Raw genomic sequence first — 57,451 nt, 5'->3', positions numbered from 1 at the left:
CTTCGAAAACGCCATCCGGGTCAACGCTGCCATCGGCGGTTCGACCAACGCGGTGATTCACTTGAAAGCTATCGCTGGACGCATCGGTGTCGAGCTGGATCTGGATGACTGGACGCGCATCGGGCGCGGCATGCCGACCATTGTCGATCTGCAACCGTCGGGGCGTTTCCTGATGGAAGAGTTCTATTACGCCGGTGGTTTGCCGGCAGTGCTGCGGCGTCTCGGTGAAGCCAATCTGATCCCTAACCCGAATGCACTGACGGTGAACGGCAAGTCGATCGGCGAGAACACCAAAGATGCGCCGATCTATGGCGAGGACGAGGTGATCCGCACGCTCGACAATCCGATTCGCGCCGATGGCGGGATTTGTGTGTTGCGCGGTAACTTGGCGCCGCTGGGTGCTGTGCTCAAACCGTCCGCCGCGACGCCGGAATTGATGCAGCATCGCGGCCGCGCGGTGGTGTTCGAGAACTTCGACATGTACAAGGCGCGGATCAACGATCCGGAACTGGAGGTCGATAAGGATTCGATTCTGGTGATGAAGAACTGCGGGCCGAAGGGTTATCCGGGCATGGCCGAAGTCGGCAACATGGGCTTGCCGGCCAAGTTGTTGGCCCAGGGTGTGACCGACATGGTGCGCATATCTGATGCGCGGATGAGCGGCACGGCGTATGGCACCGTGGTTTTGCACGTGGCGCCGGAAGCGGCGGCCGGCGGGCCTTTGGCGACGGTGCAGGAAGGCGACTGGATCGAGCTGGATTGCGCCACCGGGCGGCTGCACCTGGACATTCCGGATGCCGAACTGGCGGCACGCATGGCCGATCTGCAGCCGCCGCAGCAGTTGTTGGTGGGCGGCTATCGTCAGTTGTACATCGACCATGTGCTGCAGGCGGATCAGGGCTGTGACTTCGACTTCCTGGTAGGTTGCCGAGGCGCTGAAGTGCCGCGTCATTCTCACTGATCACACAAATCCCTGTGGGAGCGAGCTTGCTCGCGAAGGCGGCGGTACATTCAACAGTTATGTTGTTTGACCCACCGCTTTCGCGAGCAAGCTCGCTCCCACAGTTGTTCTTTACCCGCCTCAAGATTGCGCCGTGCCTGCTATGATGCGCGGCATCTCCATCGCTCAGGATCGCGCCACTCCCCATGGATTACCGCAAACCCTCCGACCGTAAAAGCATGCACTCGCGCATCGTCCAGGAACTGGGCATGCAGATCGTCTCCGGACGCTTCTTGCCCGACGACAAACTGCCCGCCGAAGCCCTGCTCTGCGAGGAGTACGCGGTCAGCCGGCCGGTGTTGCGTGAAGCCACGCGGGTGCTGGTGGCCAAGGGGCTGGTGTATTCCAAGCCTCGGGTTGGCACGGTGGTCAAGGCCCGGCGCGAATGGCACATGCTCGACCCGGACGTGCTGCACTGGCTGATGCAAAGCAGCCCGCAGAATGAGTTTTTCAATGTGCTGACCAGTGTGCGCAGCATTATCGAACCGGCGGCTGCCGCTCTCGCCGCTCAACATGCGACCGAGGCTGATATTGCCGCGATTGGCGAGGCGTATCAGCGCATGGAAGCGGCGCCGACACCGGAAGCGTTGTTGCAGCCGGATCTGGATTTCCATAGCCGGATTGCCGATGCGACACACAACGACTTGTTGGCGAACCTGTGCAATATGTTGTCGGTGGCGATTGCCGAGGCGTTGAAGCATTCGAATCAGCGGCCGAATCTGCATGAGCTGGCGTTGCCGCGGCATAAGGCGATTCTTACCGCCATTGAGAACCGTGATGCCCTTGGTGCTCGGCATGCGACGTTGGTGCAGTTGGATGATGCGCGTAGTGCTTTGAGTGTTGTGCTTGGCGCTGAACTCTCCTAAGGCTGGAGACCGCTTACCCTCACCCTAGCCCTCCCGAAACGTCGGACCGCCCAGAGGTAGAGGGAACCGATTGGGGGATATTCGAGATTTACGCCGACTTGAACGATTTGCTGTGAATCCATAATCGACTCGGTATTTCAGGTCGATGTATCAAGCAGCACACCTCGGTCAGTCCCCTCTCCCTCCGGGAGAGGGTTAGGGTGAGGGGCTCTTGATCTTAAAACACAAAAAAAGCCGCAACCCTAAGGTTGCGGCTTTGTCGTTTCAGCCCTTCAGATCAATGCGCAAACAGTGAATTGCCCTTCTGCCCCGCCAGCTTCTCAGGCTTGATCAGGAACTTCGCCAGTGCCGGCAACAGCCACAGCGCACCGAACATGTTCCACAGCAGCATGAAGGTCAGCATCAGGCCCATGTCGGCCTGGAACTTGATCGCCGAGAAGATCCAGGTGCACACACCGATCGCTAGGCACAGACCGGTGAACAGCACGGCTTTACCGGTGGATTTCAGCGTTTGGTAATAGGCTTCCTGCAACGGCAGCCCCGCGCGCAGGAAACTCTCCAGTCGGCTGTAGATGTAGATGCCGTAGTCGACACCGATCCCCACACCCAGCGCCACCACTGGCAAGGTCGCGACTTTCACGCCGATGCCCATGAACGCCATAAGCGCGTTACCGAGTACCGAGGTCAGCACCAGCGGCAGGACGATGCACAGCGTCGCCGCCCACGAACGGAAGGTGATCATGCACATCACTGCCACGCAGATGTACACCAGAATCAGGATGGTCAGCTCAGCCTGCTTGATGACTTCGTTGGTGGCCGCTTCGATCCCGGCGTTACCGGCGGCGAGGATGAATTCCAGACCGTCCTTGTTGTTGTCCTTGGCGAATTCCTGCACCGCGTGTACCGCCCGATCGAGGGTTTCAGCCTTGTGATCGTTGAGGAACACCAGCACCGGCGCCAGCGAGCAACTGTTGTTGTACAGACCGTCGGCGCGAGCAATCGAGTTGTTCAGCACGTCCGGGTTGCGCGACAGGGTTTCCCATTTCAGGTTGCCCTCGTTCATGCCCTTGATCATCTGCTTGGACACGGTCACCAGCGAGATCGCCGACTGCACGCCCTCGGTGTTCTGCATCTTCCACATCAGCTCATCGATCGGCGCCATGGCCTCATAACGCGAGCAACCTTCAGCCTTGGTCTTGACCATCACCACCAGCACATCGGAACTGGTTGAATAGTTGTTGATGATGAAGTTGTTGTCCTTGTTGTAGCGCGAGTCCGGACGCAGTTCCGGCGCGCCTTGGTCGAGGTCGCCGATTTTCAGGTTCTGGCTGTACCAGAGGCCGCCGCCGAAGGCGATCAGCGCCAGCACCACAGAGACGCGTGCGACTTTCGGATTGGCGAAGTTCGACAGCAGGCGCCAGAACGGATGTTCGCGGTTGGCGTCCTTCTTGCTCCTGGCAATCGCGCGTTTACTGATGCCGACATAGGAGATGGCGACCGGCAGCAGAATCAGGTTGGTGAACACGATCACTGCGACGCCGATCGACGCACCGATGGCCAGTTCACGGATCACGCCGATGTCGATGATCAGCAGCGTGATGAAGCCCACCGCATCCGCGAGAATCGCGATCATCCCCGGCAGGAACAGTTGCCGGAAAGTGCGCCGCGCTGCGGTCAACGCGTTGTCGGCCTCGCTGGATTGCAGGGCGATGCCGTTGATCTTCTGCACGCCGTGGGAAATACCGATGGCGAAAATCAGGAACGGCACCAGCATCGAATACGGATCGAGCCCGAAACCGAAGAAGTGCATCAAGCCGAGCTGCCAGACCACCGCCACCAGCGTCGTACTCAACACCGCGATGGTGCTGCGTACGCAGTTGGTGAACCACAACAGCAGAATCAGGGTGATGACAAACGCTATGCCGAAGAACAGTACGACCATCACCAGACCGTCGATCAGGTCGCCGACCTTCTTGGCGAAACCGACGATGTGGATCTTGACGTTGGGATTCTGCGCTTCGAACTTGTTGCGGATCTTGTCTTCGAGTTCATGGGAGAACTTGCGGTAGTCCAGCGCGAGCAACTTGCCCTGATCTTCCGGGTCCGGGTAGGACTCCAGCAGCGGGATGTCGACGATGCTCGACTTGAAGTCGTTGGCCACCAGCCGCCCGACCTGGCCGGACTTGAGCACGTTGTTGCGCAGCAGATCGAGACTGTCTTGCGAGCCGTTGTAGCTCTGCGGGATCACTTCACCGCCGGCGAAACCCTCTTCGGTCACTTCGGTCCAGCGTACGCTCGGGCTCCACAGCGACTTCAGGCCAGAACGGTCGACGCCGGAAATGTAGAACACCTCGTCGTTGATCTGGCGCAGAGTCTCCATGTACTCCTTGGAGAAGATGTCGCCGTCCTTGGCTTCCACCGAAATGCGCACGGTGTTGCCCAGGTTCGCCAGATCGTTGCGGTGCTCCATCATCTTCTCGATGAACGGATGCTTGAGCGGGATCATTTTTTCGAAACTGGTCGACGGCCGGATCAACGTGGCCTGCCAGAACAGGAAAATACTCACCACCAGGCAGATGAGGATCACTGCCGGACGGTTGTTGAAGATCAGGCGCTCAAGAAACGTCGCCTTGTCCTGCTGAGGAGTGATCAAGGAAGTCATAGCCCCGCCTTCTTATTATTGATCTCGGCACCGTTTGGCAGCGTGGTGTGAACGCCACCCTGCCCGCTCAGAATCAGATTGCCGTCGCCGGCAGCGGTGACCGACGACAGGGAAATACGATCCGGACGGTTGAACACGCTGAAGGTCTCGCCGTTGTCGCTGCTGCTGATCACCGAACCGCCGTTGCCAACGATCACGATCGAGCCATCTTCAAGCAGGGTCGCGCCGGACAGGCCGAATTCCAGCGATCCGCGCGCAGCTTTCAGCTCGACCTGCTCCCAGGTGCTGCCGAAATCCGTCGAGCGATAAAGGTTGCCGCGCAAGCCGTAGGCCAGCAGGGTCTGCGGTTGCGCCGTGCCGATCACGCCGAACAGCGAGCCTTCGTACGGGCCTTCGAGTTTTTCCCAGGTCTGGCCGTCATCGGCGGAGCGAAACATGCTGCCCGACTCGCCGACGATGAACAGCCCAGCGTCCTTCACCGCCGCGATGGCGTTGAGGTGGAACTGGTCTTCGTTGTCGAGGCGGTCGCTGACGTCTTCCCAGTTTTTGCCGCCGTCGGTGGTTTCCAGCAGTGCACCGTACGCGCCCACGGCGAGGCCGCTGTTGACGTCCTTGAACCAGACGTCGAGCAGCGGCGATTCGCGTTTGAGGTCTTCGAATTGCTTGGTCCAGGTCAGACCGCCGTCTGCGCTGGCGAGGATTTGCGCGTCGTGGCCGACCGCCCAGCCGTGCTTGTCGTCGACAAAGTACACAGCCGTCAGCAGTTGCCGGCTCGGCACTTTGGCTTGCGTCCAGGTTTTGCCCTGGTCATCGGAATAGAGAATGTGCCCACGATCGCCGACCGCGACCAGGCGTGCGCCAGCGTGGACGACATCGAGAATCAGGCTTTTCGCGGCTTTGGCGGATTCGGTGGCATAGACCACATCGGCTGGCGCCTCGGCAGCAATCACAGGTGCCGATAACGTGGCCAAGCCCAGCATGGAGAGTGCTGTGGCCAGCAACGCGGTGTTGCGTAACGCCGGCGGGCGGCAACGACTCATAGACCTTCCCCTATTTATTATTGTTAGGCCATTGGCCTTCAAGGGCGCCGCAAGTGTGCTCCGCTGATGACTGGTCAGAAGCATAGTCCTGAAACCCGCAATCCAGAGCCACTTCGGAAGCTGGCTCATCCTATCGGGCTTTCGAAACGTCTGACAATCGGCGCCACGTTATCTTTTGTTAACCGCATTGCCGACGGATTCCCCCCTGTAGGAGTGAGCCTGCTCGCGATAGCGGTGTATCAGTTAGCAATTGCTCAGCTGACACACCGCTATCGCGAGCAGGCTCACTCCTACAGGGAGTTGTGGGGGCTTTGGGATTTGAATACATGACCATTCGCCGGGGTGATGCGGCAAAAGTTACCGGAGGGACTTGCACGATCGGTATTATGGTATACCATCAGACGCACAGACACTCTCAATCCCCCTACGGAGCAGCTCATGAGTTTCGAAATTCGCAAGATCGTCAGCTATGTCGAAGAAACCTTCATTGAAGGCGGCAAGGCCACTGACAAGCCAGTGACCATGGTCGGCCTCGCCGTGGTGATGAAAAACCCTTGGGTGGGCAACGGTTTCGTCGAAGACCTCAAGCCGCAGATCCGTGCCAACTGCTCCGACCTCGGTGCGCTGATGGTTGAACGTCTGGTCGGCATCATCGGCGGTGCGGAAAAAATCGAGGCCTACGGCAAAGCCGCTGTGGTCGGCGCTGACGGCGAGATCGAGCACGCCTCCGCCGTGATCCACACCCTGCGCTTTGGCAATCACTACCGCGAAGCGGTCAACGCCAAGAGCTACCTGAGCTTCACCAACAAGCGCGGCGGCCCGGGCACGTCTATTCAGATTCCGATGATGCACAAGGACGACGAAGGTCAGCGTTCGCACTACATCACTCTGGAAATGCAGATCGAAGACGCACCGCGTGCCGACGAAATCGTGGTCGTGCTGGGTTGCGCTGACGGTGGCCGTCTGCACCCGCGCATCGGCAATCGCTACATCGATCTGGAAGAACTGGCCGCCGAAAAAGCCCAGTAATCACAATAAAAAGGCATTGCAGGAGCGCTCCATGATTCGGCTCACCGCTGAACTCACCCCGACTGGCACCAGTTACCTGGCGACCGGCCAAGGCCAGCCCGTGGTTTTGATCCACGGCGTGGGCCTGAACAAAGAAATGTGGGGCGGGCAGATCGTCGGTCTGTCCAGCCAATACCGGGTGATCGCCTACGACATGCTCGGCCATGGCGCCAGCCCGCGACCGGCCAGCGGCACCAACCTGCTCGGTTACGCCGATCAGTTGCTGGAGCTGCTTGATCACCTCAATCTGCCGCAGGCAGCGGTGATCGGTTTCTCCATGGGCGGTCTGGTCGCGCGGGCCTTTGCCCTGCATTACCCGGAGCGCCTGCAAAGCCTGGTGGTGTTGAACAGTGTGTTCAACCGCAGCGAAGAACAGCGTGCCGGCGTCATCGCCCGTACCGCGCAAGCCGCCGAACATGGCCCGGACGCCAATGCCGAAGCGGCGTTGTCGCGCTGGTTCAGCCGCGAGTATCAGGCGGCCAACCCGGCGCAGATCGCCGCATTGCGCCAGACCCTCGCCAATAATGATCCTCAGGGTTACCTGACCACCTACGAATTGTTCGCCACCCAAGACATGTACCGCGCCGACGACCTGGGCAGCATTCAGGCGCCGACGCTGATCGCCACCGGTGAACTCGATCCGGGTTCGACCCCGGAAATGGCCGAGCAACTGGCCCGACGCATCCCCGGTGCGAAGGTTGCCGTGCTGGCCGAGCAACGGCATATGATGCCGGTAGAGTCGCCGCGTCTGGTCAACCAGACGCTGCTGGAATTTCTGCAATTCGCACACTCCCGACAAAACCATATAAAGGGGATCGTTGCATGACACTCGCACGCTTCCAGATGTGCATCGGCGGAGAATGGGTCGACGCCCTCTCCGGCAAGACCTTCGAAAGCCTCAACCCGGCCACGGCGCAAGCCTGGGCCGAACTGCCCGACGCTGATGAGGCGGACGTCGAACGCGCCGTGCAATCGGCACAGACTGCTTTCGACAGCCCGGCATGGCGTGGCCTGACTGCCACTGCGCGCGGCAAACTGCTGCGTCGTCTCGGCGACTTGATCGCCGAAAATAAAGAACAACTGGCGCAGCTGGAAAGCCGCGACAACGGCAAGCTGATCCGCGAAACCCGTGGCCAGGTCAGCTATCTGCCGGAGTTTTTCCACTACACCGCCGGCCTGGCCGACAAGCTCGAAGGCGGCACGCTGCCGCTGGATAAGCCCGACCTGTTCGCCTACACCGTGCACGAAGCAATGGGCGTGGTCGCCGCGATCATTCCGTGGAACAGCCCGCTGTACCTGACCGCAATCAAACTCGCCCCGGCCCTCGCCGCTGGCAATACGATTGTGATCAAGCCTTCTGAGCACGCTTCGGCGACCATTCTTGAACTGGCACGTCTGGCGCTCGAAGCCGGGATTCCGCCGGGCGTGGTCAACGTCGTCACCGGTTACGGCCCAAGCACTGGCGCCGCCCTCACCCGCCATCCGCTGATCCGCAAGATTGCCTTCACCGGCGGCGCGGCGACAGCACGGCATGTGGTGCGCAGCAGCGCCGAGAACTTCGCCAAGCTGTCGCTGGAACTGGGCGGCAAATCACCGAACATCATCTTCGCCGACGCCGATCTGGACAGCGCGATCAACGGCGCGATCGCCGGGATCTACGCGGCCTCCGGACAGAGCTGCGTGTCGGGTTCGCGACTGTTGGTGCAGGACGAGATCTACGACGAATTCGTCAGCCGACTGGTCGAACGCGCCCAGCGCATTCGCATCGGCAACCCGCAAGAAGACCACAGTGAGATGGGCCCGATGGCCACCGCGCAGCAATTGGCGGTGGTCGAAGGTCTGGTCGCCGACGCCATCGCTGAAGGCGCGCGTTTGCGCACTGGCGGCAAGCGCCCGGCGGATCTTGGCGAAGGCTGGTTCTACGAGCCGACGCTGTTCGAATGCGACCGCAATTCGATGAAGATCATGCAGGAAGAAGTCTTCGGCCCAGTGGCGTCGGTGATTCGCTTCAAGGATGAAGCCGAGGCACTGGCGATCGCCAACGACTCACAGTTCGGCCTGGCGGCTGGCATCTGGACCCGTGATCTGGGCCGTGCCCATCGTCTGGCGCGCGATGTGCGCTCCGGGATTATCTGGGTCAACACTTACCGTGCGGTGTCGGCAATGGCGCCAATCGGCGGTTTCAAGAACAGTGGCTATGGACGCGAAAGCGGCATCGATTCGGTGCTGGCCTACACCGAACTGAAAACGGTGTGGATCAACCTTTCCCAGGCACCGATGCCTGATCCGTTTGTGATGCGCTAGGAGTCCTGCGAAATGATCGAACCCGGCATTTACAAAGACGTCATGAGTTCCTTTCCGTCCGGCGTCACGGTGGTCACCACCCTTGACCCTGAGGGTGGGATCGTCGGCATCACCGCCAGCGCTTTTAGCGCGCTGTCGATTGACCCGGCGCTGGTGTTGTTCTGTCCCAACTATGCTTCCGACACTTACCCGGTGCTGCGTGACAGCAAGAAATTTGCGATCCATTTGCTGTCGGCTGACCAGACGGCTGAGGCCTATGCTTTCGCCAGTAAAGGCAAGGACAAGGCCAAGGACATCGCGTGGCATTTGAGCGAACTCGGTAACCCGATTCTGGCCAAAGCGACGGCGATCATCGAGTGCGAGTTGTGGCGGGAATACGATGGTGGCGACCACGCGATCATTGTTGGCGCGGTGAAGAACCTGATCCTGCCCGCGCAACCGGTGACGCCGATGATTTACCACAAAGGCAAGCTCGGGCCGTTGCCGACCCTGGCCTGACGGATTCACACAAATCCCCCTGTAGGAGTGAGCCTGCTCGCGATAGCGGACTGACATTCAACATTGATGTCGACTGATCCACCGCTATCGCGAGCAGGCTCACTCCTACAAGGGATCGTGGTCACAGGAGGAATGATGAGTAACGAAAAGTATGAGAAGGGCCTGAAGATCCGCACTCAGGTGCTCGGCGAAGCCTACGTGCAGCGTTCGATAGAGAACGCCGACGACTTCACCCGTCCGCTGCAGGAAATGGTTACCGAATACTGCTGGGGCCATGTCTGGGGGCGTGAGGGTTTGTCGCTCAAGGAGCGCAGCATGATCAACCTGGCGATGATCTCGGCGCTCAACCGTCCGCACGAACTCAAGCTGCATGTGCGTGGCGCCTTGCGTAACGGCCTGAGTCGTGAGCAAATACGCGAAATTCTGCTTCAGGTCGGCATTTATTGCGGCGTTCCGGCAGCCGTGGACAGTTTCCGGCTGGCCCGTGAAGCCTTTGCCGAAGCCGACGCCGAGGCCTCCAGTTAACCCCTCGGCTGTTTAGATGCCCGTCTGGCATGGACAGCCAACCGAATGAGCGGACCCCATGAAACGCCAGCCACTCGACGACAGCTTCAAGGTCAATCGCAACCCCGTTACCCTGCGCGAAATCGTGCTGGATAAACTGCGTAGCGCGATCATGAATTTCCAGCTCATGCCCGGCGATCGTCTGGTCGAGCGCGATCTGTGCGATCGCCTCGGTGTAAGCCGTACGTCGGTGCGTGAAGCCTTGCGTCACCTGGAATCCGAAGGTCTGGTCGAGTTCGCCGATGCCAAAGGCCCGCGCGTGGCGATCATCACCCTCGCCGATGCGGTCGATATCTACGAGCTGCGCTGCGTACTTGAAGGACTGATCGTGCAGTTGTTCACTCTGCGCGCTAAAGCCAAGGACATCAAAGCCCTGGAAAAAGCCCTCGACGACAACCGCAAGGCGTTGAAGGACGGCGAGTTGCAGCAGGTGATCGACTCGGTGCAGGGTTTCTACGACGTGCTGCTCGAAGGCTCGGGTAACCACGTGGCGGCCACTCAGTTGCGTCAGTTGCAGGCGCGCATCAGCTACCTGCGCGCGACTTCGGTATCGCAGGAAAACCGTCGCGGCGCGAGTAATCAGGAAATGGAAAAAATGGTCGAAGCGATCAAGAGCGGTGATCCGCTGGTGGCGCATCAGGCCTGTGTCGATCACGTTCGCGCCGCTGCTGCCGTGGCGCTCGACTATCTCAAGCGCAAGCAGGAAGAGACCGGCGCAACCCCGGCCATGACCCTGCCCATCGCGCTGAAAGAACCCCGTATAGGTCACTGATATGTTCAGCCCGAGCTATTGCCCGAAATGCGGTGGCCCTGACCTCGGTCAGCAGATACCGGCGGGCGATACGCACGAGCGCCTGATTTGTCGCGGCTGCGGCTACATCCATTACGTCAATCCGAAGATCATTGCCGGCTGCATCATCGAGCAGGACGGCAAATACCTCTTGTGCCAACGCGCGATCCCACCGCGCCCGGGCACCTGGACGCTGCCCGCCGGGTTCATGGAAAGCGGCGAGACCACCGAGCAAGCGGCCATCCGTGAAGTCTGGGAAGAAAGCGGTGTGCGCGCGGAAATCGTCTCGCCGTACTCGATTTTCAGCGTGCCGAAGATCAGCGAGGTGTACATCATCTTCCGTGCGATCGCGCTGCAGATCACCGGGCAGTACGGGCCGGAGACTATGGATTACAAGTTCTTCGCGCCGGAAGAGATTCCATGGGAACAGATCTATTACCCGGCGATCCGGCAGATTCTCGAGCGCTATATCGAAGAACGCCAAGCTGGGGTGTATGGGATCTACATGGGCAATGACGATAGCGGCAAGATTCACTTTATCCGCTGACAACGCAACCCGCTCTTTGTAGGAGTGAGCCTGCTCGCGATAGCGGTGTGTCAGGTAGAGAATTGCCGACTGACACACAGCTATCGCGAGCAGGCTCACTCCTACAGGGGTTTAGTGGTGTTGCTTAAATTGGGGCGATGCCTTCAACGATGATGATTTCCGCCCTCGCCCATTCCTCGCGATAACGTTTCGCTTCCTGATACGCCGCTGAGTGGTAGCACGCCACAGCCTTCTCATAGCTCTCGAACTCGATCACCACGCTGCGCTGCGGCGTCTGGCGCCCTTCCATCGCCTCGCTGCGCCCGCCTCTGGCCAGAAACTTCGCGCCAAACACAGCGAACGCTGCCGGCGCACGCTGGGTGTATTGGCTGTAATGATCGGCATCGGCTATATCCACGTGAGCAATCCAGTACGCCTTCATAGTGACCTCTTTGTTGATTTTGTATTATGGTATACCAATATATTTCCAACGAACCCTGAGAGTCCAGCATGGCCTTCAACAACATCGAAGAAATCATCGAAGATTATCGTCTCGGCAAAATGGTCTTGCTGGTCGATGACGAAGACCGCGAAAACGAAGGCGACCTGCTGCTGGCCGCCGACCGTTGCACGCCCGAGGCGATCAGCTTCATGGCCCGTGAAGCGCGCGGGCTGATCTGCCTGACCCTGACCGACGAACATTGCCAGCGTTTGGGCCTGGAGCAAATGGTCCCGGCCAATGGCAGCGTGTTCAGCACTGCGTTTACCGTATCGATTGAAGCAGCGGTGGGCGTGACCACCGGCATCTCCGCAGCAGATCGCGCTTGCACCGTGGCCGCCGCCGTCGCGCCGAATGCCCGCGCTGAAGACTTGGTGCAGCCCGGCCACATCTTCCCGCTGCGCGCCAAGGAAGGTGGCGTGCTGACCCGCGCCGGCCACACCGAGGCCGGTTGCGACCTGGCGCGTCTGGCCGGTTTTACGCCGGCCTCGGTGATCGTCGAGGTGATGAACGACGACGGCACCATGGCCCGTCGCCCGGATCTGGAAGTGTTCGCGCGCAAGCACGGGATCAAGATCGGCACCATCGCCGACCTGATCCACTATCGCCTGAGCACCGAACACACCATTGAACGCATCGGCGAACGGGAGCTGCCGACGGTGCATGGCACGTTCCGCTTGATCACTTTTGAGGATCGCATCGAGGGCGGCGTGCACATGGCGATGGTCATGGGCGATCTGCGCCGTGAAGAACCGACGCTGGTGCGCGTGCATGTGATCGATCCACTGCGGGATCTGGTTGGCGCGGAATATAGCGGGCCGACGAACTGGACGCTTTGGGCGGCGTTGCAACGGGTCGCGGCTGAGGGGCATGGGGTCGTGGTGGTGCTGGCCAATCACGAGTCTTCGCAGGCGCTGCTGGAGCGGGTGCCGCAATTGACCCAGCCGCCGAGGCAGTTCAGCCGTTCGCAATCGCGGATTTATTCGGAGGTGGGGACCGGGGCGCAGATTCTGCAGAACCTTGGGGTTGGCAAGTTGCGTCACCTGGGCCCTCCTCTGAAATACGCCGGGTTGACCGGGTATGACCTGGAAGTGGTCGAGAGTATTCCGTTTACCGAGTGAAGCTGCCCTCACCCCAGCCCTCTCCCCGAGGGAGAGGGAGCCGACCGAGGTGTTTAGTCGCTATACGCCGACCTGAAATACCGAGTCGAACTCAGGTTTTGGACAGCCTCCAATCGGCCCCCCCCTCCCGAAGGCAGAGGGCTGGGGTGAGGGGCTGGATCTGACATTCACAAAAAACATCCAAGCCGAACGCATCAAATAACCGCCCGGCCAGATAACCGGTAAGGCAAAGTGCTTGCACAAAGTTTGGAATACCATAATATGATATTCCATAGACCGGACATTCCAACGAAGGTCCATCTACTGCTCCCGACAGGCGGGCAACAACGCAAGCCCGCTCAAAAACACAACAATGAGGGCGTAAAAATGGTGTTGAACAAAGCTGCAACCGCGATCTTTTTTGCGGGACTGCTCAGCGTTACCGGCCAAGCTGCAATGGCTGCCGAGAGCGTGAACTTCGTCAGCTGGGGCGGAAGCACCCAGGATGCGCAGAAACAGGCCTGGGCCGATCCGTTCAGCAAGGCCAGCGGCATCACCGTCGTGCAGGATGGCCCGACTGACTACGGCAAACTCAAAGCCATGGTCGAGAGCGGCAATGTGCAGTGGGACGTGGTCGATGTCGAAGCCGATTTCGCCCTGCGCGCCGCCGCTGAAGGCCTGCTCGAACCCCTCGATTTCAAAGTGATCCAGCGCGACAAGATCGACCCGCGTTTCGTCAGCGATCACGGCGTCGGCTCGTTCTTCTTCTCCTTCGTCCTCGGCTACAACGAGGGCAAACTCGGCGCCAACAAGCCACAGGACTGGAGCGCCCTGTTCGACACCAAAACCTACCCCGGCAAACGCGCGCTGTATAAATGGCCAAGCCCTGGCGTGCTCGAACTGGCGCTGCTGGCCGACGGCGTGGCGGCCGACAAGCTCTACCCGCTGGATCTGGATCGCGCCTTCAAAAAACTCGACACCATCAAGAAGGACATCGTCTGGTGGGGCGGCGGCGCGCAGTCGCAGCAACTGCTGGCGTCAGGTGAAGCGAGCATGGGCCAGTTCTGGAACGGTCGCATTCACGCCCTGCAAGAAGACGGCGCACCGGTCGGCGTGAGCTGGAAACAGAATCTGGTCATGGCCGACATTCTGGTGATTCCAAAAGGCTCGAAAAACAAGGACGCGGCGATGAAGTTCCTCGCCGCCGCCAGCGGCGCCAAAGGCCAGGCCGACTTCTCCAACCTGACCGCCTACGCCCCGGTCAACCTCGACAGTGTGGAGCGTCTGGATTCGACGCTGGCCCCCAACCTGCCGACTGCCTACGCTAAGGATCAGATCACTCTAGATTTCGCGTACTGGGCCAAAAACGGCCAGGCCATCGCGACACGGTGGAACGAATGGCTGGTCAAATGAAAATGGCGGCCACCGCGCCCCGTCCCTCCACTGCCACCGGGAGCGCGACCAGCGCTGCCGGTTCGGCCCACGGAACACAGGCGGTTGCGATGCAGCAAGCCCCATCCCTCAGACAACGCTGGCGCGGCGCCGGCAACCTCGCTCCGGCACTGTTGTTCATCGGCCTGTTCTTTCTCGCGCCGTTGATTGGCCTGCTGTTGCGCGGCGTGCTCGAACCGACCCCGGGCCTTGGCAACTATGAACAACTGTTCGCCAACTCGGCGTATGCCCGAGTGCTGCTCAACACCTTCTCGGTGGCCGGGCTGGTAACGCTGTTCAGCCTGTTGCTGGGCTTTCCGCTGGCCTGGGCGATCACCCTGGTGCCGCGCGGCTGGGGTCGCTGGATTCTCAACATCGTGCTGCTGTCGATGTGGACCAGCCTGCTCGCCCGCACGTATTCGTGGCTGGTGCTGCTGCAAGCGTCCGGCGTGATCAACAAGGCTCTGATGGCGATGGGCATCATCGATCAGCCGCTGGAAATGGTGCACAACCTCACCGGCGTAGTGATCGGCATGAGCTACATCATGATCCCGTTCATCGTGTTGCCATTGCAGGCAACCATGCAGGCCATTGACCCGATGATCCTGCAGGCCGGCTCGATTTGCGGCGCCAGTCCGTGGAGCAACTTCTTCCGGGTGTTCCTGCCGCTGTGTCGGCCGGGTCTGGCCTCCGGTGGCTTGATGGTGTTCGTCATGTCGCTCGGTTACTACGTCACCCCGGCACTGCTCGGCGGGGCGCAGAACATGATGCTGCCGGAGTTCATCATTCAGCAGGTGCAATCGTTCCTCAACTGGGGCCTGGCCAGTGCCGGCGCTGCGTTGCTGATCGCGATCACTTTGGTGCTGTTCTACTTCTACCTGAAGCTTCAGCCGGAATCCCCGGTTGGCGCCAGTAACGCGAGGTAAGCCGACATGCTCCTGACCCCCAATGCGATGAGCCGGCGCATGCGCTTCGGCTTGTATGCAACCACCGGGCTGATCGGTCTGTTCCTGCTGTTGCCGATCGTGTTTATCGTGCTGCTGTCGTTCGGCTCTTCCCAGTGGCTGGTGTTTCCGCCACCGGGCTGGACGCTGAAATGGTACGGCCAGTTCTTCTCCAACCCCGATTGGATGAACGCCGCAGCGGCCAGCCTCAAGGTCGCCGTGCTGACCACGATCTGCGCCGTGGCCCTCGGTCTGCCGACTGCGTTTGCGCTGGTTCGCGGGCGTTTTCCCGGTCGGGAAATGCTCTACGGCCTGTTCACCCTGCCGATGATCGTGCCGCTGGTGATCATCGCCGTGGCAGTGTACGCGCTGTTTCTCAAGCTCGGTTACACCGGGACGATGTTCGCGTTTGTCGTCAGCCATGTGATCGTCGCGCTGCCGTTCACGATTATCTCGATCATCAACTCACTGAAGCTGTTCGATCAGTCGATTGAAGACGCGGCGGTGATTTGCGGTGCTTCACGCCTGCAAGCGGTGTTCAAAGTGACATTCCCGGCGATTCGTCCGGGCATGGTCGCCGGCGCCCTCTTCGCCTTCCTCGTTTCGTGGGACGAAGTGGTGCTCAGCGTGATGATGGCAAGTCCCACACTGCAAACGCTTCCCGTGAAAATGTGGACCACCTTGCGCCAGGACCTGACGCCAGTGATCGCCGTCGCTTCGACGCTGCTGATCGGCTTGTCGGTTTTGGTCATGGTCATCGCCGCCGCGCTGCGCCGGCGCAACGAAATCAGCGCCTGAGCGCCCAGGAGTACGACATGAGTGCCGTGATCAAAGACGCTTCCCAGCAGAATGACAAACCCCTGGTCAGCCTGCGCAACCTGAACAAGCACTACGGCGACTTTGCTGCCGTCGACAACATCTCGCTGGACATCAAGGACGGTGAATTCCTGACTTTCCTCGGCTCCAGCGGCTCGGGCAAGAGTACGACCCTGTCGATGCTCGCCGGCTTTGAAACGCCGAGCAGCGGCGAGATCCTCGTCAACGGTCAGTCACTGGTGAATGTGCCGCCGCACAAGCGTGACATCGGCATGGTGTTCCAGCGTTATTCGCTGTTCCCGCATTTGTCGGTGCGCGACAACATCGCCTTTCCGCTGGCGATCCGCAAACTGGCCGCCGCCGAACGTGACAAGCGCGTCGACGCGATGTTGAAACTGGTCCAGCTCGAACAGTTCGCCCATCGCCGCCCTTCGCAACTGTCTGGCGGCCAGCAGCAACGTGTCGCCATTGCCCGGGCGCTGGTTTACGAACCACGCATCCTGCTGATGGATGAACCGCTGGGGGCGCTGGATAAAAAGCTGCGTGAAGATCTGCAGGATGAGTTGCGCCAACTGCATCGTCGCCTGGGCATCACCATTGTTTACGTGACCCACGACCAGGAAGAAGCCATGCGTTTGTCGCAGCGCATTGCGATTTTCAGTCACGGCAAGATTGTTGGTCTGGGCAGTGGTTATGACCTTTATCAGAACCCGCCGAATGCGTTTGTGGCGTCGTTCCTGGGTAATTCGAACTTCCTCAAGCTCAAGGCGCAGGGCAATGCGGCGGCTTCGTTTGAAGGACAGTCATTGTCGATTCGCCTGACCGCTGGGTTGCATACGGATCAGGATGTGTTGCTGATGGTGCGGCCGGAAAAAGCCTTGGCGTTGAGCGTGGCGCAAGCGATCAGCGAACCGCTGCCGTCGGGGTGGAACGAGGTTTCAGCGAAGGTGGTGGAGGTGTTGTTTCTGGGTGAGAGCCAGACTTGCAGTGTGGTTACGTCGGGCGGCACATCAATGACGGTGAAAGCGTTGTCGGCTGCTGGCATGCCGCTCAAGGCTGGCGATCCGGTGCAAGTGCGCTGGGCCACCGCAGACGCCTGCGTTTACACCGAATGGACCGACAGCGACCTGAACAAGGCTGCCGGCGCTCACTGATAGCGTGTTGTCTGTGAGATTTACCCCCTCACCCCAGCCCTCTCCCCCAAGGGGGGCGAGGGGGAAAGGGAGTAGATCGGGGGCTTTTCAGGACCTGAGTTCGACTCAGGACTTTCAAGTCGATGTATAACGCCAAAACAACCCGGTCAGTCCCCTCTCCCTCTGGGAGAGGGCTAGGGTGAGGGAAACAGTCGACGCGGTATCAGACAATAGCGCGGTAGCCTTCAATCTCATCTGGCCACGCGGTCAAGATCTCAAACCCCGTCTCCGTCACCGCCACCATATGCTCCCACTGCGCCGACAACGAGCCATCCTTGGTCAGCACCGTCCAGCCATCCGGCATATTCTTCACATGACGCTTGCCGGCATTGAGCATCGGCTCCACGGTAAAAATCATCCCGGCCTTGAGCTTCATGCCCTGATTCGGAAAGCCGTAATGCAGGATCTGCGGCTCATCGTGATAGACCTTGCCGATCCCGTGCCCGCAGTACTCGCGCACCACGCTGAAGCCTTCTTTCTCCGCCAGGCTCTGAATCGCATGGCCGATATCGCCCAGCGTGGCGCCCGGCTTCACCACTCGAATACCCGCGCACATCGCCTCGTAGGTGGTCTTGATCAGGTGCTGCGCTTCAGGTGTCGCCTCACCGACCACGTACATGCGGCTGGTATCACCGAACCAGCCGTCCTTGATCACCGCGATGTCGAGGTTGACGATGTCGCCATCCTTCAGCGGCGTGCCCGATGGGATGCCATGGCACACCACGTCGTTGACCGAGGCGCAGACGGTTTTCGGAAAGCCGTGATAACCGACGTTGGCCGGCACTGCTTTCTGCACATTGACGATGTAGTCGTTGCACAGCTGATCGAGCTGATCGGTGGTGACGCCCGCCTTCACATGCGGCACCAGCATGGCCAGTACTTCAGCAGCGAGTTTGCCGGCAGCACGCGATTGGGCGATGTCGGCCGGGGTGTTGATCTTGATCTGGTTTCTCATGCGCTGACGGCTTCCTGAGTCAGTTGTTGCAGATCCAGCCCGCCGTTCTGTTCGGCGCGGATCAGCAAGCGGCAAATGGCGCTGTGGTCGAGGTTGGGGTGCAGTTCGGCGAGCATGCCGATGCGCATCCAGTGCTCGGCCTGCGCGTTGATCGAGCGGCTGAGGGCGTTGCTGGAGATACGCAGGTTCTCGTGCATGTCCTCTGAAATCTTTACGATGCCCATATATGAATCCGATACGATGTGTATATGGATCGTATATTAGCCAAGGCTTAAGCGAAATTGCAAATCAACCCAGCGCCGCGTCGAAAAACGATGAGATGAGCCGACTGGAACGCCGCTCCGCCAGGCAGTACAGATAAGTCTCGGTGAACAGCTCCTCTCCCTCGATTCTGATCGTGCGGATGTTCGGGTCGGCAATGAACTCCGCTTCTGAAACCACCCCCAACCCCAGCCCACGCACCACCGCCTCACGTAGCGCCTCGCGACTGCCGATTTCCATGGCGATGCGCGGTTTGACCTGCACCGCATTCAACGCCTGTTCCAGCACCAGTCGTGTGGTCGAGCCTGGCTCGCGTTGCAGGAGCCGCTGCCCTTCCAGTTCCTCCAGCCGCACGCTGCCACGATTGGCCAGTGGATGTTCATGGTGGGCGAACAAGATGATCGCGTGCCGCGCATAACGCACCGAACACAACGCCGGATCATCCTGACGCCCGGCCAGCACGGCGATGTCGGTCACATAGTTTTCCAGGTCCGACAATACCTGCGCCGAGTTGCCGACGCGGATCGACACATCGATATTCGGATGCTGTTGCAAATAGCTGTCGACCATTTCGATCACATGAAACGGCCCCACCGCACCAACCTTGAGCTGGCCGCTGTCGAGCCGTCCGGAGTCGCGCAGCAGGTTGTGCGCTTCCAGTTCCAGCAAGGCAATCCGTTGCGCGATCGGCAGCAACTGCCGCCCGACATCGGAAAGCTCGATCCGCCGCCCGCGCCGATGGAACAGCTCAACATTGTGCTGGCGTTCCAAGGCTTGTACTTGCGTGGTCAGGGTCGGCTGGCTCAAGCCTGACGCCCGCGCCCCGGCACTGAAACTGCCGTGACGGGCGACGGCGAGAAAGGCCCGCAGTTTGGCGCTGGACATCCATAGACTCCATCAATAGTTAGCTGTCGTTTCGCATATTGAATTGATTGAATGACTGTCACGTGACAGACCTAGCCTGTGGCAACTCCCAACCACACCGTGGAATGCCATGAAAACAATCAAACAGTTTCTGCGTGTCGCCAGCCTCACCGTCATTGCCCTCGGCGCCAGCCAGGTCTGGGCCAAGGACAAACTGACCATTGGTTTGATCCCCTCGGAAGATTCCCAGGCGATGATCGAATCGAGCAAACAGGTGCTCGACGATCTGCAAGCCAAAATCGGCATGCCGGTGGTGCCGTTCGTGGCTACCGACTACAACGGCATCATCGAAGCGCTGCGTTCGGGCAAGCTCGATGTCGCCTACCTCGGGCCGTTCTCCTACGTGCTGGCGACCTCGGTGGCGGATGTCGAGGCGTTCTCGGTGGCGGTGACCAAGAAGACCGGCCAGAGCGCGTACAAAAGCGTGATTCTGGCGCGCAAGGACAGCGGCATTCATTCGCTGGCCGACCTCAAGGGCCATACGTTTGCATTCGTCGACCCGAGTTCAGCGTCCGGGCATCTGTTTCCCAAGGCTGGCCTTGAGCAGGCCGGTTTTGCCCCGGACAGTCTGTTCAAACGGGTGATTTTCTCCGGCTCCCACGACGCCAGCATCCTTGCGGTCGAGAACAAAAAGGTCGACGCCGCCGCTGTCGCCGACCGCATCTTCGCCAGCGCCGTGGCCAAGGGCGTGGTGAAGCAGGATGACTTTGAAATCGTCTGGAGTTCCAAGCCGATTCCTGAGTCGCCGATGGTCTGGCGCAAGGCGCTCGATCCGCAACTGAAGAAGAAAATCGCCGACGCGCTGGCTTCAATCAAGGACGTGCCGTGGGGTGATCAGGGCGTGCTCAATGGTTTCCAGCCGACCACCGACGCGTCGTATGACGTGGTGCGCGAAACCGCCAAGGTGCTCGATCTCGATTTGCGGAGCATGAAATGATCAGCATCCGCCAACTGACCAAACACTACGGCAGCAACCCGGTGTTGCGCGGCATCGACCTTGAAGTCGCTGCGGGCGAATTCGTCGTGGTGCTCGGTCAGTCCGGCGCTGGCAAATCGACCTTGCTGCGTTGTATCAATCGCTTGGCGCAGGCCGACAGCGGCACGCTGAACGTGGCCGGCATCGACGCCCTCGCCTGCCCTGACACCAGCGTTCTGCGCCGTGAAGTGGCGATGATTTTTCAGCACCACAACGTCGTGCCTCGCTTAAGCGTTTTGAAGAATGTGCTGACCGGTCGCCTCGGTTCCGTCGGCACCCTTGCCTCGATTCTGCAGCTGTTCCGCCGTGACGATGTGGCGCTGGCGATGCAATGCCTGGAGCGCGTCGAACTGGCGCACAAGGCTGGCGAGCGCACCGATTCGTTGTCTGGCGGACAAAAACAGCGCGTCGGCATCGCCCGCGCCTTGGCGCAACGACCGCAGGTGATTCTGGCCGATGAACCGATTGCCAGCCTTGACCCGAAGACCGCGCGCCTGGTGTTGCAGTACTTGCGCGATGCCACCCGCGAACTGGGCATCACCGTGCTGTGCAATCTGCATCAGGTCGAATACGCCCGTGAGTTCGGCGACCGCGTGGTCGGCCTCGCGCACGGCAGTCTGGTGTTCGATGGCAAAGCGTCGAGCATGACTGAAGCCGATCTGGCGCGAATCTATCCGGGGCAATCAACAGAGTCCTCCGCTGACGTCCCGACGATCACCCTGTCCTACCGCACTGCATCGAGGGCCTGAGCATGCAATCGCAAAACTACCAGTGGGTCGGCGACCGGCCCCGTGGCCCGCGCAGTTGGCTGACCACCGGCGCCGTCGTCCTGATCGTGCTGTGGACGCTGAACTGGAGCGCACAAGGCGCGCAGCTCAGCCTCGGTGAACTGGCCGCCGGGTTGCCGCAGATCGGCGACTTTCTCTCGCGCACCTTTCCGCCGGACCTGAGCATCCTGCCGCGTCTGATCGCGCCTGCGGTGGAAACCTTGCAGATCGCCATTTGGGGAACCCTGCTTGGCGTCTTACTGGCGATTCCAATGTCGTTTCTCGCCGCGCGCAATTTGAGCCGCAACCGCTGGCTGTTTCACGCCACCCGCCAGGCACTGAATTTCACCCGCAGCATCAACGAACTGATCCTCGCGCTGATCTTCGTCTCGGCGGTTGGCCTCGGCCCGTTCCCCGGCGTATTGGCGCTGGCTCTGCATGGCCTGGGCATGCTCGGCAAATTCTTCGCCGAGAGCATCGAAGAGATCGACCAAGGCCCGATTGAAGCGCTGCAAGCGACCGGAGCTCGGCCGCTACAGGTGATCGTGTTTGGTGTGCTGCCACAGGTCATCACCGCGTGGATTGCCGTGATCCTGTACCGCTTCGAGGTCAACCTGCGCTCGGCCACGGTGCTGGGCATGGTCGGTGCCGGCGGTTTGGGGTTCGAGCTGGTGAGCAGTCTCAAGCTGTTCAAATATCAGGAAACCGCGACCTGCATCATCGTCATCACCTTCATGGTGATAGTCGCCGACGCCATCTCCAGCCGCCTGCGCGCGGCGATCCAGAGCGGTTCGGCGCACTAGCGTAAAGCTGCTATCGGCTCAGCCGATTCAAACCTGCGATTTATCGATTTGTGCCGTTGTCGGTCGCCCTCGACTATGTGGCCACACGACAACAACAAGAAGGATTGACCATGACTGCCCGCTTCCAGAACCCCGTCGATACCCGTTTCGGCTGGGGCAGCCTGCAAGACCTTGCCGCCATCACCGAGCAGCAGCGCGTCGCCCTCGTAACCTTCCCTGAAGCCCGAGGGCTGGGCTTGGTGGACCGTTTGCAAAGCTTGCTCGGCGAACGCCTGATCTACGTTTTCGAAGACGTCCAGCCCAACCCCGACGTCGCCCATCTGCGCAGCACTTACGAGCACTTCTGGCAACACGCCGCTGATTGTGACGTGGTCCTCGCCGTGGGCGGCGGCAGCGCCATCGATACCGCCAAGGCGTTGATCGTCGGCACCGAATCCGGCCGTTTCGATGAACTGCTGAGCCTGCTGGCGACAGGCAAACCGTTCACCCCGGCCCGTTGCAAACAACTGATCGCCGCACCAACCACCGCCGGCACCGGCAGCGAAGTCACGCCGTGGGCGACGATCTGGGACAGCGCCAGCCAGAAGAAATACTCGCTGCACCTGGATTGCACCTGGCCACGGGTGGCGATCATCGACCCGCAACTGATGCTCACCGTGCCGGCCGGCGTGACCGTTTCCACCGGGCTCGACGCCCTGTCGCACGCGCTGGAGGCGATCTGGAACGTCAACGCCAACCCGGTCTCAGACACCTTTGCCATTTCCGCAATTGAAGACATTCTCGAATGCCTGCCGCGTTTGCACAAAGATCTGTCGAGCCAAGAGTTGCGCACGCGCATGGCACTGGCCGCACTCAAGGCCGGGCTGGCGTTTTCCAACACCAAAACCGCGCTGGCGCACTCGATTTCCTATGAGATGACCTTGCGCCACGGTTTGCCCCACGGCATCGCCTGCTCCTTCACCTTGCCGCTGGTTTTGGGTTTGGCCTGGGGCCACGACGCTACTCGCGACCGTACCTTGCAACGGGTATTCGGCGCGGACCTGAGCAAAGCCCAACAGCAACTGCGCGAGTTCCTGCACAGCCTCGGGGTGAAGACCGAGTTTGCCGATTACGGCGTCTCGGCCAAGGACGCCGAAGCCATCATCCAGCTCGCAATGCAAGGTGCGCGCGGCAAGAACTTCATCGGTTCACAAGCCGCCTGACGCCTGATAACACCCGAGTCACCCAAGCACCACCAGCGGCATGCAGCCGCGGTGATTTCCTGTCGCACCAAAAAAGAGTGCACCCCGCCGACGACACCCGGCGGGAACCGACAACAATAAGGAAAAGATCATGAATCGTGCCGAAACAATGCCTGGTCTCGCCGTACGTTCTGCCTCGTTCCGGGTCGCCCAGTGGCGCATGCTGCTGGCAGCGATGTTCTGTTACCTGTTTTTCTACACCGGTCGGCAGACCTTCGGTTTTGCCATTCCGGGGATTCAGGCCGAGTTCGGCCTGAGCAAGGAAACCCTCGGCTGGGCCTCTGCAGCGATGCTCTGGGCCTACGCGATTGGGCAGGCGATCAACGGCAACCTCGCCGATAAATTCGGTGGCCGACGGATCATGACGCTGGGTGCGGTGCTGTCCTGCGGTGCCAACTGGGTGACCAGTTTTGCCGGTGGGTTCACCAGCCTGATTCTGCCGTGGGGCGTCAACGGTTACTTTCAGGCCTTGGGCTGGGCGCCGGGTGGTCGACTGATTGCCAATTGGTGGGCAGCAGGTGAGCGCGGCAAGGTCTATGGTTTTTACACCTTCGCCGCCGGTTGCGCGTCGATTCTGTCGTACGTCACCTCTATCGTCGTGCTCGAAGTGCTGCAACTGGAATGGCGCTGGATCTTCCGTTTGCCCGTGCTGCTGATGCTCGCCGGCGGGATCATTTTCTATCTGGTCGCCCGCGAACGCCCGCAGGATCTGGGCTTCGAACCGGTGGGTGATACCGGTGTGGCCAACGCTGACGATAAACATCAGGAAGCCGCGCAAGGCGAAGTCGAGTCCTCGGCACAACGCTATAAAGCGGTGCTGAAGAATCCCCGCCTGCTGATCGCTGCGCTGTCCCTGGGCTTTCAGAACGCGGCGCGCTACGGCTTGATCGTCTGGGTGCCGGTGCACTTTCTCGGCGCCAACTGGAAAAGCGGCGACAGCATGGTCGACCCGAAATGGATCACCGTCGCCCTCCCCGTCGGCATGGCGGTTGGCGCGTTGAGCAATGGCTGGGTGTCGGACAAGTTGTTCGGCTCCAAGCGGTATCTGGCGATCATGCTCTATATGGTGCTGGGCGCGGCGACCAGCCTGTGGATGTGGAGCCTGCCACCACACAGCGTCATCGGCCTGATCGCCCTGTTCCTGTGCGGCTTCTTCGTCTACGGCCCGGCCTCGAGTTTCTGGGCGCTGTGCCCGGATCTGGTCGGGGCCAAACGCGCCGGTACCGCGACCGGAATCATGAACTTTTCCTCATACCTGTTCGCCGGCCTGGCCGAGCCGATGATAGGTCGTTTGCTTGACACCACGGCAAACACGTCTCTCATCTTCATAGTGGTCACCAGCGCCTGCCTGTGCAGCGCGGCAGTGGCATTGTTCATTCGACGCTGACGGGGCTTGCATGTACCAGTATCACAAGTGGTTGCGTTCGTTTCATGCGGTGGCCAAGACCGGCAGTTTTACCCTTGCGGCGGAGTACCTGAGCGTCGGTCAGCCGACCGTCAGCGAACAGGTCAATGCGCTGGAAAACACCTTCTCGGTCGAGCTGTTCCATCGCCGTGGCCGCTACATCGAAATGAGCGCCGCCGGGCACAAGCTCTATGCGATCACTCAGGGCCTGTTCGGTCAGGAGGATGAAGCCGTGCAACTGTTGCAGAGCTTCAAGCAGCGCAAGACCGGAATGCTGCGCCTCGGCGCGGTGTCACCGCCGATTGCCATGAACCTGACCTATGAGCTGATGCAGCGCCATCCGGATATCGAACTGGAAACCTCGTTTTCCTCGGAAAAGGACACCCTGGCGCGGTTGTTCAACTTTGATATCGACGTGGCGATTCTGGCCTTGTCGGAATTCGATGAGCGCTTCCACACGCGGTTGTATCACCGCTATCCGATCATCGCCGTGGTGCGTGATGACCATCCGTGGGCCCGCCAGGCGCAGGTTCACATCAGTGAAATCAGCCGCGAGAAATGGGTGATGCGCGAATCCAGTGCGCGCACCCGGCAACTGGTGGAAGAAAGCTGCAAGCGCCTCGACATCGCACTCAACTGCGTCATGCAACTCAACAGCCGCGAAGCCATCGTGCACGCGATCGTCAAAGGCATCGGTATCGGGTTTGTCTCGGCGGTCGAGTACGCCGAAACCCCGGGCACCACACCAATCACCTTTGTCGATCACCCGTTTTTCATCGAATACCACCTGTGCTGCCTCGGCATCCGCCGGAACCGGCCAGTGATTGCCGAACTGTTTGATGCGAACCCACCGCTGACCTGATCAGCACTGACCCTTGAACCGCCTACCTCATTGCCGAGGGACGGCCCACGCTTACCCGAAAACGGAGATTGACCATGCAATATCAGCAACCGACTTACCTGCAAGCCGCGATCCTTGACTGGGCCGGCACCGTTGTCGATTTCGGCTCGTTTGCGCCAACGCAAATCTTCGTCGAAGCCTTTGCCGAGTTCGGCGTCGCGGTATCGCTTGAAGAAGCGCGCGGGCCTATGGGCATGGGCAAGTGGGATCACATCCGCACCCTGTGCAACCTGCCGCAGATTGCCGAGCGTTACCGCGCGGCGTTTGATCGCTTGCCGAGTGACGACGATGTAACGGCAATCTACGAACGTTTCATGCCGCTGCAGATCGAGAAAATCGCCCTGCATTCGGCGCTGATTCCGGGCGCGCTCGAAGCCATTGCAGCATTGCGCGACAAGGGTTTGAAAATCGGTTCGTGCTCGGGCTACCCGGCGGTGGTAATGGCCAAGGTTGTCGAACTGGCGCGGGAAAATGGCTATGTCGCCGATCATGTCGTTGCCACCGATGAAGTGCCCAATGGCCGGCCGTATCCGGCGCAGGCGTTGGCCAACGTGATTGCCCTGGGCATCGATGACGTGGCCGCCTGCGTCAAGGTCGACGACACCTGGCCGGGAATTCTCGAAGGCCGCGCCGCCGGTATGTGGACGGTGGCGTTGACCTGTTCCGGCAACGCACTGGGCCTGACCTATGAGCAATACAAGGCGTTGCCGTCGGATCGACTGGCGGAAGAACGCGCGCGGATCGGCAAGATGTTCGCCCCTTCGCGCCCGCACTACCTGATCGACACCATCGCCGAACTGCCCGAAGTGATCGAAGACATCAATGCGCGCCTGGCCCGGGGCGAAACTCCGCAGTCCTGCTGATTGATCGTCCGCACCCCGCGCTGATCGTTCCCACGCTCTGCGTGGGAATGCAGCCCGTGACGCTCCGCGTCACTGGACGCGGAGCGTCCCTAGAGGCGTTCCCACGCGGAGCGTGGGAACGATCAACAGCCAAATCGCGGGCAAAAAAAAGCTGCCAAAACTGGCAGCAAAAACTTTAAGAACACGCGATGTATTGACCTCAGCATAGACGCCGGATAATGACAGTGTCGTGACAGTCGCAAATTCATTCAATCGCCCCGCCCCCGTCATCAGGATGTCATCAAGATCACGGCAGAATCCTCGCAAACCGTCTTGAGCCTCGCGACGGATGCTCTGCAAGGATTCCCATGAAAGACGACGCCTCGCTGTTTGCCGCCATCGACCTGGGTTCGAACGCCTTTCGCCTGATGATCGGCCAGTCGGTGCGCAGCCGCAAAGGCTTGCAGATTCAGGAAGTGAAAACCCTGCGCGAACCGGTGCGCCTTGCCGAAGGCTTTGACGGCGGTGCGCTGGATGCACTGGCACTGGATCGCGGCTGGCAGGCGTTGGCGCGGTTCGGCAAGAAGCTGCGTGGTTTCGAGGCCGGCCGTGTTCGTGCGGTGGCCACCAGCGCGGTGCGTGAAGCGGACAACGCGCAGCTGTTTCTGGCCAGTGCCGAGCGGCATCTGGGCTTTCCCATCGACGTCATTTGCGGCCATGAAGAGGCGCGGCTGGTCTACGCCGGCGTAACTCACGCCTTGCCCAGCGCCGACGACCTGCGCCTGGTGGTCGACATCGGCGGCGGCTCCACCGAGCTGATCCTCGGCCAGGGCTCACAACCCTTGTTAACCGAAAGCATCGCCATCGGCAGCGGCACCTTGAGCACGCGATTCTTTCGCGGCGGCGATGTGTCCGCCGGCGCGCTACAGGAGGCCGAACGCTTCGCCATCCTGCAGTTTGAAAAAGTTGCCCGGCGCTACCGTGCTCAGGGCTGGCAGCAAACCATCGGCTCTTCCGGCACCGCGCGCATGCTCGCCAAAGTACTCAAGACCAATCGCCTCAACGACTTCGGCCAGGACGGCATCACCTACGGCGGCCTGCTGCGCCTGTCGCTGCTGTTGTTGAAGGTAAACAACGTGCAACAGCTCAAGCTCGCAGGCCTGCAACCACACCGCCAGAGCATTCTGCCCGGCGGTCTGGTGTTAATGCTGGCGGCATTCAAAGTGTTCGGTATCGCACAAATGCTGCCCTCCGAACCGGGCCTGCGTCTGGGCGTGTTGCACGGTTTGATGAGCCAGCACTAATCCTCGCCGCAACAGATTCGTCTCCCCTTCAGCGGCTTGATCGACTAACATGCCGCCGCTGGTTCCCGAACGGGACTAATAGGGAATCCGGGGTGCTTGCACAGCATTGACCGGAACTGCCCCCGCAACTGTAGGTGCCGAGCCTGCTCCACGACTGCCACTGGGTGAATCCCGGGAAGGCCGGAGCCAGGCGATGACGCATCAGTCAGGAGACCTGCCGGCACAGTGATTACTAACCGGCGGGGTGTCCGGGAAGGACATCGTGCCGTGCGCGTCTTCGTTGGCTGCCCGGCCTTGCGCTGTTTTCCTGACCGCGTTCGATGGTGTGTTTCCAGACCGTACTCTCCCGCTCCCCGTACGGTTCCCCTGGAGACTGCCCCATGCTGCTGCCCCGCGTTGCCACCCTCATTACCGGCCTGAGCCTTGGCGCCCTGGCGCAGGCGGCACCGACTGTCTATCCACTGACGATCGAGAACTGCGGCAGCACCCTGACCTTCCAGCACGCACCGACGCGCACCGTGACCATCGGCCAGGCCGGCACGGAGATGCTCTACGCCATGGGCCTGGGCGACAAAGTCGTCGGCACCTCACTGTGGTTCAACAATGTGCTGGCCAAATACAAAGCGCAGGATGACAAGATCGAGCGTCTGGCTGACAACGAGCCGAGTTTCGAGTCGGTAATCGGCAAGCGTCCGGAACTGGTCGCCGTGGAACTGGAATGGATGGTCGGCCCGCAAGGCGCGGTGGGCACGCGCGAGCAGTTTCATGAACTGAAGATTCCAACGTACCTGCTGCCTTCCGATTGCGAAGCCAAGGACAACCTCGTCGGCGCCGATGGCACGCGACTGGCGCCGTTTCGCATTGACTCCATTTACAAGAGCGTGAGCCAACTGGCGCAGATCTTCGATGTTCAAGAGCGTGGCCAGCAGCTCAATGATCAACTCAAGGCCAGTCTCGCCAAATCGATTGCCACCGCCCAAGGCAAACAGCTCAAAGACGCCAGCGCGCTGGTGTGGTTCTCCAGCGCACAAATGGACATCGAGCCGTTCGTGGCCGGGCACAAAGGCGTTCCCGATTTCATGCTCAGCACCCTCGGCGTGCGCAACGTGGTGGCGTCCGATGAGGAGTGGCCAACCGTCGGTTGGGAAACCATCGCCAAGGCCAATCCGACCTTCCTGGTCATCGCGCGCATGGATCGTCGACGTTTCCCCGCCGACGACTATGAAAAGAAACTCGCCTTCCTGCGCAGTGATCCGGTGACGCGCAACATGGACGCGGTGAAACACAACCGCATCATCATTGTCTACGCCATGGCCCTGCAGGCGAGCCTGCGCATGTTCGAGGGCATTGAGCAATTGGCCACGGCCATCAACGGCTATGACCTGTCGCAATGAGTGCCAGCCTGATCCGCACGCTCCTGGCCCTGGCGACCCTGTTGATTGCAGTGGTCGCCGGCGTGGCCATCGGTGAAACCTCGATTGCACCGGACGTGGTGTTGCAAGTGCTGGCGAACAAATTGTGGGGCGCCGGGCATGTCCTCGACCCGATCGATGAAGGCATCGTCTGGAACTACCGCCTGACCCGGGCATTGGTCGCGGCCGCATGCGGTGCAGGGTTAGCGACCTGCGGAGTGATTTTACAGTCGCTGCTGCGCAATCCGTTGGCCGATCCCTATCTGCTGGGCATTTCTGCCGGCGCCTCGACCGGGGCCGTGATGGTCGCGCTGCTTGGCGTAGGTGCCGGGATCATCTCACTGTCAGTCGGTGCCTTCGCCGGCGCGGTCACGGCGTTTGTGCTGGTGATTGTGCTGGCGCGGGTCAGCGGCTCGGCCAGCGGTACCGGGCAGATCATTCTCGCGGGGATCGCCGGTTCGCAGCTGTTCAATGCGCTGACGGCGTTTCTGATCACCCGCTCGGCCAGCTCCGAGCAGGCGCGCGGGATCATGTTCTGGTTGCTGGGCAATCTTGGCGGCGTGCGCTGGCCATCGGTGTGGCTGGCGGTGCCAGTGGCCGTGTTGGGGTTGGTTGTGTGCCTGTGGCATCGGCGGGCGCTGGATGCGTTTACCTTTGGTGCGGATTCGGCGGCGTCGCTCGGCATTCCGGTGCGGCGTGTGCAGATTCTGCTGATCGGTTGTGCAGCGCTGGTGACGGCAGTGATGGTGTCGATTGTCGGCTCGATCGGTTTTGTCGGTCTGGTCATTCCTCATGCCGCGCGTCTGTTGCTGGGCACCGGTCATGCGCGGTTGCTGCCGGCCAGTGCGTTGGGTGGCGCGGTGTTTCTGATAGCCGCCGATGTGCTGTCGCGCACACTGATCAAGGGCCAGGTGATTCCGGTCGGGGTGATTACCGCACTGGTCGGCGCGCCGGTGTTTGCCTTGATTCTGGTCGGCCGCAGGTCGGCACGATGAACAGTGTCTTGAGTTGTTCCGGCCTGAGCTTCAGGGTGCGCGGCGCCGAGTTGCTCAACGGTGTCAGCCTTGAGGTTCAGCGTGGCGAAACCCTGGGCATTGTCGGGCCGAATGGCGCGGGCAAATCCACTCTGTTGAAGTTGCTGGCCGGGCTGCGTGAACCGAGCGCTGGCCAGGTGCTGCTTGAAGGTCAACGCCTGGGCAAAATGGCCCGACGGAGCATTGCGCAACAGCTCGCGGTGGTTGAGCAACAAGCTGATACCGACGATGGCATTCGCGTGTTCGACGCAGTGGCGTTGGGGCGTACGCCGTGGTTGTCGGCGCTGCAACCGTGGTCGCAGGCCGACGACGCGATTGTTCAGCAGGCGCTGACCGACGTTGACGCAATGCACCTGCGCACGCGTCTGTGGCGCAGCCTGTCCGGCGGTGAACGGCAGCGGGTGCACATCGCCCGGGCACTGGCGCAGCGGCCGCAGATTCTGTTGCTCGACGAGCCGGCCAATCACCTCGACATTCAGCATCAACTGACCATTCTCAACGTGGTGCGGGCGTTGCCGGTGACCACGCTGATCGCTCTGCATGATCTCAATCAGGCGCTGAAGTGTGATCGTCTGGCGGTGCTGGAACGCGGGCGGCTGGTGGCGTTGGGCGAACCGTTGGCGGTGCTGACGCCGCAGCGCTTACAGGAGACGTTCGGGGTCAGGGCGCATTACCTGACGGACCCGTTCGATGGGGCGCAGATTCTCAGATTTCACTCATGACGTTGTGCATGTGGGTTGTTTGCCAGACCGGGTCAGCGTCGACGTCGATAATCTTGAAGCCTTGGCGCTGCCAGAATTCGATGGCGCCCGGCAGAAATGGATGGGTGTGCAGGTAGATCACCTCGACGCCGTCGGCGAATGCCAGGTCTTTGAGTGATCGGTACAACGCCGCGGCCAACCCGGAACGCCGTTGTGAAGGCACGACGAACAGGCGCACGATTTCCACTACCTTGCGGCCGGGATAATCAAGGTTCGGGAAGCGTCGGTCGTAGGAGAGATAGCCGATCGAGGCCACGATCTGCCCCGCATGACGAGCGATCAGAAAGCGCCCTGCCCCACGCAGATAAACCTCGGCAAAACGCGCCAGATCGTCGGGTATGCCGGTCGCGCTGAGCTTAGGGAAAAGCTCGGCGCGGGCGTTTAGAACAAAATCAAGAACTTCAGGAATGTCGGCGTCGGACACGGCCTGAATGATGTATTGATGATTCACGTAGCGGCAAACACCTAGGATGCGGTTGGTCACATTAGCAATAACAGATCCCGTGAGGCCATCCAGAATTTCATGACTTGCCCAAAACCCTGTGGGAGCGAGCTTGCTCGCGAAGGCGGCAGATCATCCAACATTGATGTTGACTGAAAGGACGCTTTCGCGAGCAAGCTCGCTCCCACAAGTGTTGTATTTCATGCAACCCGAGCGTTATGCCAACTCTTTGCGCAGTTGCCGGGCGGCGGTAACCATGTGCACCAGCGCCGCTTCGGTTTCTGGCCAGCCACGGGTTTTCAAACCGCAATCCGGGTTGACCCACAGCCGCTCGGCCGGAATCCGCTTGGCAGCCTTGCGCAGCAGATTAGCCATTTCCGAAGCATCCGGAATGCGTGGCGAGTGGATGTCGTAGACGCCCGGGCCGATTTCGTTCGGGTAGGCGAAGGCTTCGAAGGCATCCAGCAACTCCATGTCGGAACGCGAGGTTTCGATGGTGATCACGTCGGCATCCATCGCTGCAATCGACTCGATCACATCGTTGAATTCGCTGTAGCACATGTGCGTGTGGATCTGCGTTTCGTCGCGCACACCGGAGGCGCACAGGCGGAACACTTCTGTCGCCCAGTCCAGATAAGGCTGCCACTGCGCCTGACGCAACGGCAGACCTTCACGGAACGCCGCTTCGTCGATCTGCACGATCTTGATACCGGCGGCTTCCAGATCGACCACTTCATCGCGGATCGCCAGCGCCAGTTGCCGGGCCTGCACTTCACGGCTGACATCTTCACGCGGGAACGACCACATCAGCATGGTCACCGGGCCGGTCAGCATGCCTTTCATGACCTTGTCGGTCAGACCTTGGGCGTAGCGAATCCATTCGACCGTCATGGCTTTCGGGCGGCTGAGGTCGCCGAAGATCACCGCCGGTTTCACGCAACGCGAACCGTAGCTCTGCACCCAGCCAAACCGGGTGAATACGTAGCCATCCAGTTGCTCGGCGAAGTACTCGACCATGTCGTTACGCTCGGCCTCACCGTGCACCAGCACATCGAGGCCCAGACGTTCCTGGATTTCCACCGCGTGGCGGATCTCGCTGTGCATGGCTTCGGTGTACTCGGCTTCGGTCAGCTTGCCCTGTTTGAATGACTGACGAGCGAGGCGGATCGACGCGGTTTGCGGGAACGATCCGATCGTCGTGGTTGGGAACATTGGTAGATCAAGACCCGCGCGCTGTTTGGCGATGCGCTGGGCAAACAGCGACTGACGCTGGCTGTCCTTGGCCGTGATCGCCGCAACTCGCGCCTGAACCGCAGGTTTGTGAATGCGCGGGGAAGCTGCACGTGCAGCCTGCACCGAGCGACTTTCAGTCAATGCACGTAGCACTTTCGGCGCTTCCGGCTGATTGACGGCATGCGCCAGAATTGCCACTTCTTCACACTTCTGGACGGCAAAGGCCAGCCAGCTTTTCAGTTCGGCATCGAGCTTGTCTTCACGACCCAGATCCACCGGGCTGTGCAGCAGCGAGCAGGACGGCGCGACCCACAGGCGATCACCCAGACGCTCATGGGCATGGCGCAATGTCGCCAAGGCGTTTTCCAGATCGCAGCGCCAGACATTCCGGCCATTGACCACGCCCAGGGACAACACTTTGTAGGCCGGCAGACGATCGAGAATGGTCGGGTACTGCTCCGGTGCGCGCACCAGATCAATGTGCAGACCATCGACAGGCAGGTTGGCAGCCAGACCAAGGTTTTCTTCCAGACCACCAAAGTAAGTCGCGAGCAGTTTCTTCAGTGGATCACGCTGAATCTGGTTGTAGGCACGCTCGAACGCGTTCTTCCATTCCTGCGGCAGATCAAGGACCAGAATCGGCTCGTCGATCTGTACCCATTCCACACCTTGAGCGGCGAGGCGCGCGAAGATCTGGCCGTACAGCGGCAGCAAACGATCGAGCAATTCCAGCTTGTCGAATTCCGCGCCCTTGGCCTTGCCCAGCCACAGATACGTCAGTGGGCCGATAATCACCGGTTTGACGTTGTGGCCCAGCGCACGGGCTTCTTCGACTTCTTCGAACAACTGCTCCCAGCCCAACTGGAACTGTTGATCCGCACTGAATTCCGGGACCAGATAGTGGTAGTTGGTGTCGAACCACTTGGTCATTTCCTGGGCGTGCGCACCGCCGCAGCAACTGTCGCTGACGCCACGAGCCATGCCGAACAGGGTTTGCAGATTGGCTTTGCCATCGTGCGGTCGGAAGCGCTCAGGGATTACGCCAAACATCAGCGAGTGCGTCAGGACCTGGTCGTACCAAGCGAAATCGCCGACCGGCAGCAATTCGATACCGGCGTTTTTCTGCAGGTCCCAGTGGGTCTTGCGCAGCTCGCGACCGACTGCACGCAGACCAGCCTCGTTCAGTTCTCCTTTCCAGAACGCCTCTTGCGCTTTCTTCAGTTCGCGGTCGCGACCGATGCGCGGAAATCCAAGGGAATGGGCCAGTGCCATAACAAACAACTCCAATGTCCTGTTGATGGCGGCCATTGTCGGCATCGGTTACTGGTGAGACAAACTCATTTTAATCGCGATCAACACGAGTTTCCCTCATGATCAAAAGATTGCTGCTTGTCGCTTGTAAACACTCCGGAGCCGAGAGCGCGCGTGAAGGATGAACCGTTTTTTGCGCCAGGGAATTTCTCGCCAATTCAAGCTGTTCGTCGCCATGAAGACGCCCTTTGGAAACTCAATGACGCCTCTGTGTAAACGCACTCGAACTCGCCCCGGCAGGTCTCTGATTTCAATCTATCGTTAGATCGAAATGGCAGCATTTGCGGCCGACTAAAGGTTGCGACAGCTGATGTCTGAGCCTATGTTGCACGCGAGTCTTTTCCCCGCGATTGGAACGCGATCAACACCATTAAGAGGTGAAGAAATGTCAAAGGAATCACGCCCTGCCGTACTTGGGCTGATAGGCAACACTCCGCTGGTTCAAGTCACTCGTTTCGATACTGGCCCGTGCACACTGTTTCTCAAGCTCGAATCGCAGAACCCCGGTGGTTCGATCAAGGACCGTATCGGTCTGGCCATGATCGACGCTGCCGAGCGTGATGGTCGTCTGCAACCCGGCGGCACCATCGTTGAGGCCACCGCCGGCAACACCGGCCTGGGCCTGGCACTGGTGGGCCGCGCCAAAGGTTATCGCGTGGTGCTGGTGGTGCCAGACAAAATGTCCACCGAGAAAGTCCTGCACTTGAAGGCCATGGGCGCCGAAGTGCACATCACCCGTTCCGACGTCGGCAAGGGTCATCCCGAGTATTACCAGGATGTCGCCGCCCGTTTGGCGAAAGACATTCCCGGCGCATTCTTCGCCGACCAGTTCAACAACCCGGCCAACCCGCTGGCCCACGAATGCAGCACCGCGCCGGAGATATGGGCGCAGACTGAACATGATCTGGACGCGATCGTCGTCGGTGTCGGTTCGGCCGGTACGCTGACTGGCCTGAGCCGCTTCTTCAAACGCGTGCAGCCGGATCTGGAAATGGTCCTCGCCGATCCGGTCGGTTCGGTGATGGCGCAATACAGCCGCGACGGTTCTCTGCCCAAGCCCGGTTCATGGGCGGTGGAAGGCATCGGCGAGGACTTCATTCCGTCGATCACTGACCTTTCCAGCGTGCGCCACGCCTACTCGATCAGCGATGAAGAAAGCTTCGCTCACGCCCGTCAGTTGCTCAAGGCCGAAGGCATTCTCGGCGGCTCGTCGACCGGCACCCTGCTCGCTGCGGCGCTGCGTTACTGCCGCGAACAGACCGAGCCGAAACGTGTGGTCAGCTTCGTTTGCGACACCGGCACGCGCTACCTGTCGAAGGTTTACAACGACCAGTGGATGACCGATCAGGGCCTGTTGCAGCGCAAGGGCTACGGCGATTTGCGCGACTTGATCGCCCGGCGTTTCGAGGACGGCCGCGTGATCAGCGTAGGCCCGGATGACACCCTGCTCACCGCATTCCAGCGCATGCGCCTGGCCGATGTCTCGCAATTGCCGGTGCTGGTGGAAGGCAAGCAACTGGTCGGGGTGATCGACGAATCAGACATCCTGCTGGCGGTGCACGAAGACGCCGCCCGCTTCAGCCAATCGGTGTCCAGCGTGATGACCGACAAACTGCAGACCCTCGCCCCTGGCGCCAGCCTTGCTGAGCTGGAAGCGGTGCTCAGCCGTGGCCTCGTCGCGATCATTGCCGATGCATCGGGCTTCCATGGCCTGATCACCCGCACCGACATGCTCAACCAATTACGGAGATCCCTCGCATGAGTCAGCACGACGATAAATCCCAAGGCTTCGCGACCCGGGTGATCCACGCCGGGCAGGAACCGGACCCGACCACCGGCGCGCTGATGCCGCCGATCTACGCCAACTCCACCTATCTGCAAGACAGCCCCGGCGTGCACAAGGGTTTCGATTACGGGCGCTCGCACAACCCGACGCGTTTTGCCCTGGAGCGTTGCGTGGCGGACCTGGAAGGCGGCACCCAGGCGTTCGCGTTCGCCTCCGGGCTGGCAACGATTTCCACGGTGCTCGAACTGATCGATGCCGGTTCGCACGTGATCTCCGGCAATGACTTGTACGGCGGCACGTTCCGCCTGTTCGACAAGGTACGTCAGCGCAGTGCCGGACACCGTTTCAGCTACGTCGATCTGACTGACCTGGCGGCGTTCGAAGCGGCGCTGCAGGACGACACCCGCCTGGTGATTGTCGAGTCACCGACCAACCCGCTGCTGAGCCTGTCGGACCTCGCCGCTATCGCCGGTATCTGCCGCGCTCGCGGGATCATCAGCGTGGCCGACAACACCTTTGCCAGCCCTTATATCCAGCGGCCGCTGGAGCTGGGTTTCGACATCGTGCTGCACTCGACCACCAAGTACCTGAACGGTCACTCCGATGTAATCGGCGGCATCGCCGTGGTCGGCCAGAACCAAGAACTGGCCGAGAAGCTGGGCTTCTTGCAGAACGCGGTCGGTGCGATTGCCGGGCCGTTCGATGCATTTCTCACCCTGCGCGGGGTGAAGACTTTGGCGCTGCGCATGGAACGTCATTGCAGCAACGCACTGGATCTGGCGCAGTGGCTGGAGCAGCAACCGCAGGTCAAACGGGTCTACTACCCGGGGCTGCCGTCGCATCCACAGCATGAGTTGGCCAAGCGCCAGATGCGTGGTTTTGGCGGGATGATTTCGGTTGATCTGAACAGCGATCTGGACGGTGCGCGGCGCTTCCTCGAGAACGTGAAAATCTTCGCCCTGGCGGAAAGTCTGGGCGGCGTTGAAAGCCTGATCGAGCATCCGGCGATCATGACTCACGCGACCATTCCGGCTGATACCCGGGCGAAACTGGGGATTGGCGATGGCCTGGTGCGTCTGTCGGTGGGCGTCGAAGACGTCGAAGACCTGCGTGCCGATCTGGCGCAGGCGCTGCAAGCGATCTGACCTGGCAGGAACGACAAAGCCCGCTTCGTGCGGGCTTTGGTGTTCGAGCAGGCGGCCAGTGCTGGTCTCTGGCTTACAAGGTTTATCGGGCTTCCCACAGTACCGGGCCAAATTGAAAAGGTACGGCCTCGGCTGCTTCACACGGCATAAGGGCTGGATCTCAGCGCGGAGATCTTTCTAACCGTGTACCTTTCGGAGCGCGCCCCACGCCCCCTTGCTATCCGATTGCGCATCAGTCTGCGTCTTCGCCTACATCTTTGAGCCTAGCAAAGGCTCGCCGACGCGGGTCAGTGTTTTTAGACTGATTCGAGCTTTGCCCGAATCGGGCAGGAAGAGAAGCGCCTAACGGCCGTCGCCCCCCCCCACTGCACTAGCACATTTGTGCTAATCGACCGCCCTGTCCGCTGGCGTTATATTCCCCCGCACCCCTCGATGCTCCTCAACGTTGCCTGTTCGCAGCGTACGGGATCGTTGTGCCTGGAAATCAGAACAACACCAAGGAAGAAACACCATGAAAACCCTGATCGCAACACTCACCCTCAGCGCCCTGTTCCTCACTGGCTGCGCCACGCCGAAACAATGGGAAGCCACTGGCGGCAGCAAAAACGATGGCGTCGTCCAGGTCTCCTATGAACTGGGCCAATTCGAAAGCGGCCAGACCAGCGCCGAACAAGGTCTGACCGTCGCCGCACAACGCTGCAAGACCTGGGGCTACAAAAACGCCGAAGTCACTGGCTCCGAAAAAAACATCTGCCGGACCATGGGCCAGTACAACTGCCTGCAGACCACCATCACCCAGGATTACCTGTGCAAGCGCTGAACAAGCACTAACTTTGTAGGAGCTGTCGAGTGCAACGAGGCTGCGGTCTTTTGATTTTGATCCTGAAAATGAAGAGCAAAAGATCGCAGCGTGCCGCAGCTCCTACACGGTTTGGGTTTCGCAGTCACGCAGGGCTCGTAGGGTCGCGCGCAGTTCGGCCGGGCGTACCGGTTTGGACAGAATGGCGATCTGGCGGTCGTGCAAAGCCGCCTGGATTTTTTCGACGTCGTGCCCGGTGATGATCATTGCCGGAACCGCCCAGCCTCTCCGCTTGCGGACATCGTCAATGCACTCGATGCCAGTGGCGTGGGTGCCGAGGTCATAGTCGGCAACGATGATGTCGCAGTCGGTCATCAAATCCTGCCCGCTCAGTTCCGCTTGAACTACACAGCCCCAACGCTCCAATAGCGCCGAAGTCGCGAGCAATACGTTGCGATCATCCTCCACCAGACATACCTTCAACCCGGTGAGCAAACCGACCTGACGCGCCTCGTCGCGATTGACCGTTAACGGCGCGGGCGCAGCGATTGACAGGCCGTACAAGGTTACTGCCGTTCCCCGCCCAAGCCGCGAACGCAGGTCAACGCCGACACCGATCAACTCGCCCAGACGCTTGACGATCGACAACCCGAGCCCGACGCCTTCGACGTCTTTGTCGCGCACTTGCCGCACCCGATAAAACTCCTCGAACACCTTGGCCAGATGCGCTTCGGCGATGCCGTTGCCAAGGTCATAGATCACGATGGCCAGCCCCGCTCCGCGCCGGCGCACGCCGATCAGCACCGGCCGCTGCGCTCCGTATTTGAAGCAGTTGGAAAGCACGTTCTGCACCAGGGTCGCCAGCAACGCCGGATCCGTGCGCACCCAATACTCACAGGGGCGCAACCGCAGCTCGACTCCGGCCCAACGTGCTGCTTCAGCGTTCTGGCGAATCAGATCGGCGAGCCACTCACCTAAATTAACGGTTTGCAGTTTGGGCAGAACCCGGCCGTTATCGAGGGTGTACAGATCGAGAATCGAGCGGAACAGTTGCGAAACATTGAGCAGCGATCGGTCGATGTTATCGACTAGACGCCGCTCCTCATCGCCCAACCGTGATTCCCGCAGGCAAGCGGTAAACAGGCCGATGGAATGAATCGGCTGACGCAAATCATGACTGGCCTGGGCGAGAAACCGCGACTTTTCCAGATTCGCCGCCACCGCTTCTTCGGAGGCCTTGCGCGTGCGTTCCAGCAACAAGTGCGCATAGAACGGAATCACCGTGCTGGTGAGCATCAGCATCAACACCATGAAAGGTTGCGCTTGCCACACCGGCGACAGGCGATACACACACAGCAGCGCGAGCAACGCCAGCCCGGTGGCAATCGCTAGATAGCGCGAGCCGTAGCGCATGCCGTTGCCAAGGTTGACCCAAATGATCACCGTATACAGCGGCAACGCCGCCTCGCCACCGACCACCAGACCGAAACAGGTGCCGGTGTAATCGTGGACCATGGAAAAAATCCGCCGCGCCGGGTAATGCCCCGGCCAGCGTGCAATCGCCTGACGCAAACCGATCGAGGCCAGCAAAAACAGGCCAATGTAAGTGATCACGGGCAAATACGTATCGAAGCGCTGTCCCGGCAAAAAACCGAGGACGAGCATGTAAACCACGGCAATCGCGGCGATGATAATGCGCAGATTGGCCTGGTCCAGTTCGGTGTTTTTCTCGAACTTCATGGGAAACGTCCTTGTGCGGTATTCGTCAGATTCAGAAGCAGCCTACAGGCAACCCTTGCGCTCGGTGCTAATGTGCAGGACTTGAGCAACGCCTGACCCAGGGAGGGTCATGCCATGACATGCCGAATTATCATAGCCGACGATCACCCGCTGTTTCGCGAGGCAATGTTGCGCACGGTGCAGCGTTTACTCCCCGCAGCCGTCATCGACGAAGCCGGCGATCTCGACACGGTGCTGACGCTGCTGCTCTCGGGTGAAGAGCCCGACACCCTGATACTCGATCTGCGTTTTCCTGGACTGACCTGCGTCAGCCAGCTCGCCGGGCTGCGCCAGCGCTTGCCGCGCACCACGCTGATTGTGGTGTCGATGGTCGATGATGAGTCGCTGATCAGCGAAGTCATGGCCGCCGGTATCGACGGTTTTATCGGCAAAAACATCGCTCCGGACGAAATCGGTCAGGCAATTCTGGCAATTCGCGAAGGTGATGTACTGGTGAAGTTCGCGCCGTCAGGCCTGCTGCCGCTGGAAACCGGCGCCGCTCTCACGCCTCGTCAGCAAGACGTACTGCGCTTGATTGCCCAAGGCAAGACCAACAAGGAAATCGCCCGCGAACTGGAGATCTCACCGTTCACGGTACGCATTCATGTGTCTTCTTTATTACGCACGCTGAACGTGCCCTCCCGGGCAGCCGCCGCCGTGAAATACACGGGGGCTCTGTAGCTGCAGCAATTCCATGGCCGCAGAGGAAAATCGGTAGGTCTTGTCACTCCCAAGCACGATCAGCCCCACTTCCCCCAGACGCTTGAGCACTTCACGCACACTGACGAACGACAGCTCGGGCGATGAAGACTCGACAAACGCATGTACACCATTCACCCCGATCCCATGTCCATCACGGCCGGCCACCACCAGTGCATTGATGACTTTGAAGCGGATCAGACTGGTGCGCAGCTCAAAGTGGCGCAGCAGTTCGCGAATATGCGCATTGGCGCTGCGATCACACTCAAAAGCCAATGGGTTGTTCGCTGTCCGAAAAGCCAACGGTGCATTTACCGCCCCCACGCCTGGGTTGTTAAACATGGCGAATACTCCTTTTCTGAAAGGTTCAGGCGGACAGCAATTGCTGCCCGCCTGCCGGACCACGTCTCGGACAGCCAACGTGATCGTGAAACTATATATAGAAGGAAAATCGGTAACCGCCGTTGGCGACCGTTACGCCCTGCCCGTTCACATCAGAAATCGACCGTGGCCGACAACTGCAAGGTCCGTGGATAACCCGGAGAGAATGCGCCGTAGGACGCCACGCCCGACCAGTACTCACGATCGAAGACGTTCTGCACGGTGGCGCGGAACGTGGTGGGCCGGCCTTCGATTTTGGTCGCATAACGCGCGCCGGCATCGAAGCGGGTCCAGGCATCCAGTTCCTGAGTGTTGGCCTGGTTGACGTACTGGCTGTCGGTGTAAATCGCACCGCCGGTAAGGGTGAAGCCTTCAAGCCATGGCGTGTCCCATTCGGCCCATACGTTGGCTTGCACGTCCGGCACGCCGACCGGTTTGTTGCCACGGTTGGCCTTGGTCGCCGAATCGGTCAGCTCGCCGTCGAGCACGGTCACGCCGCCCATCAGGCGAGTGCCCGGTGCCACTTCGCCGAACATGCTCAACTCGACACCACGGTTGCGTTGTTCGGCCTGCACAGAGAACACGTTGTCGGCACCGACTTCACCGCTCGGCTTCTGGATCTGGAACAACGCCAGCGTGGTCATGAACGTACCGTGCTCGTACTTGACGCCAATCTCATGCTGCTTGGATTCGTACGGGGCAAAGGTTTCGCCGGCATTGGACGCCGTGCCCGGGGCGATGTCGCCCTTGCTCAAGCCTTCGACATAATTGTAGTAGAGCGAAACGTCTTCCCAAGGCTTGACCACCACGCCGACCAGCGGGCTCGTGGCGTTGTCCTTGTATTTCGAACTGACCGCACCGGCCGCGTTGTAGTTACGCGATTCGATGTCCTGACGACGCACGCCGAGGGTCAACTGGAAGCGGTCATCGAGCATCGACATTGTGTCGGTCAACGCCACGCCGGACAGCTCCGATTCGGAAACGCGCAACACTTTTGGCGAGTTGATGTACTGCTGCGGTCTGTCGATCGGGTGGTAGATATTCGACAGGATAGCCGTGCCGTTGTTGATGCCGCGTGACAGCTCATCCTGATAACGGGTCGCCATGACCGTGGTGGTGTGAGTGATCGGGCCAGTGGCAAACACACCACGCATACCGACGTCAGCCGTCGAGCGATCAACGTTGAATTTGTAGTAACCGGGAATGTTGCTGGTATCGCCAGCGTCGTTGAGGATTCTCGGCACCTGGTCGGACAGGCGTTTGACGTCGGACTTGCCGCCACCGGCATGGGCGAACACGGTGACGTTGTCGGTCAGGTCATATTCTCCACCGAGCAACGCCGACTGCTCTTTGGTATCCGACCAGCCCCAGTCCTGCGAGTGGTTGGTGCGGCCGTTCGGCGCAGACGGCACATCAACGCCCGGCGCAATGGTGAAGGGCCGCGAAGCGCCCTCCCAGCTTTCTTTCTGGCTGATGTAATCGAGGTTCAGGCGCAGACGCTCGCCGCGATAATCCAGGGCGATCGCGCCGACACCGAGGTCGCGATGCTGATCATCGACGGCGGTATCGCCCCCCTGCAGGTTGCCGTTGAAACGCACGCCGAACTGGTTTTCCGAACCGAAGCGCCGGCTCAGATCCAGATGCCCACCGACCTGAGAATCCGAGGCATAGGTGCCGGTGAACCGGGTCAGGTCTTCATCCAGCGGACGCTTGGGCACGATGTTGATCACGCCGCCGACGCCGCTGTTCGGCGAGATGCCGTACATCAACGCACCCGGCCCCTTGAGCACTTCAACGCGCTCGGCGTAGTCGGTGAACACCCGATAATTCGGCGCGACACCGTAGACGCCGTCGAACGCCAGCTCACCAAGGTTGCCTTCGCCAATCGGGAAGCCACGGATGAAAAACGAGTCGACGATACCACCAGTCTGCCCGGTCGAGCGCACTGAAGGATCACGTTCCAGCGCATCGGCGACGGTCACGGTTTGCAGATCGGCGAGGGTTTTGGCGGTGTAACTGGTGACGCTGAACGGCGTGTCCATCACGTCTTTGTTGCCCAGCATGCCCAGCCGTGCGCCGCGCGCCACCTGACCACCGGCGAGGGTTTCCGGCAAGGCAGTCGCACCGTTGTAACGGGCGTTGACGTTGGTGGTGTCGAGGGTCAGCGCGTCCGGCGCGGCGTTCGCAGTCGGGTCGGCGGCAACGCCTGGTTGCTCGGGGCTGGCGGCCCAAGCGTTGGCGCTTCCTGCGACTAAAACGAAATTCAGCATGGCGGTACGCACGGCGAGTGCTAACACCCGCTCACCGCAAGGACGACTGACAACAGGCATGACGTGAGGATCCTTTTCATCGAGGGAAAATGGTAATCACTCCTATTGCCAGTCGATCTGCGAAAAAGTATCACCCGCAGTAAAGTTTTTTTCCGTCGCCCGATCAGGGTCAGGCGTAGAGGCGCTCCAGCGGAATCGCGATCAGCGGCAGCGCGGGGTCAAACGCGTGCCGGGTGGTCTTGTACGGAAAAATCTCGCCGCGAGCGATGGTGGTGAAAATCCGCGCCACCTCGAACGCTTGTCCGGTTTGCCAATGCCGCACACAGACGCGCGGATCGGAGTAGTCGAGCTGGATGCACGGCACCCGTCTCAAGCCCAACTGCAACGCGGCGGTGAAACGGTGATTGCCGTCCATCACGATGCCGCGCGAACGCTCGACGATGATCGGTTCCAGCCAATGCCCGGCACGGACAATCGACTCGCGCAGCAGCGTCACGTTTGCTGGATCAACCTGCTCCGACTGCAACACTTCGCAAAGTGGCCGCAGCGCAATCTGATAACCGTGGTCCATGGTGATCTCCTGATTCGCCGGGGATTCAGCAGGCATCGGCGCGGGCCAATGGCGCATGCTGACTGGCCACATCGAGCAGGCGTTGGGCGTGTTCGATCAGCGGCAAGTCGACCATCTCGCCGTCCACCTGCACCGCGTGACTGCCCGTGGCCACCGCTCGCATCACTCGATCGGCCCACGCCAGTTGGCGCGAGTCCGGCAGGAAGGCGCACTGCACCGTCGCCAGTTGCCCGGGATGGATACACAGCTTGGCGCCGAAGCCCAGCGAACGCGCGTATTGCGCGTCTTGGGCAACCACCGCCAAGTCGTTGATTGCCGGCGTCACGCCGTCGATCGGCGACGGCAGATCCGCCGTGCGCGACGCCAGCACGATGCGGTTGCGGGCAAACAGAAACGCCTCGGGCACTTGGCTGCAGTTGATATCGAGCGAGAAATCCAGCGAGCCAAACGCCAGCCGCGCCACGCCCGCAATCGCAGCGATCGACTCGACCTGCTGCAGACCTTTGGCGGTCTCGATGATCGCGACGATCGCCAGCGTCGGCTGCCACTCCAGCAAGCGCTCGACCGCCCGCGCCAGCGTCTCGGGACATTCGGCCTTGGGCAGGAAAATCCCGCTGCAACGCTCGGGGTAACGCATGTCGCTGAGCCAGCTCAGGTCCTGGCGAAACAGCGAACTGCTGACGCTGTTCAGACGAATGTAACGCTCACAAGCAACGCTCGGCGTTTTCTCCTGCCACGCCTGGATGGCGTCACGGGCGGCGGCTTTGCTGTCAGGATGAACGGCATCCTCGAGGTCAAGAATGATCGCGTCCGGCCCTGCTTCGCAGGCTTTGGAGAAACGCTCGGGACGGTTGCCCGGCACGAACAGGTAGCTGATCGCGAGTGGCGCTTTGCGGCTGAGTCGATCGGATTGCATGGCGTTGCTCCTTTGACGTGAACCCGTCGTGGTTTGTGAAAATTTTCAGGCCCGTTCAACGGCAGATTTGCCTGCCGTTCCGAGGCTTATCGCAACAGCCCTTAACGCCTTATTGATCAAGCAATTAAGAGACTTTTTAATCTAGGGACGAACGAGTCCTTGAGCGTGTAAATACACGTTCATGGATTCGCCTTGAGCAGGTCGGTATTGAAAAATATTTGAAAACCTTACTTGATAATCGTTCCTGTTCGCAATATTGTTCACGCCGCCAAGAGGAACTATTCTCGTTTCAAAGCAAGTCATCGGTATCTGCAAAAGTACCTGTCAGTGATGTCACTTAAACATCAGCCACAGGCTGTTACAGGGCAATGGCCAGCAACTAATGGCCATTCAATACACCCGCGAAAACCTTATGGGATGGGGTTCTCATGCAATTGTTTTGTGAACCATTTATTACGATCAGGGCTACAGATCCAATAGCGGATTTCACTTGGCATCCGCCTCCAAGTTGTTTAAAGCCTCGACGCTGACGAGCAAAAAAGACGACCTGCATCGATAACGATCGGTGATCGAACTATCAATGGCGACGTAACTTTCGACGCCAGGGGTTAACTATGCCTACAACAAATAAATCTGCTGTTGAGCAGCCGTATAAAGTTCATCACCCGGAGATGTTAACGCCGCTGATCGACCCGGTTATTTCCTCGTTTATCAACAAGTTCCCGAACAAACTTACAGACTTGGTGGAACAATATGGCTCGCCGTTAAATCTGGTCTGGCCCCATGCGTTTGAATTAAACACGCAAGCGCTGCTGAACGTGTTGAAGCAATACCAGGTTCCCCATGCCATTTTCTACGGGGCCAAGGCCAACAAGTCGCAAAGCATGCTCGGCGCTGCAGCGAATTCGGGGATCGGCGTCGATGTGTCGAGCATTCACGAGTTGAATGCTGCCCTGCGCACAGGTGTGCCGGGCACCAAAATCTGCGCCACAGGACCGGCCAAAACAGCCGTTTTCCATCAAGCGCTGATCAGCGCCGGTTCATTGATTTGTGTGGATTCGCTAGAGGAATTCGATCACCTGCATAGCGTGATCCCCACACAACCAGGTCCGACGAAAACCAGAGTGCTACTGCGTCACAGACCGAAAAGCAGTCAGAACAGCCGATTCGGGATGGGCTCGCAAGACCTGTTGCAATGCCTGCAACGGTTGACAGAAAAACCTGAGCTTTTTCATTTTGAAGGTTTCCATTTTCACCTCGGCGGCTATGGATTCGAATCCCGCGCACAGGCCTTCCGTGAGGTCAGCGGATTTATCGAGGCGGCCAGGGAAATGGGCTTGAATCCGCAGATGATCGACATCGGTGGTGGCTTGCCGATTCGTTATGTCGAACCTCAGACCTACGCTCAGTTCCTGCAAAATGACAATAACCCGAGCCACTATTACAACCAGAAAGTTCCCGCCACTTATTACCCTTACGGCAGTGAACTGACCGCGACACAATGGCTGACGTTATTGCTCGAAGCCGAGCATTCGCAAGGTTTGTCGATTGCCAATTACTTGCAGACTCAGAATATAACGCTCGCACTCGAACCCGGCCGAAGTCTGGTCGATCAAGCCGCCATGTCAGTATTTCGCGTCACGCGAAGCAAACAATTGGCTGACAATAAAACCGTGATCTTCGTGGAGGGCAGCAGTTTCAGCGCTTGCGAAACCTGGTTTGCCTCGGAATATCTGGTAGATCCGATACTTATCAGCACCACACACCAGCCACACCCCCCGATTCAAGCTTATATCGCCGGCCATAGTTGCCTGGACGATGACGTCATTACCCATCGCCTGATCAACTTTTCGACGGCACCGCAAGCCGGTGACTTATTGATTTATATCAATACCGCCGGTTACCAGATGGACTTGCTGGAAAACGAGTTTCATCGCCACCCCCTGCCCCGGCGGTTGACGGCGACCTGTTGTACGGAAGGTAACTATGCGTTTTCACCTGACTACTAAAGGGAACAATTGCAATGATCTTGAATAAAGTCTCTGACCTTATTGGTAATACACCGATGTTGGGCATCGATGTTCCGGATACCAACGCGCGTTTGTTATTGAAGATTGAAAAGAACAATCCCGGCGGCAGTATCAAAGACCGCATGGCGCGCAACATGGTGCTGGCGGCGCTCAAGTCCGGTCGCCTGAAACCCGGCGGTGTGGTTGTCGAATCGTCGTCGGGCAATACCGGGATTGGCTTGGCCATGGCCGCAGTCGAGTTCGGCCTGCATTTCATTGCCGTGGTCGATCACCACGCCGCGCAAGACAAGATCGCCGTGATGAAGGCCCTCGGTGCCGACATTCGTTTCGTCAAAGGCACCTATCGCGAAGACGAAGTCGCGGTGGTCGAGCGCCAACAGATGGCTGCCGAACTGGCCAGCGAGATTCCCGGCGCGGTGTTCATGAACCAGTCCGACAATGCGGCCAATGCCGGCGGCTACAGCGATTTCGTCCGCGAAACCATTGTGCAGGCTGAAGGCGCGGTCGGCGCTTACGTCGGCTGCGTCGGCACCGGCGGTTCGATGACCGGCATCGCACGCGGCTTGAAAGTGCACAACCCGGACACCGTCACCGTCGCGGTGGAACCGGCCGGTTCGATTGTCTTCGGCCACCCCGGCTACCCGTACTACCAATCCGGCACCGGTACGCCGGCCGGCGACACCGTGGGTCTGGTGCTCGACTACAGCTGCATCGATCTGGGCGTGCAAGTCAGCGACTCGCAGGCGTTCGAAACCGCCCGCTACATCGCGCGTAACTTCGCCCTGCTAGTCGGCGGCTCCACTGGCGGTGCGATTTTCAAGGCACTGGAGTTGATCCACAAAGGCGTGCTGAGCGGCAACGTCGTGGTGCCGATTGCCGACGGTGGGGAGAAATACCTGCACACCGTGTTCGACGACAAGTGGCTGCAGGAGCGCGATCTGATCGACCCGAGCATCGCCCCGCAACTGGACGCCTGGCTGGGCAAGACCCACTGGCTGGACAGCGTTTCCGCGCCGCTGCAACTGAGCGTCGCATGACCCACCCCTCACACAGGAACGCCTCTCGATGAATCTGTTGAAAGTCGCCATCTGTGGTGGCGGCAGGACCGGCCATCTCAACGCCATCCTGTTCAAGCAGCTACCCAATGTTCAGGTTTCGATGCACACCCATAATCAGGAGGTCATCGAACAACACGCTCGCCAGACGCCGATGCAGGCGCTGCTGCCCGACGGCTCGACCCTGAGCGCCCGGTTGGATCGGGTGACCAGCGACGCGAAAGCCGCGGTGGAAGATGCAGACATCGTCATCATCACTGTGCCGGCCCATGCGCGCCCGCAAACATTGAAAGATATCGCGCCGCATCTGACCACCAGCAAACCAGTGTTCATCGGCGCTATTCCAGGCTTCTGCGGTTTCGACTGGCTGGCCGAAGCGACCCTGCCCGACCGACCGAACGTGGTGATCTGGGGCATGAAAGATGTGCCGCACACGGCGTTCGAATTGACCCCGGGACGCTCGATCAAAATGGGCGGCGGCAAAAGCCAGTTGTACGTCGCTACCCACGCCCGGGAGCCACAAACCGCGCGCCGCCAATTGGAAAAAATACTCACGCGACTGTACGGCCCGTGCGTGACGATGCTCGAGCATTTTCTGGAAATCACCCTGACGCCGGGCAACCCGATCATGCACAGCTCGGTGATCTACGGCCTCATCGGCCCCTACGGCCAGTGGCACCGCAAGATCTTCCCGCAGCGCATGTGCTGGTGGACCGAATGCCCGGAACTCGGCGCGTACTTCCTTGAACGCATGGATCAGGAAAGCCAGGAACTGTGTGCGGTGATCAGCCAGCGACTGGGCATCGACCTGTCTTCGGTGAAATCGCTGAAACAGGAAATTGTCGAGGCTTACGGTGAGCAGATCCGCGACCCGAGCAGCATGCTGTCGATCCTGCGCACCAATCAGGCCTACAACGACATCCTTGCGCCGATGGTACCGGCCGCGGACAACCGCGCCGGTTACGTGATCGAGCGCGAGAGCCGTGCCTTCAACGAAGACGTCGCCTACGGCCTGGTGCTGCTGGTGGAAATGGCCAAGCGTTTCGACCTCAAGGTGCCTTACATCGAGGAAGTCCTGCAGTGGAGCGTGGCCTACATGGAAGGCCTGCGCGACTCGGCACTCGACTATTTCCCGCGCCAATGGCCGCACACGACAAGCGCCGCCGCTTGATCTTCTTATTCAATTTTCGACGAGCAGACCGCTGATATGGATGACTTCAAGACACTGATCGCCTACTCCCGCAAAAACGCCATGCGCCGTCTGGTGCGTTGCCTGTTTGCGGAAAACATCCTCGACCGAGCGGCCCTGAGCTTTTCCGTCGAGGGCCACCAGGCCACGTATCCGCTCAAGGGCGGCCGCGCCCACCTGGCTTTTTCCGACATCGCCAAAGGCCCGGCCGATACCGTGGTCAACGACGGCGACGTGGTGTTGGTCACCGATGAAGGCGTGCGCCAGGTGATCACCAGCCACCAGGACATGCTCGATGTGCTGCGCGACAGTTTCGACTTCGCCCCGACCGACGAAGGCGTGGCCGGGCTCAAGTCCGACATGGAAAACAGCCTGACCAACGACGCCCACGCCCGTCAGCATCGCCAGCACTGGAACGCCCGACTGGCACAAGCCGCCAAGGATCAAGGACTGCACAGCTTTACTGATTACTTGCGCCAACACGCCAAAACCAAGGACGCCGCGATCCTGCTCGACCAGTGGGGTTCGCTGGAAGGCCACCCGTATTACCCGACCTGGAAAGCCCGCCCGGGCCTGACCGATGAAGAGGTCGAGCAACTGTCGCCCGAGTTCAACGCACAGGTGCCGCTGCGCATCGCCGCACTGCGCGCCGACAACGCGAAAAGCGAAAGCATGCCGCACGTGATCGATTACCGCGCCTGGTTCGCCGAGCATTTCCCGACGCAATGGGCGCAATGGAAAGCCTCGCTCAACAGCAAGGGGCTGGACGAAAACCAATGGCTGCCCTTGCCGATCCACAGCTGGCATTTACAAGCCTACGTGCTGGAAACCTTCGCGCAGGAAATCGCCGACGGCATTCTGATCACCGATGGCCCGGACCTGCCAACCCTGCCGACCATGTCGTATCGCACGATGATGCCGCTACTGGACGAATCCGCGCCGCTGATCAAACTGCCCATCGCGGTATGGATGACCAGCGAACTGCGCAGCCTGCAAGCCAAGTCGATTCACATGGGTCCGCGCATCAGCACGGTGATTAGCAAGATTCTCGAGACGGAAAACGGCTTCGATCAGCGCCTGGAAATCTTTCCGGAAGAAATCGGTGTGCGTTACAAAAACGCGGTGACGCAGGACGATCACCCGGGCCGTCATCTGTCCGTGGTTTATCGCGCCAGTGCGCCAGCGTTTGAACGCAACGATGAATGCCTGCCGATAACAGTGGCTTCACTGTTCACCCGTTTGCCCGGCAGTGGTCGTCCGCTGTTCACCGATCTGATTGAACGTGACGGTGTGCGCGCCAATGCTGCGCAGGTCGAGAGCTGGTTCCGCGAGTACGCGAAGGTGGTGACTCACCCGGTGGTGGCGATCTACTTGATGTACGGCATCGGCCTTGAGGCGCACCAGCAAAACACCATGGTGCTGTTCTCCCCGGATGGCAAAGCACGTAGTCTGCTGATCCGCGATTTCGGCGATGGCCGCACTTACGCGCCGTTGCTCGAGGGCCGTGGTTACAGCCTGCAACCGCACGTGCAGCCGGGTATTCTGCCGACAGTATTCTCCGGTGATATCGAGCCGGTGCGCATGTTTGTGCTCGACGCGGCGTTCCTCACGCACCTGCATGAAATGGCCTTGTGGCTGAACAAGGAATACGCTTTCAACAACACGCGGCTATGGCAAATCTTACGCGAAGAAACCGACCTTGCCTTCGAAGCGGTGCGTGACCGGGTCGCGGCAGACGTGTGGGAAACCGAGCACAAGGCGTTCGTCGAAGAGCCATGGCCAACCCGTTCGCTGTTGCGCATGCACTTGATGCAGTACAGCAACTATCGTTTGCAACACACCCTGACCAACCCGCTCGCTAGCGTTTAACCGAGGCTGACTCATGTCCCAAGCAGGTGCCATCCAGGGTTCGAGAGTAAGAATCCTGATTTATCTTCTATTTGCGATCCAGTTGGTATCGATGGGCGCGATGGAAATGAGCGGGCCGTTCTGGCCTGTCCACCTGCGTGGGCTGACGACGTCAGAGTCGCTTTTCAGCTTCGCCAGCATCGCCGTGTACGTCGGGCCGATGCTGGGCATTATTCTCACCAGTGCATTCTGGGGCCGGATCGGTGATCGCTACGGCCACAAGTTGATGATGATCCGCGCCCTCGCCGGCTTGTCGTTGACCCAGCTTGGGCTGGCCCTGTTCAGTGATATCTGGATCATTCTGATCCTGCGTTTTCTGCAAGGTGCGTTTGCCGGCTATATCGCGCCGGCACAGGCCTACGGTGTCAGCATTGAAGCGCCGTCGCGGCGCGCACGGCTGTTCGCCATTCTGCAAATCTCGACCAACGTCGGCTCGCTGCTGGGTGCGGTGGTCGGCGGTTTGATCCTCGATTACGCGACGTTCTTCTGGATCAACATCATCGCTTCGGCGCTGTGTGCGGTGTGTACCGTGATCGCCGCCGTGACCTTGCCGGACGTGCCGCCGGTAAAGAAAGCCGTGGCCGTCGACAAAACTGCACCGGCGCGTTCCGGCAGCCTCTGGCAAGGCTCACCATTGCTGTCGCTGCTCGGTGTGATGGGCATTCTGTTGCTGGCGCGGATGCTGCCGCAGACCTCGTTTTCGCTGTATGTCAGCTCGGTGTTCGAGGTCAGCAATTCGGTGGTCGGCCTCTGCTACGGCTTGCTGGCGCTGGGCTTCATTCTGTCGGCCACGGCGTGGTCGCGTTATTTCGAACACCGTGGTCAGCAGGACACCTTGCAGCGCATGACTTACGTGGTCATCGGCTGCATCGTCCTCACTGCGGTGGCGGGAATCACTCACAACCCGCTGGTGTTCGTCATTGCCTACTTCATTTGGGGTGTGTTGCTGGGTGCGACTACACCGGTGTTGATGGCGCTGATCTCGAAGACCGCCGACAGCTCGCAACAGGGTCATGTACTGGGCATCGCTCAGGGCACTGCGCAATTCGCTTCGATTGCGGGGATTTCCGCCGGCGGCCTGCTCAGTCAGGTCTACGGTTTGCAGTACACCTATCTGTTTGTTTGCCTGGCTTACGTCGTCGCACTGATCCCGATCGTCGCGTTGCGCTACTGGCCGGCGGTGATGCAACCGAGCCCAGCCCCAGACGGGGAATGATCAAGGAGTCTGCTTTTGAACATTGAACAACTGCGCGCCGACACCCCCGCCGTCGCGCAACTGATCCACTTCAACAATGCCGGCGCGGCGCTGATGCCCGCGCCGGTGATCGAAACCATGACCCGTCATATTCAGCTTGAAGCGAATCTGGGCGGCTACGAAGCCGCCGGGCAACAATCGGCCGAAGTGGAAAATGTCTACGCCGCCATCGGGCAATTGATCAACGCTCAGCCTGACGAAATTGCGGTGATCGAGAACGCGACCCGCGCCTGGGACATGGCGTTCTATTCGTTGCCGCTGAAACCCGGCGATGTGGTGCTGACGTCGACCACCGAATACGCCGGCAACTACATTCCCTATCTGCAAATGAAGCAGCGGCGTGGCATCGAGATTCGGGTCATCCCCAACGATGAACACGGCCAGGTTTCCCTGTCGGCGCTAACGGCCATGCTCGACGATGATCGGGTCGCGCTGATCTCGCTGCCGGTGATCGCCACCAATGGCGGCCCGGTGCAACCCATCGAGCAGATCGGCGCCCTCGCCCGTTCGGCTGGCGTGCTGTTTCTGCTCGATGCCTGTCAGGGTGTCGGGCAGATGCCGATCGACGTGCAGAAAATCGGCTGCCACATGCTCGCGGCCACCAGTCGCAAATACCTGCGCGGACCGCGCGGGATGGGCTTCTTGTATGTCGAAAAATCCCTGTGCCAGAACCTGGAACCGGCATTTCTCGACTTGCATGCCGCCTCATTGCAGGACGCCCAGACTTTCAAGATCCGCGCCGATGCCCGACGCTTCGAGAACTGGGAATGCAACGTCACCGCCAAACTCGGCCTCGGTGCGGCAGTGGAATACGCGCTGGCGCAAGGCATCGAACCGATGTGGCTGCGGATTCAGCAACTGGCTGATTACCTGCGCCGACAACTGACAGATATCCCCGGTATCACGCCGCGAGACCTCGGGGTGCAGAAGTCCGGCATCGTCACGTTTACTCATCGCGACAGCAGCGCCACGCACGTTCAGCAGTGGCTGACCGGCCAGGAAAAGCGCATCAACGTCAGCACCTCGACGGTCCGCTCGACCCTGCTCGACATGCAGCACAGGGACTTGCTGGAGGTCAGCCGTGCGTCGGTGCATGCGTACAACACTGAGGCGGAAATCGACACAATGGTTGCTGCACTGCGCGGTTTATAGGGCGCCTGAACAGGACGCCAATCGGCGCTTGCGTCAAAGAGGGGTTGTAAACTAGCATTGGGAATACTTCTCAATTGCATGAAAATCTGCAGCCATGAGCGAAACCCTTCCCGCGAATAATGCCAATCACCTGCGCGCGATCGAAGCCCTGTACAGCGGCCATCACGGCTGGCTGTACGCGACGCTGAGAAAAAAACTGGGAAACGCCATGGATGCGGCGGATCTGGCGCAGGACACCTTCACCCGCATCCTCGCCTCGCAAGTCACCGTCATTGAGCAGCCACGCGCGTATCTGAGCTGCGTGGCCAAGGGCATTCTGGTCAACTGGTATCAACGCAAGGCGCTGGAACGTGCCTATCTGGAAGCCCTCGCCCATGTGCCGGCGCCGGAAGTGCCTTCGCCAGAATTGCGTTTCATGGTGCTGGAAACCCTGCACGAAATCGACGCGATGCTCGACGCCCTGCCGCCACTGGTCAAACGCGCCTTTCTGTTGTCGCAGATCAGCGGGCTGAAATACGACGACATCGCCGAGCAGTTGGGCGTATCGCTGATCACCGTCAAACGCTACATGAAGCAAGCCTTCGTGCAGTGCCTGTTGCTGGTGGAGTGAATGCTCAGCCGCCGCCATGAGCCGCATCTCGATCACCAGGCCTTGGAAGAAGCCGCCGACTGGTTGATCCGCATGAGTGAAGGCGAACTCAGCGACAGCGAACGCGGCGAATGGGAATACTGGAAAGCCAGCACGCCCGAGCGCGGTCGTGCCTGGGCGCGGGCGCAGTTGTTGCAGAGCAAACTCGGCGGCCTGCCACCGTCACTGGCGATGTCGGCGCTCGATCGCCCGAGCAGCCCGGAGCGCCGTGTGGCGCTGGGCAAACTGGCGATGATTCTGGCGATCCTGCCGGCCGGCTGGGGCAGCTGGAAGCTGGCCGAAACCCAACAATGGTCAGCCGACTATCGCACTTCCGTTGGCCAGCAACGCGAGCTGACCCTGGCCGACGGCTCGAAAATCACCCTGAACACCGACACCGCCATCGACGTGCTGTTCGACGCCGATCAACGCCTCATCCACCTGCGCGAAGGCGAAATACTGGTGCAGACCGCGCCGGACATTTCACCGTTGGCGCGACCGTTTCTGGTCAGTACCCGTCAAGGTCGGATGCAGGCGCTGGGCACGCGTTTCACCGTGCGCGAACGGCAACCGCGCACCCACCTCGCCGTGCTGGAAGGCGCGGTCAAAGTCGAGCTCGCGGACAATCGCCAGACCACGCCGCTGATCGTCAACGCCGGTCAACGCACTGATTTTTCTTCCTACACCTTCGGCCAGCTCAGCGTTGCCGACCGCTACGTCGGCGCCTGGAGCCAAGGCATGTTGATGGCTGACAAGATGCGTTTGGCCGATTTTGTCGACGAACTCACGCGCTATCGCCGCGGCTTCGTGCGCCTCGATCCGGTGATTGCCGATCTGCGCATTTCCGGCGCCTACCCGATCAGCGACAGTCAACGCACCTTGAACATGCTGGCGCAAACCTACCCGATCCTCGTCAGCGGCCATTTGAATGGCTACTGGGTCATGCTCTCCCCGGCCTGAGTGAAAAAATAATTGCCGCTGCGGTGATACTTTTTTCGATCTCGACTGGCTATTGGGGAGAAACACCTTTTCGTCCTGTTTATAGGCTCATTCATCCATGCTTGCCGCACGCCATCTGCGCCCAGAACGTCAGCTCAAACCCGTTGTTCGCAGTGCGTTGCTAAGCCTTGCCCTGATCGGTGCCGTTTGCCCGTTTGCCTTGGCCGCCGTGCCGGTGCAACTGGACGCTGTCGCGGTTCGTGCCTACTACATTCCCGCCGGGCCGCTGGGTGCGACCCTGTCGAACTTCGCCGTGGACGCCAACATTGCCCTGTCTTTCGAGCCCTCGCTGGCCGAAGGCCTGACGAGCGCTGCGCTGATCGGCAATTACTCGACGCAGGAGGCGGTCAATCGCTTGCTGGCAGGCAGTGGCCTGGACATGGTCTTGCGCAGCGACGGCAGCTACACATTGGTGCAGCGCCGGGTGACGCTGGATGAAACATCGATCATCGGCACCGAAAAGCGCGCCGATTCCCTGCCAGAAGTGTATGCAGGTGGACAAGTGGCCAACGGCGGGCGCCTGGGCATTCTTGGCAATACGGATGTGATGGACGCGCCATTCAGCGTCAGCACCTACACCTCGGCGCTGATCAAGGATCAACAGGCCGTCACCGTCGGCGATGTGCTGGAACGTGATTCTTCGGTGCGTTCCACTGGCCAGACCGGAGGGATTGTCGACTCGTTCTTCATCCGTGGCTTTCCCGTCGGCGAAGGCAACCTCGGTGAACTGGCCTTCGACGGCGTTTACGGTGTGGCGCCCAACTATCGGGTTTTCACCGAATACGCCGAGCGCATCGAACTGGTCAAAGGCCCCGGCGCCCTGCTCTACGGCATGTCACCCAACAACGCGGTGGGCGGCGTGATCAACGTGGTGCCGAAACGCTCCCTCGATGAAGACCTGACCCGTTTCACCGCCAGTTACGCCATGGATGCTCAGGCCGGTGGCCATCTCGATGTCAGTCGACGTTTCGGTGAAGAGCGTCGTTTTGGCGTGCGCTTCAACGGCAGTACGCAACTGGGCAACACGGCGATCGACGATCAATCGCGGCATGTCGATATTGGTGCGATCTCTCTCGATTATCAGGGTGAGCGCCTGCGCACGACCTTCGACTGGCTTAGCCAAAAAGAAAGCTTCGACGCTGCCTCGCGGCCATTTCTCATTGCTTCGGGCGTGGACATTCCTTCCGCCGCCAACGGTCGCAGCAACGTCAGTCAGGATTGGGGCTGGTCGAAAACCCGTGACAAATCGGCGCTGCTCAGCGGCGAATATGACCTCAGCGACGCATTGACGGTGTTCGCCCATGCCGGCGGCGGCAAATCGGATGTGGCGCGAATGTCCGACCAGACGCCGACCATTATCAATGCCGCTGGCGACACCTCGTCGATCCCCGGCTACTACAAGTTCGAAGTCGAGCGTTACACCGTTGATGCCGGTGCGCGGCTGCGCTTCGATACCGGGCCGATCAGTCACCGCACCACCGTGCAAGTCAGTCGCTATCGCGATGTATTGTCGCGCGGGATCATTTCCGGCGCACCGATTCTGTCGAACATTTATCACCCGGTGGATCGCCCGAAACCTTACATCCCCAAGCCGGATACGCCGAAAGTCTCGCAGAGCGAGCTGACTGGAGTGGCGCTCGCCGACACGCTGTCGATTCTCGATGACCGCGCGCAGGTAACCCTGGGCTTGCGCAAACAGAACATCAAATCCGACAACTACAACGCCGCCGGCGTGGTGACCACGTCCTACGACGACGGCCGGACGACCCCGTTGTTCGGCGCGGTGATCAAGCCTTGGGATCACGTTTCGTTCTACTACAACTACCTCGAAGGGCTTAGCAAGGGCGACATCGCGCCTTCCACCGCGTCCAACGCTGGCGAGATCTTTGCCCCTTATGTTTCCCGCCAGCACGAACTCGGGGTCAAAGCCGATTACGGCACGTTCACCTCCACCATCAGCCTGTTTCAGATCACCAAACCCAGCGGCGAACTGGCCTCCGGGGTGTTCTCGGTGCAGGGCGAACAACGCAATCGCGGGCTGGAGCTGAACGTGTTCGGCGAAGTCACGCCGGGCACTCGCCTGCTCGGCGGCGTGACCCTGCTCAATGCCGAACTGACGAAAACCGGCGTGGCCGCCAACCGCGGCAACAAACCGGTCGGCGTGCCCGAGGTTCAGGCCAACCTCTGGGCCGAATGGGACACCTCTTGGGTCGAGGGGCTGACACTGACCGGAGGCGCGATCCACACCGGCAGCCAGTACGTGAACCAGGCCAACACACAAAAACTCGATGACTGGACCCGCTTCGATGTCGGCGCCCGCTACAGCACGCGCATCGATGATCGACCGACCACGTTTCGCGCCACCGTGCAGAACGTGTTCGATCACGAGTACTGGTCGGGCGTCGCTTCCTACGGCGCGTTCTCCCAAGGCTCACCGCGCACCTTATTACTGTCGGCGACTGTCGATTTCTGAAACGTTCAGCAGGACAGCGGTGTGAGCCGTTGCCGAACTGACCTTTGCAAAGGCTTTGACCATGGTGATTTTCGATCGACGCAGCCTCGCGATGGCTGCGCTGTTACTGGCAGGACTGCTGAGCCTGTCTGCGCTGGCGCCGCGCAATGCAAACGCCAGCGAAGCGGATACGGCGCGCACCGAAGTGACCGATCTGCTCGGGCGCAAGGTCAAGGTGCATCTGCCGGTCAGACGGGTCATCCTCGGTGAAGGCCGGCAGTTGTATCTGCTCGCCGCACTGGACACACAAAACCCGATCGAACGCATCGTCGGCTGGCGCAAGGACCTGGTCCAGTCCGACCCGGACACCTACAATGCCTACCTGCGACAATTCCCCGGCATTGCCAAAATCCCCACCTTCGGCGGCTTTGAAGACGGCACCTTTGATATCGAACAGGCGATCTCGCAGCGCCCGGACGTGATCATCCTCAATATAGAAGCGCAGCACGCCACCGAAGATGCGCGCTATATCGAGAAGCTCGACGCTTTGGGCATCCCGGTGGT

52 protein-coding genes and 1 riboswitch (2 of these 53 cut by a window edge) are annotated in these 57,451 nt (G+C 60.2%); of the genes, 39 read left to right on the top strand and 13 right to left on the bottom strand.

Annotated elements, in window-relative coordinates; genetic code table 11:
- Together BMY54_RS22665 and BMY54_RS22660 are read left to right on the top strand one after the other, a co-directional pair.
- A protein-coding gene (locus tag BMY54_RS22665; protein ID WP_093437804.1) for an IlvD/Edd family dehydratase crosses the window boundary here: on the top strand, positions 1–961 show its 3' portion. It extends 776 nt beyond the left edge of the window; 961 of the gene's 1,737 nt are visible here — the last part of the coding sequence; its start codon lies beyond the left edge, outside the window; its stop codon occupies positions 959–961.
- Positions 962–1,146: 185 nt separating this feature from the next.
- Entirely contained in the window at positions 1,147–1,866 is a 720-nt protein-coding gene (locus BMY54_RS22660) for a FadR/GntR family transcriptional regulator (RefSeq protein WP_093437799.1), read from the top strand.
- Positions 1,867–2,143: 277 nt separating this feature from the next.
- Here the strand turns inward: BMY54_RS22660 and BMY54_RS22655 are convergent, their stop codons facing one another.
- Together BMY54_RS22655 and BMY54_RS22650 are read right to left on the bottom strand one after the other, a co-directional pair.
- Positions 2,144–4,528 carry an efflux RND transporter permease subunit gene (locus BMY54_RS22655; protein ID WP_093437794.1) on the bottom strand — a complete coding sequence of 795 codons (2,385 nt, stop codon included), beginning with the start codon at positions 4,526–4,528 and terminating at the stop codon, positions 2,144–2,146.
- On the bottom strand, positions 4,525–5,568 hold the full coding sequence (locus BMY54_RS22650) for a WD40/YVTN/BNR-like repeat-containing protein (protein WP_093437789.1): 1,044 nt from the start codon (positions 5,566–5,568) through the stop codon (positions 4,525–4,527). Before BMY54_RS22650 ends, BMY54_RS22655 begins: the two co-directional genes overlap by 4 nt.
- 438 nt (positions 5,569–6,006) lie before the next feature.
- Between BMY54_RS22650 and BMY54_RS22645 the strand changes: the two genes are divergently transcribed.
- From BMY54_RS22645 to BMY54_RS22615, 7 genes are all read left to right on the top strand, one after another.
- Positions 6,007–6,597: an amino acid synthesis family protein gene (locus BMY54_RS22645; RefSeq protein WP_007917992.1), complete on the top strand. Its 591-nt coding sequence runs from the start codon at positions 6,007–6,009 to the stop codon at positions 6,595–6,597.
- 31 nt (positions 6,598–6,628) lie between these two features.
- Complete coding sequence (locus BMY54_RS22640; protein WP_093437785.1) at positions 6,629–7,462, top strand: alpha/beta fold hydrolase; 834 nt, start codon at positions 6,629–6,631, stop codon at positions 7,460–7,462.
- Positions 7,459–8,940, top strand: coding sequence for an aldehyde dehydrogenase (locus BMY54_RS22635; RefSeq protein WP_093437780.1), 1,482 nt, complete (start codon positions 7,459–7,461; stop codon positions 8,938–8,940). The genes BMY54_RS22640 and BMY54_RS22635 overlap by 4 nt, the downstream gene beginning before the upstream one ends.
- 12 nt (positions 8,941–8,952) lie before the next feature.
- Entirely contained in the window at positions 8,953–9,438 is a 486-nt protein-coding gene (locus BMY54_RS22630) for a flavin reductase family protein (protein WP_093437777.1), read from the top strand.
- Positions 9,439–9,573: 135 nt separating this feature from the next.
- Complete coding sequence (locus BMY54_RS22625) at positions 9,574–9,963, top strand: carboxymuconolactone decarboxylase family protein (RefSeq protein ID WP_007968634.1); 390 nt, start codon at positions 9,574–9,576, stop codon at positions 9,961–9,963.
- Between the two features lie 58 nt (positions 9,964–10,021).
- Positions 10,022–10,774: a GntR family transcriptional regulator gene (locus tag BMY54_RS22620; protein WP_077573257.1), complete on the top strand. Its 753-nt coding sequence runs from the start codon at positions 10,022–10,024 to the stop codon at positions 10,772–10,774.
- A 1-nt stretch (position 10,775) separates the two neighbouring features.
- Positions 10,776–11,339: an NUDIX hydrolase gene (locus BMY54_RS22615; protein WP_093437773.1), complete on the top strand. Its 564-nt coding sequence runs from the start codon at positions 10,776–10,778 to the stop codon at positions 11,337–11,339.
- Positions 11,340–11,463: 124 nt separating this feature from the next.
- Here BMY54_RS22615 and BMY54_RS22610 read toward each other — a convergent pair whose 3' ends face one another.
- On the bottom strand, positions 11,464–11,760 hold the full coding sequence (locus BMY54_RS22610) for a DUF1330 domain-containing protein (RefSeq protein WP_093437769.1): 297 nt from the start codon (positions 11,758–11,760) through the stop codon (positions 11,464–11,466).
- A 68-nt stretch (positions 11,761–11,828) separates the two neighbouring features.
- On the opposite strand from BMY54_RS22610, the gene ribBA reads away from it, so the two are divergent.
- The 5 genes from ribBA (at position 11,829) to BMY54_RS22585 (ending at position 17,262) form a co-directional block, all read left to right on the top strand.
- Positions 11,829–12,938 (top strand): bifunctional 3,4-dihydroxy-2-butanone-4-phosphate synthase/GTP cyclohydrolase II, encoded by a 1,110-nt coding sequence (gene ribBA, locus BMY54_RS22605; RefSeq protein ID WP_093437765.1) that lies wholly within the window; start codon positions 11,829–11,831, stop codon positions 12,936–12,938.
- A gap of 366 nt (positions 12,939–13,304) precedes the next feature.
- Positions 13,305–14,330 (top strand): ABC transporter substrate-binding protein, encoded by a 1,026-nt coding sequence (locus BMY54_RS22600; protein WP_093437763.1) that lies wholly within the window; start codon positions 13,305–13,307, stop codon positions 14,328–14,330.
- A complete protein-coding gene (locus BMY54_RS22595) occupies positions 14,327–15,274 on the top strand; it encodes an ABC transporter permease (RefSeq protein WP_175559652.1) in 948 nt (315 codons plus the stop codon). Before BMY54_RS22600 ends, BMY54_RS22595 begins: the two co-directional genes overlap by 4 nt.
- A 6-nt stretch (positions 15,275–15,280) precedes the next feature.
- On the top strand, positions 15,281–16,090 hold the full coding sequence (locus tag BMY54_RS22590; protein WP_007918021.1) for an ABC transporter permease: 810 nt from the start codon (positions 15,281–15,283) through the stop codon (positions 16,088–16,090).
- Between the two features lie 17 nt (positions 16,091–16,107).
- Positions 16,108–17,262, top strand: coding sequence for an ABC transporter ATP-binding protein (locus BMY54_RS22585; protein WP_093437758.1), 1,155 nt, complete (start codon positions 16,108–16,110; stop codon positions 17,260–17,262).
- A 202-nt stretch (positions 17,263–17,464) separates the two neighbouring features.
- On the opposite strand, the gene map is transcribed toward BMY54_RS22585, so the two are convergent.
- The 3 genes from map to BMY54_RS22570 all read right to left on the bottom strand — a co-directional run bounded on the left by map (position 17,465) and on the right by BMY54_RS22570 (position 19,402).
- On the bottom strand, positions 17,465–18,256 hold the full coding sequence (gene map, locus BMY54_RS22580) for a type I methionyl aminopeptidase (protein ID WP_093437755.1): 792 nt from the start codon (positions 18,254–18,256) through the stop codon (positions 17,465–17,467).
- On the bottom strand, positions 18,253–18,480 hold the full coding sequence (locus BMY54_RS22575; RefSeq protein WP_007918027.1) for a ParD-like family protein: 228 nt from the start codon (positions 18,478–18,480) through the stop codon (positions 18,253–18,255). The genes map and BMY54_RS22575 overlap by 4 nt, the downstream gene beginning before the upstream one ends.
- 64 nt (positions 18,481–18,544) lie before the next feature.
- Positions 18,545–19,402 (bottom strand): LysR substrate-binding domain-containing protein, encoded by an 858-nt coding sequence (locus BMY54_RS22570; RefSeq protein WP_093437752.1) that lies wholly within the window; start codon positions 19,400–19,402, stop codon positions 18,545–18,547.
- 109 nt (positions 19,403–19,511) lie between these two features.
- On the opposite strand from BMY54_RS22570, the gene phnD reads away from it, so the two are divergent.
- From phnD to BMY54_RS22515, 11 genes are all read left to right on the top strand, one after another.
- Positions 19,512–20,378, top strand: coding sequence for a phosphonate ABC transporter substrate-binding protein (phnD, locus tag BMY54_RS22565; RefSeq protein ID WP_093437749.1), 867 nt, complete (start codon positions 19,512–19,514; stop codon positions 20,376–20,378).
- Positions 20,375–21,166, top strand: a complete 792-nt coding sequence (gene phnC, locus BMY54_RS22560) for a phosphonate ABC transporter ATP-binding protein (protein ID WP_093437746.1) — start codon at positions 20,375–20,377, stop codon at positions 21,164–21,166. Before phnD ends, phnC begins: the two co-directional genes overlap by 4 nt.
- Positions 21,167–21,168: 2 nt before the next feature.
- Positions 21,169–21,987, top strand: a complete 819-nt coding sequence (phnE, locus tag BMY54_RS22555) for a phosphonate ABC transporter, permease protein PhnE (protein WP_093437743.1) — start codon at positions 21,169–21,171, stop codon at positions 21,985–21,987.
- 110 nt (positions 21,988–22,097) lie between these two features.
- Entirely contained in the window at positions 22,098–23,189 is a 1,092-nt protein-coding gene (gene psrA / locus BMY54_RS22550) for an iron-containing alcohol dehydrogenase PsrA (RefSeq protein WP_093437740.1), read from the top strand.
- 130 nt (positions 23,190–23,319) lie between these two features.
- Positions 23,320–24,615, top strand: coding sequence for an MFS transporter (locus BMY54_RS22545; protein WP_093437737.1), 1,296 nt, complete (start codon positions 23,320–23,322; stop codon positions 24,613–24,615).
- A gap of 10 nt (positions 24,616–24,625) precedes the next feature.
- Entirely contained in the window at positions 24,626–25,495 is an 870-nt protein-coding gene (locus BMY54_RS22540) for a LysR substrate-binding domain-containing protein (RefSeq protein ID WP_093437733.1), read from the top strand.
- A 74-nt stretch (positions 25,496–25,569) separates the two neighbouring features.
- Entirely contained in the window at positions 25,570–26,397 is an 828-nt protein-coding gene (gene phnX / locus BMY54_RS22535; protein ID WP_093437730.1) for a phosphonoacetaldehyde hydrolase, read from the top strand.
- A 347-nt stretch (positions 26,398–26,744) separates the two neighbouring features.
- Complete coding sequence (locus BMY54_RS22530; RefSeq protein ID WP_093437728.1) at positions 26,745–27,680, top strand: Ppx/GppA family phosphatase; 936 nt, start codon at positions 26,745–26,747, stop codon at positions 27,678–27,680.
- A gap of 42 nt (positions 27,681–27,722) precedes the next feature.
- Positions 27,723–27,917, top strand: a riboswitch (cobalamin riboswitch).
- Positions 27,918–28,060: 143 nt separating this feature from the next.
- On the top strand, positions 28,061–29,074 hold the full coding sequence (locus BMY54_RS22525) for an ABC transporter substrate-binding protein (RefSeq protein ID WP_093437725.1): 1,014 nt from the start codon (positions 28,061–28,063) through the stop codon (positions 29,072–29,074).
- An 8-nt stretch (positions 29,075–29,082) separates the two neighbouring features.
- Positions 29,083–30,087, top strand: a complete 1,005-nt coding sequence (locus tag BMY54_RS22520; RefSeq protein WP_175559651.1) for a FecCD family ABC transporter permease — start codon at positions 29,083–29,085, stop codon at positions 30,085–30,087.
- The gene (locus BMY54_RS22515; protein WP_093437719.1) at positions 30,084–30,848 is read left to right on the top strand and encodes an ABC transporter ATP-binding protein; all 765 of its coding nucleotides are present in this window, start codon (positions 30,084–30,086) and stop codon (positions 30,846–30,848) included. The genes BMY54_RS22520 and BMY54_RS22515 overlap by 4 nt, the downstream gene beginning before the upstream one ends.
- Here the strand turns inward: BMY54_RS22515 and BMY54_RS22510 are convergent.
- Together BMY54_RS22510 and metE are read right to left on the bottom strand one after the other, a co-directional pair.
- The gene (locus BMY54_RS22510) at positions 30,832–31,338 is read right to left on the bottom strand and encodes a GNAT family N-acetyltransferase (RefSeq protein ID WP_093437717.1); all 507 of its coding nucleotides are present in this window, start codon (positions 31,336–31,338) and stop codon (positions 30,832–30,834) included. The two genes, BMY54_RS22515 and BMY54_RS22510, sit on opposite strands and share 17 nt — an antisense overlap.
- Before the next feature lie 207 nt (positions 31,339–31,545).
- Positions 31,546–33,834 (bottom strand): 5-methyltetrahydropteroyltriglutamate--homocysteine S-methyltransferase, encoded by a 2,289-nt coding sequence (metE, locus tag BMY54_RS22505; protein ID WP_093437714.1) that lies wholly within the window; start codon positions 33,832–33,834, stop codon positions 31,546–31,548.
- A 424-nt stretch (positions 33,835–34,258) separates the two neighbouring features.
- Between metE and BMY54_RS22500 the strand changes: the two genes are divergently transcribed.
- From BMY54_RS22500 to yecR, 3 genes are all read left to right on the top strand, one after another.
- On the top strand, positions 34,259–35,635 hold the full coding sequence (locus BMY54_RS22500; protein WP_093437711.1) for a pyridoxal-phosphate dependent enzyme: 1,377 nt from the start codon (positions 34,259–34,261) through the stop codon (positions 35,633–35,635).
- Positions 35,632–36,804 carry a cystathionine gamma-synthase gene (locus BMY54_RS22495; RefSeq protein WP_093437708.1) on the top strand — a complete coding sequence of 391 codons (1,173 nt, stop codon included), beginning with the start codon at positions 35,632–35,634 and terminating at the stop codon, positions 36,802–36,804. The genes BMY54_RS22500 and BMY54_RS22495 overlap by 4 nt, the downstream gene beginning before the upstream one ends.
- Positions 36,805–37,315: 511 nt before the next feature.
- On the top strand, positions 37,316–37,624 hold the full coding sequence (gene yecR, locus BMY54_RS22490; RefSeq protein WP_007918065.1) for a YecR family lipoprotein: 309 nt from the start codon (positions 37,316–37,318) through the stop codon (positions 37,622–37,624).
- 102 nt (positions 37,625–37,726) lie between these two features.
- On the opposite strand, the gene BMY54_RS22485 is transcribed toward yecR, so the two are convergent.
- Positions 37,727–39,343 carry an ATP-binding response regulator gene (locus tag BMY54_RS22485; RefSeq protein ID WP_093437705.1) on the bottom strand — a complete coding sequence of 539 codons (1,617 nt, stop codon included), beginning with the start codon at positions 39,341–39,343 and terminating at the stop codon, positions 37,727–37,729.
- Between the two features lie 114 nt (positions 39,344–39,457).
- On the opposite strand from BMY54_RS22485, the gene BMY54_RS22480 reads away from it, so the two are divergent.
- Positions 39,458–40,063, top strand: a complete 606-nt coding sequence (locus BMY54_RS22480; protein WP_093437702.1) for a LuxR C-terminal-related transcriptional regulator — start codon at positions 39,458–39,460, stop codon at positions 40,061–40,063.
- Here the strand turns inward: BMY54_RS22480 and BMY54_RS22475 are convergent.
- From BMY54_RS22475 to BMY54_RS22460, 4 genes are all read right to left on the bottom strand, one after another.
- Positions 40,001–40,423: a fe2+ zn2+ uptake regulation protein gene (locus tag BMY54_RS22475; protein ID WP_093437698.1), complete on the bottom strand. Its 423-nt coding sequence runs from the start codon at positions 40,421–40,423 to the stop codon at positions 40,001–40,003. The two genes, BMY54_RS22480 and BMY54_RS22475, sit on opposite strands and share 63 nt — an antisense overlap.
- A 152-nt stretch (positions 40,424–40,575) precedes the next feature.
- Positions 40,576–42,792: a TonB-dependent receptor gene (locus BMY54_RS22470; protein ID WP_093437693.1), complete on the bottom strand. Its 2,217-nt coding sequence runs from the start codon at positions 42,790–42,792 to the stop codon at positions 40,576–40,578.
- 109 nt (positions 42,793–42,901) lie between these two features.
- The gene (locus BMY54_RS22465; protein WP_093437685.1) at positions 42,902–43,303 is read right to left on the bottom strand and encodes a ParB N-terminal domain-containing protein; all 402 of its coding nucleotides are present in this window, start codon (positions 43,301–43,303) and stop codon (positions 42,902–42,904) included.
- A gap of 25 nt (positions 43,304–43,328) precedes the next feature.
- The gene (locus BMY54_RS22460) at positions 43,329–44,219 is read right to left on the bottom strand and encodes an HpcH/HpaI aldolase/citrate lyase family protein (protein ID WP_093437680.1); all 891 of its coding nucleotides are present in this window, start codon (positions 44,217–44,219) and stop codon (positions 43,329–43,331) included.
- A 614-nt stretch (positions 44,220–44,833) separates the two neighbouring features.
- Between BMY54_RS22460 and BMY54_RS22455 the strand changes: the two genes are divergently transcribed.
- The 10 genes from BMY54_RS22455 to BMY54_RS22410 form a co-directional block, all read left to right on the top strand.
- A complete protein-coding gene (locus BMY54_RS22455; protein ID WP_093437674.1) occupies positions 44,834–46,228 on the top strand; it encodes a Y4yA family PLP-dependent enzyme in 1,395 nt (464 codons plus the stop codon).
- A gap of 14 nt (positions 46,229–46,242) precedes the next feature.
- Entirely contained in the window at positions 46,243–47,286 is a 1,044-nt protein-coding gene (locus BMY54_RS22450; RefSeq protein WP_093437669.1) for a PLP-dependent cysteine synthase family protein, read from the top strand.
- 28 nt (positions 47,287–47,314) lie between these two features.
- Positions 47,315–48,475: an NAD/NADP-dependent octopine/nopaline dehydrogenase family protein gene (locus BMY54_RS22445; protein ID WP_093437664.1), complete on the top strand. Its 1,161-nt coding sequence runs from the start codon at positions 47,315–47,317 to the stop codon at positions 48,473–48,475.
- A 36-nt stretch (positions 48,476–48,511) separates the two neighbouring features.
- Positions 48,512–50,362, top strand: a complete 1,851-nt coding sequence (locus tag BMY54_RS22440; protein WP_093437659.1) for an IucA/IucC family protein — start codon at positions 48,512–48,514, stop codon at positions 50,360–50,362.
- Between the two features lie 13 nt (positions 50,363–50,375).
- Entirely contained in the window at positions 50,376–51,617 is a 1,242-nt protein-coding gene (locus BMY54_RS22435) for an MFS transporter (RefSeq protein ID WP_093437654.1), read from the top strand.
- Between the two features lie 15 nt (positions 51,618–51,632).
- Positions 51,633–52,808 (top strand): aminotransferase class V-fold PLP-dependent enzyme, encoded by a 1,176-nt coding sequence (locus tag BMY54_RS22430; RefSeq protein ID WP_093437650.1) that lies wholly within the window; start codon positions 51,633–51,635, stop codon positions 52,806–52,808.
- Positions 52,809–52,902: 94 nt separating this feature from the next.
- A complete protein-coding gene (locus BMY54_RS22425; protein ID WP_093437645.1) occupies positions 52,903–53,418 on the top strand; it encodes a sigma-70 family RNA polymerase sigma factor in 516 nt (171 codons plus the stop codon).
- Entirely contained in the window at positions 53,419–54,396 is a 978-nt protein-coding gene (locus tag BMY54_RS22420) for a FecR domain-containing protein (protein WP_093437641.1), read from the top strand.
- Between the two features lie 97 nt (positions 54,397–54,493).
- Positions 54,494–56,908, top strand: a complete 2,415-nt coding sequence (locus BMY54_RS22415; protein WP_093437636.1) for a TonB-dependent receptor — start codon at positions 54,494–54,496, stop codon at positions 56,906–56,908.
- Positions 56,909–56,969: 61 nt separating this feature from the next.
- Positions 56,970–57,451: the start of an ABC transporter substrate-binding protein gene (locus BMY54_RS22410; RefSeq protein WP_093437631.1), read on the top strand. The gene runs 700 nt beyond the window's last position; only the first 482 of its 1,182 coding nucleotides appear in the window; it begins with the start codon at positions 56,970–56,972; its stop codon lies beyond the right edge, outside the window.

Origin of the sequence: Pseudomonas sp. ok266 (assembly GCF_900110195.1) — a bacterium.
Lineage (GTDB): Bacteria > Pseudomonadota > Gammaproteobacteria > Pseudomonadales > Pseudomonadaceae > Aquipseudomonas > Aquipseudomonas neuropathica.
Note: the sequence above shows the minus strand (reverse complement) of the source record. Positions and strands in the feature narration are given on the sequence as shown.

Excerpts from the sequence above, each read along its gene's own strand:
- BMY54_RS22660 (WP_093437799.1), top strand. The coding sequence starts at position 1,147 with ATGGATTACCGCAAACCCTCCGACCGTAAAAGCATGCACTCGCGCATC.
- BMY54_RS22655 (WP_093437794.1), bottom strand. The coding sequence starts at position 4,528 with ATGACTTCCTTGATCACTCCTCAGCAGGACAAGGCGACGTTTCTTGAG.
- BMY54_RS22650 (WP_093437789.1), bottom strand. The coding sequence starts at position 5,568 with ATGAGTCGTTGCCGCCCGCCGGCGTTACGCAACACCGCGTTGCTGGCC.
- BMY54_RS22645 (WP_007917992.1), top strand. The coding sequence starts at position 6,007 with ATGAGTTTCGAAATTCGCAAGATCGTCAGCTATGTCGAAGAAACCTTC.
- BMY54_RS22640 (WP_093437785.1), top strand. The coding sequence starts at position 6,629 with ATGATTCGGCTCACCGCTGAACTCACCCCGACTGGCACCAGTTACCTG.
- BMY54_RS22635 (WP_093437780.1), top strand. The coding sequence starts at position 7,459 with ATGACACTCGCACGCTTCCAGATGTGCATCGGCGGAGAATGGGTCGAC.
- BMY54_RS22630 (WP_093437777.1), top strand. The coding sequence starts at position 8,953 with ATGATCGAACCCGGCATTTACAAAGACGTCATGAGTTCCTTTCCGTCC.
- BMY54_RS22625 (WP_007968634.1), top strand. The coding sequence starts at position 9,574 with ATGAGTAACGAAAAGTATGAGAAGGGCCTGAAGATCCGCACTCAGGTG.
- BMY54_RS22620 (WP_077573257.1), top strand. The coding sequence starts at position 10,022 with ATGAAACGCCAGCCACTCGACGACAGCTTCAAGGTCAATCGCAACCCC.
- BMY54_RS22615 (WP_093437773.1), top strand. The coding sequence starts at position 10,776 with ATGTTCAGCCCGAGCTATTGCCCGAAATGCGGTGGCCCTGACCTCGGT.
- BMY54_RS22610 (WP_093437769.1), bottom strand. The coding sequence starts at position 11,760 with ATGAAGGCGTACTGGATTGCTCACGTGGATATAGCCGATGCCGATCAT.
- ribBA (WP_093437765.1), top strand. The coding sequence starts at position 11,829 with ATGGCCTTCAACAACATCGAAGAAATCATCGAAGATTATCGTCTCGGC.
- BMY54_RS22600 (WP_093437763.1), top strand. The coding sequence starts at position 13,305 with ATGGTGTTGAACAAAGCTGCAACCGCGATCTTTTTTGCGGGACTGCTC.
- BMY54_RS22595 (WP_175559652.1), top strand. The coding sequence starts at position 14,327 with ATGAAAATGGCGGCCACCGCGCCCCGTCCCTCCACTGCCACCGGGAGC.
- BMY54_RS22590 (WP_007918021.1), top strand. The coding sequence starts at position 15,281 with ATGCTCCTGACCCCCAATGCGATGAGCCGGCGCATGCGCTTCGGCTTG.
- BMY54_RS22585 (WP_093437758.1), top strand. The coding sequence starts at position 16,108 with ATGAGTGCCGTGATCAAAGACGCTTCCCAGCAGAATGACAAACCCCTG.
- map (WP_093437755.1), bottom strand. The coding sequence starts at position 18,256 with ATGAGAAACCAGATCAAGATCAACACCCCGGCCGACATCGCCCAATCG.
- BMY54_RS22575 (WP_007918027.1), bottom strand. The coding sequence starts at position 18,480 with ATGGGCATCGTAAAGATTTCAGAGGACATGCACGAGAACCTGCGTATC.
- BMY54_RS22570 (WP_093437752.1), bottom strand. The coding sequence starts at position 19,402 with ATGTCCAGCGCCAAACTGCGGGCCTTTCTCGCCGTCGCCCGTCACGGC.
- phnD (WP_093437749.1), top strand. The coding sequence starts at position 19,512 with ATGAAAACAATCAAACAGTTTCTGCGTGTCGCCAGCCTCACCGTCATT.
- phnC (WP_093437746.1), top strand. The coding sequence starts at position 20,375 with ATGATCAGCATCCGCCAACTGACCAAACACTACGGCAGCAACCCGGTG.
- phnE (WP_093437743.1), top strand. The coding sequence starts at position 21,169 with ATGCAATCGCAAAACTACCAGTGGGTCGGCGACCGGCCCCGTGGCCCG.
- psrA (WP_093437740.1), top strand. The coding sequence starts at position 22,098 with ATGACTGCCCGCTTCCAGAACCCCGTCGATACCCGTTTCGGCTGGGGC.
- BMY54_RS22545 (WP_093437737.1), top strand. The coding sequence starts at position 23,320 with ATGAATCGTGCCGAAACAATGCCTGGTCTCGCCGTACGTTCTGCCTCG.
- BMY54_RS22540 (WP_093437733.1), top strand. The coding sequence starts at position 24,626 with ATGTACCAGTATCACAAGTGGTTGCGTTCGTTTCATGCGGTGGCCAAG.
- phnX (WP_093437730.1), top strand. The coding sequence starts at position 25,570 with ATGCAATATCAGCAACCGACTTACCTGCAAGCCGCGATCCTTGACTGG.
- BMY54_RS22530 (WP_093437728.1), top strand. The coding sequence starts at position 26,745 with ATGAAAGACGACGCCTCGCTGTTTGCCGCCATCGACCTGGGTTCGAAC.
- BMY54_RS22525 (WP_093437725.1), top strand. The coding sequence starts at position 28,061 with ATGCTGCTGCCCCGCGTTGCCACCCTCATTACCGGCCTGAGCCTTGGC.
- BMY54_RS22515 (WP_093437719.1), top strand. The coding sequence starts at position 30,084 with ATGAACAGTGTCTTGAGTTGTTCCGGCCTGAGCTTCAGGGTGCGCGGC.
- metE (WP_093437714.1), bottom strand. The coding sequence starts at position 33,834 with ATGGCACTGGCCCATTCCCTTGGATTTCCGCGCATCGGTCGCGACCGC.
- BMY54_RS22500 (WP_093437711.1), top strand. The coding sequence starts at position 34,259 with ATGTCAAAGGAATCACGCCCTGCCGTACTTGGGCTGATAGGCAACACT.
- BMY54_RS22495 (WP_093437708.1), top strand. The coding sequence starts at position 35,632 with ATGAGTCAGCACGACGATAAATCCCAAGGCTTCGCGACCCGGGTGATC.
- yecR (WP_007918065.1), top strand. The coding sequence starts at position 37,316 with ATGAAAACCCTGATCGCAACACTCACCCTCAGCGCCCTGTTCCTCACT.
- BMY54_RS22485 (WP_093437705.1), bottom strand. The coding sequence starts at position 39,343 with ATGAAGTTCGAGAAAAACACCGAACTGGACCAGGCCAATCTGCGCATT.
- BMY54_RS22480 (WP_093437702.1), top strand. The coding sequence starts at position 39,458 with ATGACATGCCGAATTATCATAGCCGACGATCACCCGCTGTTTCGCGAG.
- BMY54_RS22475 (WP_093437698.1), bottom strand. The coding sequence starts at position 40,423 with ATGTTTAACAACCCAGGCGTGGGGGCGGTAAATGCACCGTTGGCTTTT.
- BMY54_RS22470 (WP_093437693.1), bottom strand. The coding sequence starts at position 42,792 with ATGCCTGTTGTCAGTCGTCCTTGCGGTGAGCGGGTGTTAGCACTCGCC.
- BMY54_RS22465 (WP_093437685.1), bottom strand. The coding sequence starts at position 43,303 with ATGGACCACGGTTATCAGATTGCGCTGCGGCCACTTTGCGAAGTGTTG.
- BMY54_RS22460 (WP_093437680.1), bottom strand. The coding sequence starts at position 44,219 with ATGCAATCCGATCGACTCAGCCGCAAAGCGCCACTCGCGATCAGCTAC.
- BMY54_RS22455 (WP_093437674.1), top strand. The coding sequence starts at position 44,834 with ATGCCTACAACAAATAAATCTGCTGTTGAGCAGCCGTATAAAGTTCAT.
- BMY54_RS22450 (WP_093437669.1), top strand. The coding sequence starts at position 46,243 with ATGATCTTGAATAAAGTCTCTGACCTTATTGGTAATACACCGATGTTG.
- BMY54_RS22445 (WP_093437664.1), top strand. The coding sequence starts at position 47,315 with ATGAATCTGTTGAAAGTCGCCATCTGTGGTGGCGGCAGGACCGGCCAT.
- BMY54_RS22440 (WP_093437659.1), top strand. The coding sequence starts at position 48,512 with ATGGATGACTTCAAGACACTGATCGCCTACTCCCGCAAAAACGCCATG.
- BMY54_RS22435 (WP_093437654.1), top strand. The coding sequence starts at position 50,376 with ATGTCCCAAGCAGGTGCCATCCAGGGTTCGAGAGTAAGAATCCTGATT.
- BMY54_RS22425 (WP_093437645.1), top strand. The coding sequence starts at position 52,903 with ATGAGCGAAACCCTTCCCGCGAATAATGCCAATCACCTGCGCGCGATC.
- BMY54_RS22420 (WP_093437641.1), top strand. The coding sequence starts at position 53,419 with ATGCTCAGCCGCCGCCATGAGCCGCATCTCGATCACCAGGCCTTGGAA.
- BMY54_RS22415 (WP_093437636.1), top strand. The coding sequence starts at position 54,494 with ATGCTTGCCGCACGCCATCTGCGCCCAGAACGTCAGCTCAAACCCGTT.